Genomic DNA, 57,671 nt, shown 5'->3' with positions numbered 1-57,671 from the left:
ATTCTCGCTGTATGCCGGGTGGCGGGAGCAGCACCATGGCCGTGGATGGCCCCAAAATGAAGTAAAAACAGGAAAACGAAAGGAAAGGAGCAAGGATATGATCAGAAAAAGACGCAGCCGTCTGCTGGCCTGCCTGATGATTTTAGCCATGCTTTGCACCATGCTTCCCACCGCCGCTTTGGCGGCGGAAGGTCCATCGGGCGGTGCCGCGGGTGCGGAGGTTTCGGTTTCGGACGCGACCTACAGCGTGACCGTGGACATCGCCATAACCGGCGGGAGCATTGCGGTGAATCCGGCCAGCGGTAGCGCGGGTGATACCATCACCGTGTCTGTGACACCGGACAGCGGCAAGCAATTGGTGGCGAACAGCCTGCAATACACCGCCGACAGCGGCGCAACCTATACGGAAATTACCGCCACGGACGGCGTGTACAGCTTTGTGCTTCCGGCGGCGGATGTCGTTGTAAACGCTCAGTTTGAGGACATCTCCGCTGCGACCTATAATATCGCTGTGGCGGCGGTTCCCGACGCCATCTGGACAGTAACGCCCGACAAGACTTCAGCGACAGTGGGCGAAACCGTGATCGTTACGGTATCCGATACTGCTTTTACTTCCTGGGCAATCGGCCTCATCGTCACCGGTGACTCCGGTACAACCTATGACTTTACCACTATCACCGCGGCAACCGGCAACGCCAACAACGTCAACGGGCCCGGCGTCTACAGCTTCGTCATGCCGGATGAGCCCGTCACCGTGGGCTTCACCGCGGACTACACCCCGCTGGACGTCTATATTCAGTATGGCGCGGCCGGCGAGGAGATCCCGGTGCACTCTTACACCAGGGCGGAAATGGAAGCCCTGGCGGCAGAGAACACCACGCCCATCCATTACGCCATGTATGACCGGCTGCCTGCTGTCTTCATGGGTAAAGCCGTCCGCTACGTCACCATTGAGCAACTGACAGAGAGCGCCGCCGCCTACAACAGCGACGTGCGCTTTGACGGACCGGACTGCAGCTTAAGAGGAGCGAGCCTGGACGGCTGGACCATGGGCGTAAACGGGCTCAGCTGGGAATATTTAATGGGACAGACCCGCAAATACTATGCCGGAATCGGCGACCAGTACCTGGCGCCGGAAAACCGGACCGGCGAGGACCGGGAGGTCCCGGCCGTACTGGCCATCACCGGCTGGGCGGGCCGGCGGACCCAGGTCGATAACCAGCCCTACGACACCCTGAACACCTACCGTTTCTTCTACGGCCAGACGGAGGCGGAATACGGGAACGGAGTTCTGCCGACCATGGACGAGCGGGATGCCCGGTGTACGGCCATGAACACCTCAAAGTTAGTCAATAAGGTCGTCTTCGTGGTTCCCGAGAACGACCCGGGGACCTACAGTGTCACAGCGGACAGCGCCATCACCGGCGGCAGCCTGGCGCTGAGCCCGACGAGCGGCAGCGCAGGCGACACCATCACCGTTACCGTCAATCCCGATGCCGGCAAAGAGCTGGTGGCGGGCAGTCTTAAATACACGGCGGATAGCGGCAGCACCTATACGGAAATCACCGCTACCGACGGCGTGTATAGCTTCATCCTGCCGGCGGCCGACACCATTGTCACCGCCCGGTTCATGGATCCGGGTGTGGCGGTCAGTGGCGTAAACCTGGATAAAAGCGAACTCGTCCTCACCGTCGGCAATTTCGTGCAGCTCACGGCCACCATCACCCCATCCGACGCGGCCAATCAAGAGGTGACCTGGACCTCGGACAATGCGGCCGCAGCCACAGTCGACAGCAACGGTCTGGTTAGGGCAATGGGTACCGGAACAGCCAACATTACAGTCACCACGGTAGACGGAGGCTTCACCGCCGCCTGCGCCGTCACCGTCCAAGCGGCCGGTACCGACCACTTCACCCTCGCCGTGCTGCCGGATACGCAATTCTACTCCGAAAGCTATCCGGAGATCTTTGCCCGGCAAACCCAATGGATAGCCGATCAGGCCCAGTCGCAAAACATTGTCTTCGTGGCCCATGTGGGGGACATCCAGGATGATTACGACAACCCCGCCCAGTGGCAGAATGCCAAAGACGCCATGGCCATCATCCGGACCGCGGGGATTCCTTATTCGGTAGTCCCCGGCAACCACGACCTGAATTTTGAGACCGGCGACACCACAATGTTCGACACCTATTTCCCCTACACCGACTTTACCGGCTGCAGCTGGTACGGCGGGCATTATCCGGAGAGCAGCAACGCCAGCAGCTACCAGCTTTTCTCCGCCCTGGGACAGGACTTCATCGTGCTGAACCTGGTCTGTGCGCCCGCATTGCTGGCGGAGGCCACCGACTGGGCCAACGGGGTCCTGACCCAATACAGCGACCGCAAAGCGATCGTGGTGACCCACGGCTACATTAAACCCAACGGAGAGTACGCCGGCGGCGATGATGTCTCCGGTCCGGCCATCCACGAAAATATAGTCAAGAAGCACAGCAACGTCGTCGCCGTGTTATGCGGCCATGTTGGCGGCCAGTACCACGGCACGGACACCGGCGAGGGCGGCAACACCGTCTATAATCTATTAACTGATTACACCGATCTGCCCAACGGCGGCAACGGCTGGCTGAGGCTCTATCAGTTCTATCCGGTTCAGAATAAAATCCAGGCTGTGACCTACTCGCCTTACCTGGACCAGTACGATACCGGCGCTGACGGGCAATTCGAGTTGTCCCTCCAGTTCAGCAACCCGCCGGAGGAGCAAACGCCTCCGGTATTGAACGCCGATACCACGGACAACAGCGTGGGCCGGGCGGTGGAGATCACCTTCACCGATGATCAGGCCTGGCGCAGCGCCATCAGCGGGATCACGGTCAACGGAAGCGCACTGACCGGCGGGCAGTACACGGTAAACGCGGGCGCCATCAGTATTGACGCCGCTGTGTTTGCCTCGGCCGGCGACTACACCGTCACAGTCACCGCCGGCGGCTACGCCGCCGCCACGGTAACCCAAACGATAAACGAGGCGACCGACAACCCCAAATACACGGTGACCCCCGTTGAAGACGAGTCGGTTTACGAAGTGGGAGAGACAGTCGGGATCAAAACCATGACCGTTAAAGCAGGCGTCAGCGGCCTGAAATATTTCGGGACGCTGATAACACCGGTTATTGAGCATGGGGGAGAGGAAGCCGTGGCCTTTACTCATCTGCGCGACGGCGTCCAGTTAAGCCTCAACGTCACCAAGGCGGATTTTGACCTTGTCGGTGAAGCCCAATCCGGCTTTAACGTCGAGGCCGGGGATATGGTAAAAGTATTCATTGTAGACGACTTAACCAACGACGTGGACCATAACCCGACCTTGCTGCAGTAGGAAAGGAAAGAGGTGCGGGCTGCTACAATCCTGCGCCTCTTTCCCGCCCCTGTTTGGCCGCCTTTCGGTTGCCTTTGGAAGGCGGTGGGGACGGTTTAACCAGCGTTTTGATAAAGAGCGATATGAGGTGAGGCGGGTTATGGCAATTATGGCGCCAGCTTTATAAAAACTCCTCGCAAGAAGGACAAAAACCGTAATTGGCAATCATGCTTCCGCCAATTACAATACCCATGTCCTGGGGGCGACAAAAGGCGCCCCCCAGGACATGGCCGGCTGGAAACGCCATTCTTCTCATGATTGGCAGGGAGGTCCATAGCGGAGCACACACCGGGAGGAGATAAAAGGGAAAGATGGCCCCAAAATGAAGTAAAAACAGGAAAACGAAAGGAAAGGAGCAAGGATATGATCAGAAAAAGACGCAGCCGTCTGCTGGCCTGCCTGATGATTTTAGCCATGCTTTGCACCATGCTTCCCACCGCCGCTTTGGCGGCGGAAGGTCCATCGGGCGGCGCTGCGGGTGCGGAGGTTTCGGTCACGGACGCGACCTACAGCGTGACCGTGGACAGCGCCATAACCGGCGGGAGCATTGCGGTGAATCCGGCCAGCGGCAGCGCGGGTGATACCATCACCGTGTCTGTGACACCGGACAGCGGCAAGCAGCTGGTGGCGGGCAGCCTGCAATACACCGCCGACAACGGCACGACTTATACGGAAATTACCGCCACGGACGGCGTGTACAGCTTTGTTCTCCCGGCGGCCAACGTTATCGTGACCGCCCAGTTCAGCGAGCTGCCGGCAGAAGGTAAAACGCCTCCGGACCTGACTGCCGATACTACGGACAACACCGTGGGTCAGGCAACGGATATTACATTCAGCGATGATGAAGCCTGGCGGAACGCCATCACTTCCATTATCGTCAACGAAACACCTCTGGCCAACGATCAATACGCGGTAAGCGCGGGCAACATCCGTATTGTTGACTCGGTGTTCACGTCAGCCGGCGCATATACCATTCAAATAAAGGCTGCCGGTTATACCGACGCCACGGTGACACAAATGCTGAACGGAGGCATTGATTTCACCTATACTGTTGCCAGTGGCGCGGCCACCATAAGCGGCTATACCGGCAGCGGCGGAAATATTGTCGTTCCGGCCGCCATTGTCCACAACGGAACCGCCTATCCGGTGGTCAGCATTGGCAAAGATGCCTTTAATAATAATAGCACTATTACCACGGTAACCCTGCCGGATGGCCTGGCCAGCATCGGTTCTTCTGCCTTCCGTGACTGCACGGGACTTACCGCGGTAACGATCCCGAACAGCGTGACAAGCATCGGTGCTTCTGCCTTCCGTGGTTGTACGGGACTTACCGCAGTAACGATTTCGACCGGTGTAACGGGCATCGGAAATGGCGCCTTCTATAACTGCACGGGACTTACCGCGGTAACGATTCCGGACAGTGTGACGAGCATTGGGAATAGTGCCTTCTACGGCTGCACGGGACTTACCTCGGTAACGATTCCGAGCAGCGTGACGAGCATCGGATCTTCCGCCTTCCAAGACTGCAGCAAAATTGAGGCGTCTTATTTCCAAGGTAGCATGCCGACATTCGGAACGACCCCGTTTTCCGGTGCAGCTTCTAATTTCGTTCTTTATTACCATATCGGCCAAGCTGCCAGCTGGTCGAATTTCACCACATACACGAAATCCGCCTATTGCCTGCTGACCCTTGACCCCAATTACAGCGGCGGCGCTCCGGCGACCGGCCCCGTGGCGGTTGACGGAAACAAGCACATCGCGGCTCCGGTCGATCCCAGCCGCGACAATTACACCTTCGGCGGCTGGTACAAAGAAGCGGCCTGCACCAACGCTTTTGACTTCGGCAGCGAGACGGTGACCGGCGACGTGACGCTATATGCCGGGTGGACAGGCGGCCCCTCAATACTGCCTGCGCCGGCTTTGACCGCCGATACCACGGACAACACCGTGGGCCAGGCGGTGTATCTCACCTTCACCGACGATGAAGTCTGGAGAAACGCCGTCAGCAGCGTCAGCGTGGACAGCAGCGCTGTGGATAGCAGCAAATATACGATTGAGGCCGGAAGCATCGCCATTGATCAGAGCGTGTTCACCACTGCCAAAGACTATACCATCGTGGTAAGCGCCACCGGTTATAGCGACGCTTCTGTTATTCAGACCATAAACGCAGCATCCACAACCGTCTGGGACGGCTCGGTGGATGTCACCTGGTACAACACCACCGATACCGTATTTTATATCGACACCCCGGCGCAGCTGGCCGGTTTGGCGGCCATCGTCAACGGTATTTACAATGAAGGTGCCACCGTTAACGGCAATCCGGATTATATCGTCTACAACGTCGGCGGCGGCGCCGTTAAAGACGCGACTACCGCTACCTGGATCTACGGCGGCGACGATTTTGACGGCAAGACAGTATACCTGACAGCCGATCTGGATATGGGCGGCGTCTACGACAGCTCGACCGGCGCCTGGAGCGGTCCCATCTATATGCCCATCGGCGGCCAATACTGCATGACTGCTCAGGACGGCACGACGCTTATCGGCTCCTCCTGGAACGGCACCTTCGACGGGCAGGGGCATATTGTCAGGAATATCTACTGCAGCAGGCACGCCGGTTCTCTCGGCTATGAATTCAGCCAGTCCGTCGGCCTCATCGGGCGCATGGGCGTCCATGACAACGATCCGGTAGCCTGGTACGCCACTCCTTCCGTTAAAAATGTCGCCGTCACCGGTTACATCTACGCCAACCGCTCCGTAGGCGGCATCGTCGGCAAAAACGGCCGGAGCAACGGCTCCGTCATCGAGAACTGCATCAACTACGCCTCCGTCAGCAACACCGACTCCAAGGGATGCGGCGGCATTGCCGGCGCCGGATGGAATAACCTGACCATTAAAAATTGCGCCAACCTGGGTTCCATCTACACGTCCTATAAGAACGCCGGCGGCATCTCCGGCAGCTGCGAAGCGAAAGTTTACAACAGCTATAACGTCGGCTATGTAGGCGCCAGCTCGGCCAACCAGGCCCAGTCTCTGGGCACCAACAACGGCGGCGCGGTGTGGACCAACTGCTACTGGCTGGACGGATCGTCCGCCAGCAACCAGGCGGTATATGGCAGTACCACCGGCAGCACCATCACCCAAATGCCGACAACAGACTCCATGAAAACAGCTGAATTCCTGGCCGCCCTGAACGGCGACAGCCGGGCCTGGGTAGCGGATACCCAAAATATCAACAGCGGCTATCCTGTCCCGCGGGCCTGGGCGGATACCGCCACACTAACAAGTATCACCAAAGAATCCGATCCCACCAAGCTCAGCTATGTGGAGGGAGAAACCTTTGATCCGGTCGGCCTGGTTATCTGGGCTAATTACAGCGATGACACCCGCGAAAAAATTACCGACTATACCATCAGCAAAACCGCCCCGCTGGCAAGCACGGATACAAGCATCACTGTCGGCGGCACTTATAGCGGTATGGACTACAGCTACGAATTTCCGATTACGGTCACTTCCAATTCTTTGCAAAGCATCACCATTACCACTCCGCCCACGAACCTTTTGTATGCCGCGGGTGAGAGCTTTGATCCCGCTGGCATGGCTGTAAGCGTAACCTACGCCGACGGCAAAACCGCAGACCTGGCGGCCGGCCAGTATACCGTTACTCCCAGTGTGTTCGCGCCGGGCGACGACAAGGTCACCATCAGCTACACCTCCTCCGGTGTAACCGTGACGGCGGACCAGCCGGTCACGGTTCTGGCCACGGGCGCTCCGGCGCTGGTCGATGGTTTTTACGAGCTTTCCTCGGCCGACCATATGCTGTGGTTTGCCAACCGGGTCAATGTTGGCCGCAGGGCCAGCACAAAAGGCAAACTGACAGAAAACATCGACCTGTCCGCAGTAACCTGGACGCCGATCGGCAGCAGCGCCACTGCATTCTATTCCGGCGCCTTTGACGGCAACGGCAAGACTGTTACTTTAGCCATGGAGGGCTCTACAGCTTGTGCCGGTCTGTTCGGCTATATCCAGGATGCCGCGATCAAAGACCTGACCGTGGCAGGCAGCGTCTCCGGCAGCGGTACCACGGCGGGCATTGTCGTTAATGCTATGGGTTCGTCGCAGATCCAGAACTGCGTCAACAACGCCACTGTCACCAGCACCGGCGCCGGCGAGCTGGTTGGCGGCATAGTTGCCGGCGCCACCGATACCGTTACTATAAGCAGCTGTGTCAATAACGGCAATATCAGCAACGCATCCTGCGGGGGCGGCATTGTCGGCTACATTAGCGGCGCTGTCACGGTGACGGGCTGCACGAATACCGGAGCGGTCAGCGGCAGCTATCACGTAGGCGGCATCGTAGGCAACGATAACGGCAGCAGTACTGTCAATAATTGCCTCAATACCGGCGCCGTCACTGCCACCAGCACGGACATCACCGCAGCCTATAGTGTGGGCGGTATTGTGGGGTATGCAAAATATGCCACCACGATTGACCAGTGCGCCAACAGCGGTGCGGTCAGCGGCGGCGTGATGAATGTGGGCGGTGTGGCCGGTTATTTGAACAATGCCTCCACCATGCTTACCAACTCCTACAACACCGGCAGCGTGACCAGCACCAGCACATCCGCTTCCGCCAATACCGGGGGCGTGGCCGGCCGCACGAATATCACTGCCGGCGCCGTGCAAAACACCTATAACGCCGGGACGATCACCGTGAGCAACAGCGGCGGATTTACCGCCGGCGTGATCGGTTATGCCGCAGCCGGCACCAATATCAAAGATAACTACTATCTCAGCACTACCACTGCCAAAGGACTTGGAAATGCCACCGACAATACTGTCGGCAAAACAAGCGACGAGCTGAAATCCGTTGAATTCCTCGCGGCGCTCAATGGCGACGAACGGGTCTGGGTAGCGGACACCGGCAATACCAACAACGGCTATCCCATCCTGCGTGTCATGACGGGGGATACCTCAACCTTAACCGATATCAGCAAAGAATCCGATCCCACCAAGCTCAGCTATGTGGAGGGAGAGACCTTTGATCCAACCGGTCTGACCATCTGGGCCAATTACAGCGACGGTACGCGGGAAAAGATTACAGACTGCACGATCAGCAAAACAACGCCGCTGGAAATGACCGATAGTGGTACTACGATCACGGTCAGCGGCACCCATAACGGAGTCGGCTTCAGCTATGATTTCCCGATTACGGTCGCAGCCAATGCCCTGGCGAGCATTGCCGTCACCTCCCCGCCCAATGATCTCGTTTATATCGCGGGCGAGACTTTCGATCCCACCGGCATGGTCATAACCGCCAATTATACCAACGGTACAACTGCCGCGCTGACGTCCGACGCGTATACCTACAGTCCCAGCGTACTGTCCACGGGGGATACCGCGATTACCATCAGCTATACCGAAGCCGGTGTGACCAAGACGGTTGCACAGCCTGTCACGGTTTTAGCCGCGGCTCCCACTATGGACAACAATAATGTCTATCAACTTACCACCGCTGGAGAAATGCTCTGGTTTGCCAACCAGGTCAACGTCAGCCCTGATAGCAATAACATTAAAGGCAGACTCTTAAACGACATTGACCTGTCCCAAATCGCCTGGGCGCCTATTGGTATAAGCAGTTCGGTAACCTACGGCGGTACCTTTGACGGCAATAACAAGACCGTCACTTTATCTGCTGCCAATGAGAGCTCCAATTATATCGGCCTGTTCGGCTATGTAAAGGGCGCTGACATAAAGGATCTGACCGTGACCGGCAGTGTTGCGGGGAAGTCGTATGTGGGAGGCATCGCGGGTTCTGCAGTCGACACAAACATTGAAAACTGCGCCAACAACGCAACAGTCACCGGTATATCGTATAGGGTTGGCGGCATTGCCGGCAATACCAGCGGTTCCACTGCGATAACCGGCTGCGCCAACAATGGCAATGTCACCGGTGAATATAATGTGGGTGGCATTGTAGGTTATCATAACAGCAGCGGGACAATCAGTAATTGCGCCAACACCGGTAATATTACCGCAACGAGTGCCTCTACCGCGTCAGCCTATAGTGTGGGCGGCGTCGCAGGTAATATTTACGCAGCAAGTATGCTCGACCAGTGCTACAACAGCGGTGCAGTCAGAGGCTGCGTTATAAACGTGGGCGGCGTGGCCGGCTACCTGAACAACGCAGCCACCAAATTGACCAATTCCTACAACACCGGCAGCGTGACCAGTGAAGCCACCGGCAGCGCCCGTACCGGCGGAGTGGTCGGTTACACTAACAACGCTGCCTGCACCGTGCAAAACACCTATAACGCCGGAACGATCACTGTGAGCAACAGCGGCGCCTATACCGCCGGCGTGATCGGCTATGCCAAGGGCAACACCAATATCAGCAACAACTACTATCTCGACACCACCGCCACGAAAGGCCTTGGTAACGCGGCAGACAACGCCGTCAGCAAGACCTCTGCCGAGCTGCAGGTTTTGGCTCCGGCTTTGGGTGAAAGCTTCAAGCCGGGCAGTGTCTATCCTATCCTTACCTGGCAGACCGGGGGAGACCAAACCTACACCATAACCGTGGACGGCGCCATCAGCGGCGGTTCCGTCGGAGTGAACCCGGCCGTCGCGGCGGCAGGCGAAACCATCACCGTGACCGTGACGCCGGGTGAAGGCAGGCGGCTGGTGGCGGGGAGCCTCAAGTTCAACGACGGTACTACCGACATTGAAATCACCGCCACCGGAGGCGTGTACAGCTTCGTAATGCCGGCGGCCAATGTTGCCGTCACCGCCCAGTTTGAGGACATTTCTCAGGCTCCCAAATATACGGTAACGCCTGTGGAAGATGTATCGGTGTATGAAGTGGGAACAACACACGATGGGATCAGCGTCATGACCGTCAAAACCGGCGTCACCGGCCTAAAATATTTCGGGACGCTGATAACACCGGTTATTGAGCACGGGGGAGAGGAAGCCGTGGCCTTTACTCATCTGCGCGACGGCGTCCAGTTAAGCCTCAACGTCACCAAGGCGGATTTTGACCTTGTCGGTGAAGCCCAATCCGGCTTTAACGTCGAGGCCGGGGATATGGTAAAAGTATTCATTGTGGACGACTTAACCAACGACGTGGACCATAACCCGACCTTGCTGCAGTAGGAAAGGAAAGAGGTGCGGGCTGCTGCAATCCTGCGCCTCTTTCCCGCCCCTGTTTGGCCGGCTTTCAGTTAACTTTGGAAGGCGGTGGGGACGGTTTAACCAGCGTTTTGATAAAGAGCGATATGAGGTGATGGGGGTAATGGCAATTATGGCGCCAGCTTTATAAAAACTCCGCGCAAGAAGGAACAAAAACCGTAATTGGCAATCATGCTTCCGCCAATTACAATACCCATGTCCTGGGGGCGACAAAAGGCGCCCCCAGGACATGGCCGGCTGGAAACAGCCATTCTTCTCATGATTGGCAGGGAGGTCCATAGCGGAGCATGCACCGGGAGGAGATAAAAGGGAAAAATGGCCCCAAAATGAAGCAAAAACATATAAGTGTATATTTAAATAGTCCCTATAAAGTTGAAGGAGGAATTGTAACATATGAGGGGGATTTAGCGGTTGCTGCCAGAGCATCTTTTTATACCGATATGGTTTAACGGCCATCAAATTGTAACCGTGTTTAGGTTAACAGATGCAAAATATTGTCTCTAAGAACTAAAGTTATGGTGGAGGTGGTGTTGCTGTATATTGTGGCAACCGTGATTATAAATAGTTACTGAAAAGGAAGGTTAGTACTTAAGTTGTCAAAATCTTTTTGGAGGGGTGGAAATGCAACAAGTGGGATTCTGGTTTAAATCCAAAAATAAAGCGCTGGTCGGCTGTTTCGCTATGCTGGCCGTGCTGTTAAGTTTTCTCTGTTTGGCCCAGCTGGGTCCGGCCAGCGCTGACAGCACAACCCAAAGTGAACCGGCGGCATCGCTTACGATTAAAGTCGGCTATACCAGTGAAACAAATCCAACCAACACATACACCACAGTGAGAACCTTTACTTACGAAGAGATGGCTGCCATGGCCAATTTGCAGCAGGCTTATTCTTATATCGACAGCATGCCGGCTCCGGTAATTGACGCGGCGAAAGGCGTCTTGATTTCCGACCTTCTGGCGGCGGCAGGCGTCAACACGGGCGCCGGCATGAGCAATGTCAACAAAATATATTTTTACTGCACCGACACAGCACCAAACTGGTATACGAACATGACCAGGGATTACCTGTTTGGGACGCCCCGCTACTATTATCCAAACATCGTAAAGAGCTGGAATCCAGATACCCAAAAACCTGACCAGTCCGGAGCATGGGGCAGTCCTACGGACGGCGCCGTCCAGGTCTACCCGATGCTGGCGGTCGAGGACAACTGGGCTCGTTTTCAAGATCCGCCCAATTTCAACAATATGAGCAGCGCGACCAGGTTCAGGTTGTTGAATGGCCAGACGGAGAGTGACTATACAAACGGTGTGTATACCGCTCCGAAGGCTGCCAAGTGGGTGTGCGAGATCGATGTGATGCTAAAGCAGGCTTCGCCGCCGGCCTTGACGGCCAATGCTGCCGCCTTGGGCCAGCCGGCAACCCTAAACTTTACCGATGACACCGCCTGGCGCGCCGCCATCACTGATATCACCGTGTCCGGCGTCTCCATCGCCGGACAATACAGCGTGACGGCCGGAGCCATCACCATCAACGCCGGCGTCTTTACCGCCGCCGGGGACTACCCGGTCGTAGTCAAAGCTACCGGTTACGCCGACGCCACAGTGACCCAGACCATGGACGCAGCGCCGGGTGTTTTGACCCCGCCGGTTCTGACGGCGGACAGCACGGACAACACTGTGGGACATGACGTCAACTTAAGCTTTACCGATGACGCGGCCTGGCGGGCGGCTATCAGCAGCGTCAGCGTGGACGGCAACGCTGTGGACAGCAGCAAATATACGATTGACGCCGGAAGCATCATAATCGATCAGAGCGTGTTCACCACTGCCAAAGACTATGCCATCGTGATAAGCGCCACCGGTTACAGCGACGCTTCTGTTACGCAGACCATGAACGGAGCCTCCACAAACGTCTGGGATGGCTCGGTGGACGTTTCCTGGTACAACACCACCGACACCGTGTTTTATATCAACACCCCGGCGCAGCTGGCCGGCCTGGCGGCGATTGTCAACGGTACTTATAATACCGGCGCCACCGTTATCGGCAACCCAAGTTATATTGTCTGTAACGTCGGCGGCGGCTCCGTTAAAGACGCGACTGCTAACACCTGGATATATGGCTCCGACGACTTCGGCGGCAAAACCGTCTGCCTGACAGCCGATCTTGACATGGGCGGTGTCTACAATGCGTCCGGCGATAGTTGGAGCGGCCCCAATTATATGCCTATTGGCGGACAATATTGCATGACTTACCAGGACGGCACGACCCTGATCGGCTCTTCCTGGAACGGCACCTTAGACGGGCAGGGACATACGGTAAAGAATATCTACTGCAGCAGGCACGGCGGTTCTCTCGGCTATGGCTTCAGCCAGTCCATCGGCCTGATCGGACGCATGGGCGTCCATGACAACGACCCGGGAGCCTGGTACGCAAGTCCCTCCGTCAAAAATGTCGCCGTCACCGGCTACATCTATGGCAATCGCTCCATAGGCGGCATCGTCGGCAAAAACGGCAAGAGCAATGGCTCAGTGATCGAGAACTGCATCAACTACGCCTCCGTCAGCAACACCGACTCCAAGGGATGCGGCGGCATTGCCGGCGCCGGATGGAATAACCTCACCATTAAAAACTGCGCCAACCTGGGTTCCATCTACACGTCCTATAAGAACGCCGGCGGCATCTCCGGCAGCTGCGAAGCGAAAGTTTACAACAGCTATAACGTCGGCTATGTGGGAGCCAGCTCGGCCAACCAGGCGCAGTCTCTGGGCACCAACAACGGCGGCGCCGTGTGGACCAACTGCTACTGGCTCGACGGTTCCTCCGCCAGCAACCAGGCAGTATATGGCAGCACCACCGGCAGCACCATCACCATGATGCCGACAACGGACTCCATGAAAACAGCGGACTTCCTGACCGCGCTCAACGCCGGCGGCAGGACCTGGGTGGCGGATACCAATAATATCAACAACGGTTATCCCATCCCGCGCGCCTTTACAGCGGACACCTCTACCTTAACAGACATCAGCAAAGAATCAGATCCCACCAAGCTCAGCTATGTTGCGGGACAAACCTTTGACGCCGCGGGTCTGGTGATTTGGGCCAATTACAGCGATGGCACCAGGGAAAAGATCACAGACTACACGATCAGCAAAACAACTGCGCTTGAAGCAACAGACACCACGATCACTGTCAGCGGCGCCTACGGCGGAATGGCATACAGTTACGACTTCACCATTACAGTCGCAGCCGCACCCAGCAAGAACGGCGATGTCTACGAACTTTCCACGGCTGACCATATGTTGTGGTTTGCCAATCAGGTCAACGCTGGCCTCAACAATGCCGTCAGCGGCAAGCTGATGAACGACATCGACTTGTCAGGGGTGACCTGGACGCCCATAGGCATCAGCAGTACCACGAACTATGGCGGTACCTTCGATGGCGACGGCAAGACCATCACTTTGACAATTGACAAAGCTGGCTCCAACTATATCGGCCTGTTTGGCTATGTGCTGGACGGTACGGTGAAGAATCTGACCGTGGCGGGCAACATCTCCGGCGGTACGTATACTGCGGGCATCGCTGGTTATGTCAAAGACGCGGCTACCATTGAAAACTGTGTCAACAACGCGACTATTACCAGCACTTCCAATAACGTTGGCGGCATCGCCGGTTACGTCAGGGGCGCCACCTTGATAACCGGCTGCACCAACAACGGTGATGTCACCGGTACCTATAACGTGGGCGGCATCGCGGGTATTGTTTACGGCGCCGATACAATCAGCAAGTGTGCCAATACAGGCGCTGTCACCGCGACGAGCACCTCAACCAGTTCCTATAGTGTCGGCGGCGTCGTGGGTCATGCTTATGGCGGTTCTACGATAGATCAGTGCTATAATACCGGCGCGGTCAAAGGCGGCGTGATGAACGTGGGCGGCGTTGCCGGCTATCGGCGCGATGCGTCCGACACGTTGACAAATTGCTACAACACCGGCAGCGTGACCAGCGAAAGCACATCCGACACTGCCCATACCGGCGGCGTGGTCGGTTACACCAATGACGCTGCCTGCACTGTGCAAAACTGCTATAACGCCGGCGCCATCACCGTAAGCAATACCGGCGCGTTTACCGCCGGCGTGATCGGCTATGCCACGGGCAACACCAACGTAAGCAACAACTACTATCTCAACAGCACTGCTGCAAAAGGCCTCGGTTATGCAACAGACAACAACAACACTGTAAGCAAAACCTCCGATGAACTGAAGGCCCTGGCTTCGACTTTGGGCGAAAACTTCAAGGCAGGCAGCGTCTATCCCATCCTGGTCTGGCAGGGCACAACCGCTCCTGAGACCTACACCGTGGCGGTGGACGGCAGCATCAGCGGCGGCACCGTAACGGTAGAGCCGGCAAGTGGTACCGAGGGCACAACGATCACCGTCACCGTGACGCCGGACAGCGGCAAGCGGCTGGTGGCGGGCAGCCTCAAGTACAACGGCGGCAGCGGCGACATTGAAATTACCGCCACAGAGGGCGTGTACAGCTTTGCGATGCCGGCTGCGGACGTTGTTGTTACCGCCCAGTTTGAAGACCTTCCCGCTGACTCAGCTCCCCAATACACGGTGACGCCTGTGGAAGATGTATCGGTGTATGAAGTGGGAGAGACAGGCGGGATCAAAACCATGACCGTCAAAGCCGGCGTCATCGGCCTGAAATATTTTGGTGCTCAGCTCACGCCGGTCACAGCGCATGAAGGGAAGGAAGTTGTGGTATTCGTCCATCTGCGCGACGGCGTCCAGTTGAGCCTTAACGTTACCAAAGCGGATTTTGACTTTGTTAACATGGCCCAGGCCGGCTTCAATGTAGCGGCCGGAGATATCGTCAAAGTATTCATTGTGGACAACTTAACCAACAACATTGACTTTAACCCGACCTTGTTGCAGTAGAAAGAGAGGGAGGGGTGCGGGGATCTTTCCCCGCGCCTCATTTCCTCCCTAATCTGGACAAGAAATATGTATCTGCTTATTGAGTTTTTCGATTCACAACACAGCAAAAGATTGCTTTAACACTCAAATAGGTCGGCTAAAATTTTTTTACCGATCTCAAACTAATTAACAATTTTTACAAGTCAACTATGGATTTATCATCCTTAACGAGGTTTTTCCCTTATATCTATAGTATGTGGCGTCTATGTTTCACGTTTTATTGGATTGTGTAAATGTTGGTCTGTTCTGTTGCGAAAATTATCTAAACACCAGGTATGCGGGATTGGTTTTTCGTTTCTTTGGGGCATTAAATACTGCAGTTCTGTACCTTGTTAAAAATTATGAGAGGAGGAATAATCTTGAGCTACCGTTACCATTCGGAACCATTAATGCCAATACAATTATGACGGTCACTTTGGAAGTAGTACCGTTGCATTGCGGTAACGGTTTACAATCCTAAAATGCAAAATGTTTTCCTGTAAGGAGATTGATAACTTGATAAAAATAAGATTTAAATTATTATCAATTTTTTTCGCAAGTATCTTTTTTCTGGGCACTGTGGTACCAGGTATTACGCTTACCGCCAATGCAAGCAGCAGCGTTACCCTGGAGTTGAGTAAGTACGCCGCCCAGCCGGGCGACAGCGTGACCGCGTCCGGCACAGCCGATGCAAACGAGTGGGTTTCCGTCAAAGTACTTGACAGCGCCCAAAGCGTCGTTGTATTTGACGGAGTAAGAGCGGACGCCAACGGCAGCTACAGCTGCACCTTTAAAGTACCGGTTGCTTCCGAAGGGACACTGACGGTCGTGGCGGGGTACGGCAGCAATGTCGCCGTCAAGACCATTACGGTAAGCGCTACACCGGAAGAAGACACCATTGCGCCGACTTGGAGCGAAGAGAAGCTGTTGACTGCTTCCGACGTGAGCCAGAGCAGCCTGACATTAAGTTGGAGCGGCGCGTATGACAACGTCGATGTAACCGGGTACAAAGTATACCAGGGCGATACCCTGCTGACCGCAACGCCGGTGACCGGCGAAAGCTACATCGTCACCGATCTGAATCCGGGCACGGAGTACACCTTCACCGTGCAGGCGGTGGACGCGGCGGGCAACGAGAGCGCGGACGGCCCCAGCTTCACCGTGACCACAGAAACAGAGCCTGGCGGGGAGGACACCATCGCCCCCAATTGGCCCGACGGGGAACTGAGTTATTCCGACGTGAGCCAGAGTAGCTTGACCCTGCGCTGGAACGGCGCGTCTGACAACATCGATGTGACCGGATACAAAGTATATCAGGGCGATACCCTGCTGACCGCAACGCCGGTAACCGGCGACAGCTACAACGTCATCGATCTGAATCCGGGCACGGAGTACACCTTCACCGTGCAGGCGGTAGACGCGGCGGGCAACGAAAGCACGGACGGCCCCAGCGTGCCCGTGAGAACACTGGTTTCCAGTGTCAGCGTTACCCTGGGGCTGAGCAAGTACACAGCCCAGCCGGGCGACAGCCTGACCGCCACCGGCACAGCCGATGCAAACGCGTGGGTTGCCGTCAAAGTAGTTGACAGCGCCCAAAGCGTCGTTGTATTTGACGGAGTAAAAGCGGATGCCAACGGCAGCTACAGCTGCACCTTTATAGTACCGGTTGCTGCCGCAGGGACGCTGACGGTAGTGGCGGGATACGGCAGCAATGTCGCCGTCAAGACCATTACGGTAAGCGCTACACCGGAAGAAGACACCATTGCGCCGACTTGGAGCGAAGAGAAGCTGTTGACTGCTTCCGATGTGAGCCAGAGCGGAGTGACCTTAAGCTGGAGCGGCGCTACCGACAACGTGGGAGTGACCGGATACAACATCTATCAGGGCGATACCAAGCTGAACGCCAGCCCGGTCGCCGGGACAAGCTATCATGTCACCGGCCTGAGCGCGGGTACACGTTACACCTTCACCGTGCAGGCGGTAGACGCGGCGGACAACGAGAGCACGGACGGCCCCAGCGTTACCGTGACGACAGCCGTACCGATTACGGAGCAAAATGTAACAATCACAGACGATGGCTCCAATAAAAACCTTGCCGTAACCGGGGAGACGCCGGCGGATGTCGCCATCACAGTGCCTGCCAGTGTAACTGACGCAACGGTTAACGTGTCGGCATTGCTCGAGGAGCCTGTGTCCGGTACGGTAACCACAACAGCTTTACCGGCACTGAACATAGCGGCCAATACTTCGGTCAGTAACGACCCGATACAGGTAAGCATTCCGGCGGGAACCACTATGAGTGCTCCCGAAGGGTGGGACGGCACCGTTCATGTGCCGACAGTCCAATCCAATGATTCCGTAACAGTAACGCCGGACAGTGGAAATACCGCTACAGTTAACACTGTGATCGAAATTGGCTATGGCGATGCGCCATTGACCTTTGATAAGGCCGTAAGGATTCTGATTCCAGGTCAGGCAGGCAAAGATGTTGGTTACAGCAGAGGAGGCGAGTTCACCAAAATAACCACTATCCTGGACGCCGACAGTCAGGAGGCAGGCGACGCATTACCTCCGGGCGGTGACGGCAGGATTGACATTGGCGACGACCTGGTGATTTGGACCAAGCACTTTACCTCATTCATCACTTATACGCAAACTCCGACTGGAGGAGACACCACCGCGCCGACATGGAGCGAAGAGAAGGAGTTGACTGTCTCCGACATAAGCCAGAGCGGAGTGACCTTGAGCTGGAGCGGCGCTACTGACAACGTGGGCGTGACCGGGTACAACGTGTATCAGGGCACCACCAAGCTGAACGAAACGCCGGTAACCGGCGAAAGCTACACCGTCACCGGCCTGGCTCCGAACACGGAGTACACCTTCACCGTGCAGGCGGTGGACGCGGCGGGCAACGAGAGCACGGACGGTCCCAGCCTGCCCGTGAAAACACTGGCTTCCAGTGTCAGCGTGACCCTGGAGCTGAGCAAGTACGCCGCCCCGCCGGGCGACAGCGTGACCGCCACCGGCGCAGCCGATGCAAACACGTGGGTTACCATCAAAGTACTTGACAGCACCCAAAGCATCATAGTATTAGATCCCGTAAAATCCGACGCCAACGGCAACTACAGCTGCACCTTCATTTTGCCCGGTACTGCCGAAGGGACACTGACGGTCGTGGCGGGATACGGCAGCAATGTGGACGTCAAGACCATTACGGTAAGCACTACGCCGGGGGACACCACCGTGCCGACATGGAGCGAAGAGAAGCAGCTGACAGCTTCCGACGTGAGCCAGAGCGGAGTGACCTTGAGCTGGAGCGGCGCTACTGACAACGTTGGTGTGACCGGATACAACATCTATCAGGGTACCACCAAGCTGACCGAAACACCGGTAACCGGCGATAGCTACATCGTCACCGGCCTGGCTCCGAACACGGAGTACACTTTTACCGTGCAGGCGGTAGACGCGGCGGGCAGCGAAAGCACGGACGGCCCCAGCGTCATCGTGACCACGGAATCGCCCATCATTGTAGGGTATAGAATTAAAATTAACGGAATTGAAGTAACAGACAGGCCCTTTGTTAAGATGGACGGTATCGTGATGGGACCGGTCAGATCTGTGGCTGAAGCGCTGGATATTCAATCCTATTGGAATGAAGCAACGCAGCAGATTGTCTTCACAGCGTCGGATAAAAACCTTGCCTTGACGGTCAATAGCACTAGCGGCACTTTAAATGGGAGTCCGGTTGTTTTGCCCGTTCCTCCGATTCTTTATGATGATATAACCATGGTTCCCCTGCAGTTCGTGGTCGAGACATTCGGAGGAACAATGGAGGTAATTGATGGGACTGTGAACGTTCCAACCGTGTTCCCTGCCGGCGGAGCGGCGGTGGTAGCCGGCAGCGTGTTGATTCTGGAGACTGCCACCAGCGATGCGGCCATCCACTATACCCTGGACGGAAGCGTGCCCACCGCCGATAGCCCGACCTACACCGGACCCATCACCATCAACGGGGCGGTTACGCTCAAAGCCATTGCCGTCAAGTTCGGAATGGAAGACAGCGCCGTATTGACAGCCTCATATACCATGGCCGTACCGATTGGCACCACAACCGTTGATGTAGATACGAACAGCAAAGACCTGGCCATTACCGATGCTACAGTGCAGCTGGGCGCTCCCGTTGCCGTGAACGTGCCTGACAGCGTAACCGACGCCAGAATCAGCGTGGCCGCTCTTATGCACAAGAACGCCGACGGCAGCATAACCACCGGAGCACTGCCCGCTTTGACCATAGCCTCCAATACTTCGATCAGCAGCGACCCGGTAAAAGTAAGCATTCCCGCGGGGGCTACCGTAAGCGGTTCCGCAGAGTGGAACGGCACTATTAATTTGCCGACAGTGCGGCCCAACGATTCCGTAACGGTAACACCGGACAGCGGGTATACCGCCACAGTCAACACCGTGCTTGAAATCGGCTTCGGCGACGTGCCGCTGACCTTCGACAAGGCCGTGCGGATCCTGCTTCCGGGTCAGGCCGGCAAAGAAGTCGGCTACAGCAGGGGAGGCGTTTTCACCAAAATAGCCACTATCCTGGACGCCGACAACCAGGAGGAGGGCGACAAACTGCCCCCGGACGGCGACGGCAAGATAGACGTCGGCAACGACCTGGTGATTTGGACCAGGCACTTTACCGCATTCGTCACCTACACCCAAACTCCGGTTGGGGAGGACGCCACCGCGCCGAGTTGGGACAAAGGCAGTCTGACTGCCAGCGATGTGACCAAGAGCAGCTTGACCTTGAGCTGGAGCGGCGCCACCGACAACGTGGGAGTAACCGGATACAACATCTACCAGGGTACCACCAGGCTGAACGCCAGCCCGGTTAGCGAAAGCAGCTACACCGTCAAAGGCCTGAGCGCCGGAACAACGTACACCTTCACCGTCCAGGCGCTGGACGCGGCGGGCAACGAAAGCAGCGACGGACCCAGCGTCACCGTGACCACAGCAAGCGGCAGCGGTGGTGGCGGCGGCGGTGTAAGCGCGGTGCGCTCCACCACCGGGACCGCAATGGTACCCCCCGGTGCGGGCGGCGCCATCAGCCTGGGTGACGAAGCCACGATAATCATACCGGCCAACGCGCTGCAAGGGACCAGTAAAGTAGAAGTAAAAGTACAGAAAGTAGACCAGCCACCCGCAGCGCCCGCAGGCTTCAGACTGGCCGGCGCCGTATACGAGTTCAGCGTGGGCGGTGCGGACAGCTACAGCTTTGCCAAAAAGGTGACCATAAAAATAAGCTTCGATCCCGACTTAATCGGCGACGGCGAGACCCCGGTGCTCCAGTACTACGATCAAGCCCAGTCCCAGTGGATCAACATCGGCGGAACCGTCTCCGGTACTGTCGTAAGCGCCCAGGTGGATCACCTCACCAAATTTGCCGTCATGGTTGCCGTGGAAACAGAAGAAGAACCACCGGAGGTTCCTGCGGAAGTCCCGGCGGAAGCTCTGAAAGACATCGCCGGCCACTGGGCCTTCGACAACATCAACAAACTGGTTTCCCTGGGGGCCGTCGCCGGTTATCCCGACGGCAGTTTCAGACCCGACAGCAGCATCACCAGGGCCGAGTTCGCCACCGTAGTGGCAAAGGCATGCAAACTGGAGCCTCAAAGCGGAAAAGTATTTGGAGATACGGCCGGCCACTGGGCCCGGGAGTACATTGCCACAGCAGCCGCCAACGGGATTGTAATGGGCTATGACGACAGCACCTTTGGCCCGGACGACCTGATTACCCGGGAGCAGATGGCGGTGATGATTGTAAGGGCAGCCAAGCTGGCCCCGGCAGCAGGGGAGACCTCCTTTAGCGACAGGGGCAGCATTTCCGGTTGGGCCTTGGAAGCCATGGCCACGGCGATGGAAAACGGGATTATGAATGGTTATCCCGACCATACCATCCAGCCCCAGGGCAATGCCACCAGGGCTGAAGCTGTCACGGTAATTGTGAAGGCATTGGGTCTTTAATCCGAGTAGCAATGTTGATGTTGGGTGAAAGTCCAATGTGTGTGGTACCAATGTAGAAAGTCTGTTCTTTAACACCTGCACGAATCAACCCGCCATCTACCTTACGCGGTTATGGTGGGTTGATCGTAAAGGTATGAACGGACCGGCAGCATTACCTGAACGGGCAGGCTTTGCAGTTGATGCGTAAACTACCCTGCAGGACTCTACCCCACGGCTTTCAGTGAAGCTTCAGCTGGATCAAATTAGAATTGTTTCCATTACCAAGAGAGAGGATGAACATAACAATGTCCAGGAAAATCCCGATGATTTTAATTCTGGCTTTGCTGGCGGCCTTGCTGGTTCCTTCTTTGGCGTTTGCCGTCAACGTAACTTTGACCCTCAGCAGCAACACAGCCAATCCAGGGGATTCAGTGACTGCTTCGGGTATAGCCGATCCGGATACGTGGGTTGCCATAAAAGTACTTGACGGTGCCAAAAGCGTCATAGTATTAGACCCCGTAAAATCTGACGTAAACGGCAACTACAGTTGCACCTTTAAAGTGCCCCCGGATTTTAGCGGCTCTACCCTGATTGTCGTTGCCGGGTATGGTGAGAATGTGGACACCAAAGAACTGACGATCGGCGGCGGTGGCAACGTTGCCGACAACACACCGCCCGTATGGCCGTCCGGCAGCGCGCTCACGCCTTCCGAAATCGGGCAGACCAGCCTGACCTTGACCTGGACGCCCGCTACGGATAATGTGGCTGTAACTGGCTACACGGTTTTCATAGACAGCGCCCTGTACAAGACCGTAAATTCCGGCACGCTTACCTGCACGGCCAGCGGCCTGAGCGCGGGTACCCAGTACACCTTCAGGGTTGAGGCGGGCGATGCTGACGGCAATTGGAGCACTACCGGACCAAGCGCGACAGCCAAAACTAAAACTGAATCGGGACCCGGCAGCAGCGGTGGTCCCACTTCTTCGCCGCAAGCGGTTGACACCACGACCGGCTCAGCCAGCGTAGCGCCCGGCCTTGGCGGAAAAATCAGCCTCGGCAGCGACGTTTCAATCGAGATTCCTTCCGATGCATTAAACGGTACGGCCAATGTGACCGTTACGATTAGGAAGGTGAACAGTCCCCCGGCAATACCTGCGGGTTTTTCGCTGCAGGGCAACGTCTTCGAGTTTACTGTGGGAGGTAATGCGAGCTATAGTTTCAATAAACCGGTTACTCTGACTTTTACCTATGACCCGGACTCCTTGGCAGACGGGGAAATACCAGCCATATATTACTACGATGAAATATCCGCCCAATGGGTTAACCTGGGCGGTGACATATCCGGCGATACCATCACGGTTACGGTGGATCACTTTACCAAGTTTGCGGTGCTGACCAAGGAGGTAATGCGTGCGGCAGAGCAGCAGCCGCTAGAGCAGCAGCCGCAGTTTTCCGATGTCCCGGCATCCTACTGGGCCAGCGATGTTATCAATAAATTGAGCGGGCAGGGTTATATCAACGGTTATCCGGATGGATCATTCAGGCCCGACAACAGCATCAGCCGTGCTGAATTTGCCACTGTTTTGGTCAAAGCTTTCAAACTGCCGGCTGCTTCAGGCAAGGTGTTTGACGATACTGCCAATCACTGGGCGAAAGATCATATTGCCGCAGCCAATGCCGCCGGCATCGTCAGTGGTTACAGCGAGAACAGTTTCGGACCGGATGATCTGATCACCCGTGAGCAAATGGCGGTAATGATTGTCAAAGCAGCTAAAATTGAAGCGGCAACTGAAGAAATAACCTTTACCGACGGCGACGCGGCTTCCGCCTGGTCTAAAGACGCTCTGGCTGCGGCAGCGCAAGCCAAGATTATGCAGGGTTATCCTGACGGTACCTTTGCTCCCCAAAATAAAGCTACCAGAGCCGAAGCCGTCACGGTTATCGCCAACGCTCTCGAGTAAAAGCCTGCGGGCGCACAGAAGGGTATGCATTCAGGCCATATCATACAGGAAAACCCGTCCGTCAACTGCCACAGCGGATTGCCGAAGAGTTCGGCGCTGCAGTAGGAAAAAGGAGGCACAGGGGGCTTCCCCAGCGCCCCCCCCTTCTAAAAAAAGGAAACACCCGTGTTTGAGAGTCCTCTGCAGCGGCCCCGCTGATGAATCAAAAGGATGGAGCGAAACCCCGTGATGAATTCCAAAAAAATTTACAAAGCAAACGGATTGGCGCTTTTGCAAAGATCCACACTCTTTGCTGGTTTTTCAGAAACGGAGCTTTTGGATCTCTATCCGGCGGTGCAGCCGGTACTGAGAAGGTATACCAAGGATAGCGTTGTCATAGACGAAGGGGACGCCGCCGGGCAGATCGGGTTTGTTGCAAGCGGCAGAATCGCGGCAGGGACACGCTAAAGAATATAGGCATGCCGGCTCCCCGGCTATGGCTTCAGCCAGTCTATCGGCCTATCGGACGCTGGGCGTCCGTGACAACGACCCGTTATATGAACAATTATCCACCCAATTTTTGCAGTCAGAATTAGTCTTTAAGGCCTATTGTTATTGACTTTAATTATATGATTAATTATCATTGACTTGTGTTTAGCTGTGTTTTGTTATGTATTTTCATTGTTGCCGTTTGGCTGCAATACGTCGTTTTAAGATTACGTCATGTTATCTTGGTTTATGTTTTTTTGTGTTTAAAAGCTATCGCAGCTGCCGCTTTGTTGGAAATAGAAGGGGGGGGATATGACAATACCACCATTGGTGGTTATCACCGGAGGCGGCAGATTCGGCAGGAGAGGCAATATATCTAAAAGGTGGACTGGTTACTCATGTTGGTGGTGGCATTAAATAACATAGGGGCTGTGCCTGACAATAATTTTAAGTCAGGGTTTTTAAAAGCGTTTTCCGGTTTCCAAACTGTCAAGCTCAGTCTTTGTGCTGTTTCAGCGGAAAAACAGCTGCAGATTTGTCAGCCGGAGCCGGAGGAGGAGCTGCTGAGGAGTGTACTGAAATCTTCAGATATGTCGGAACCCTTATTGGAGCTTCAAGGGAGCGGCGATAGACTGCAAAAAGCGGTACGCTCCATGTTTTTTCCCGGCCGGGAAAGGAAGTATGAGAAATTTTTACTGACTGGTTGCGATGGTATAACCTACTTCCCTTGGGCCGTGCAAATTGTTAATGTGTATTTGCCTGCGCCAGGCTGGGAGCAGAAACTGGAATGGATACGAAAGGCGGATGTTATTGTTTTATACGGTTCCGAAAGTGAAGAGAGCAGGGGATTTACGACCGAAGCTAAAAGGCTCCGTCCGGATGTTCCCATTTTTATAGAAGAAGCCGGACAATACTTGTCAGGCGGGTTGAAAGATTACTTGAGGGATTTATTTTTATCCTATTTAAAAAATAGGATAAAAATAAAGGAAGTGTTAGAGGAGCAAAAGACGGAGCAACAGATAGAGTGCGGACAGGCGCGTCAAGTGGCTGAGACACTGGGGGTCGATTTATCTCTGGTCGGCAGTGTATGCGATGAGTCCGGTTACAGGATAACGCGCTGCGGCTTGGGTTGTTTTTAGCAGGTTGCTATTTGCCGCCAGCGCGATGCCGATCACGTGAAGCAGTATGAATGAACTACAGGAGGGGCTAAGAGTAATATGGTCATTATGCCGAAAGAACCGATTTCCATCAGGCCGGTCGGTGTTGTGGTTTCCGATTTTAAAGAATGCAGCCGTACTTTTGACTACAATAAAGAAAGCATGGTTTACATGAGAGAAGATCTCACCGATGCGCTGATTGGAATTGAATACTTTTCTCATATTCATGTGGTTTATTATCAGCATCGCAGGGAAGATTGGCTAAGATTGATTGAATGGGAACAAGACGAACCGCCAATAACATTACCCTTTGCCAGCGAACCGGCTTGCCAGGGAGTATACTCCACCCGGTCGCCGTCCCGCCCTTCAGCGATGGGTTCTTGTGTAGTTGAGCTTCTCAAGCGGGAAGGGAACCGTCTTTATGTCAAGGGTTTGGACGCCATCGATGGAACTCCCGTCCTGGATATAAAAATTTATATCCCCCATTATGATGCCTTCCCTTTGGCGGAAACACCGTTAAATTGGTGTATGGGGCATGAGCTAATCACCACTTCGCGGCATTTTCACTGGGATACCGTCAACACCGGGCTGACTCTTGGGCTCAGGACAGGCGCCAAAGCGATGCAAATTTTAGGTATCGGCCGTGGGGAAGCGGTTAGGGCGGAAATAGCCGGCGGCCATTTTTTTGCGCAGGGCATTGAGGGCGCTACCGGGTGCAGTGTTTTACGGGGTAATTTGTTTTTTGAAGAGCTTCATACATCACCGGGACAGTGGAAGCTCCTTCTTGCGGATAATAGCAGGGAAGTAGAAATTCGTCTCAACGATCATATTTACGCAGGAGCGAGTGAGGTGCTGGAGGTCGACGAGTACGTATTGTTTGCAGCCGTGCAGGTAAGGGAAAAAAATAACTGTGAGGATCGGCAATGATATATGCGCTGGCAGTTTTTCCCTCAGTAAGTCAGGTTAACCAAATGAAAAACCGGCTCAATAAAAACAGTGAATATTATGGCATGGTCCGGGCTCCGCACTGCATAGCTGCCGGGGGGTGCAATTTTGCGCTCCGCTTTGATGAGGACAAACTCTCAATAGTAAAGCATGCGGCACAAGAATTAGGGGTTGCCATACAAGGTATTTACAGAGAGGAAAAACAGGACGACGGAGACAAGGTATATACCAAAATCGAGTGAGCAATGAGGTGCTTCGGCATGATATACCTTGATAACGCGGCTACATCGTGGCCCAAACCCGATGCTGTGTACCGGGAGATGATCAGATGTATCAAAGAATACGGAGCCAATCCCGGTCGAAGCGGATATCGGATGGCCATACGGGCCAGCGAGAAAATATTTGAATGCAGGGAGAATCTCGCCAAACTGTTCGGGATCACAGACCCGTTGCGGATTGCTTTTACAAGCAATGCGACCGAAGCCATCAACCTAGCCGTTAAAGGACTGCTGGTACCGGGCGACCACGTGGTCCTGTCGAGTATGGAGCATAATGCGGTGATACGCCCCCTTAAAAAGCTGGAAACAGCAGGTGTGGAAGTTTCTATTGTAAAAACGGACTTAAGCGGGAAAATTGACAACGCCGATATTGCCGAACATATCAGGCGCAATACAAAGCTGTTGATTGCCACCCATGCGTCCAATGTCACGGGAACGGTGAATGATCTGGCCTCTCTCGGCCGGTTGGCGAAAGAACATAAAATTGCTTTTATGGTGGATGCCGCACAGACAGCCGGCAACATTCCTATAAATGTAGAAAGAATGAATATCGACCTGCTTGCTTTTCCCGGCCATAAAGGGCTGTTGGGCCCGCAGGGTACGGGGGGCTTATATGTACGGGCAGGAATAACACTGGATCCATTAAAGGAAGGCGGTACGGGGAGTTTATCCGAAAGTCCCGAACAGCCGGATTTTTTGCCTGACCGGTATGAGAGCGGGACATTAAATACACCAGGTATTGCAGGCTTAAATGAAGGAGTCAAATTCATACTGGAAACCGGCATCGATAAGATCCAAAACCATGAAAAACAGCTTGCCGGATACATGCTTGAGGGGCTTGGCGAGATGGATAATGTTAAGGTGTATGGAATTGACGATACTGAACACAGAATCGGCGTTATTTCCATCACTATCGATGGAAAAGATTGCCATGAGGTGTGCGGCGCATTGGATGAGAAATACGATATTGCTGCCAGGAGCGGTTTGCAGTGCGCTTACCTGGCGCATGAAACCATAGGCACGCAGAACAAAGGCACGATCAGGTTCAGCACGGGGTTTTTCAATACCGTCGAGGATATTCATAAAGCAGTAAAAGCAGTAAAAGAAATTGCCGGGTCGTAAAGCTGGCTTTGTATGCAGCGGATATGCAATTGCGGAAGTAAATCCGCATAACATTGGAGTGCGGGTCATGCGATTTGTCAGGGCAGTTGTCCAGGACAGCCGGCAAGCACCGCGTAGCATGGAGAAAACACCAGCCGATGCAGGTGCGATTTCAATCGCGCACGGCCGCGTTAGCGCCGGACTTGGGCAGCTAATGTAACATTTGTGCGAATGAACTTTTTGTATTCGCCCTGGGGGCTAAGTAGCTGTCAGCAATTTTCAGGGAAGCAAAAGAACCGTCCCCTTGCTTCCTTGCTTCTTTGAGTTGCAGGCTGGATACCGTACAGCTATTTTCGGGGTAGCTTGAGGGGGTTGTAAGTAGAACGTGAGTCTAATGCAAAGGTTTCTGGATAAATTTTCTCTCTATGATTTAATCGTGATAGCCATGATGTCTGCCCTGGGGATTGCCACCAAACCAATAATAGTGCCCCTTGCCCAGATTATCACCGGACCGCTCTTTATCCCCTCGGGAGCCGTGGCAGGCGGGTTCTATATGATATGGCTGGTTTTGGGATTTGGTATTACCGGTAAGCGGGGTACCATGACCTTGATTGGCCTGGTCCAGGCCATCCTGGTTATGGCCACCGGCATAGTCGGCTCACACGGCGTAATGAGCCTGGTGACCTACACCATGCCCGGTATTCTGGCCGACCTGGGTTTGTTGCTGATTGGCCACCGGGTTTGCTGTTTTCCCTGTGCCTTTCTGGCGGGGTTGTTGTGCAATATCGCCGGTACCATTATGGTGAACTTTGTATATTTCCGTCTGCCTGTGGTGCCTCTGGTCTTAAGCCTGAGCGCCGCAGCCTTGTCCGGCGGGCTGGGCGGACTCGTTGCTTTTAAAATTTTGCAGCAGCTATGGAAATTCCAAAGGCGGGACTGGAAGACAAGCCAAGATGATACCGCTTAGTTTTCCATATGAACGTACCTTCAAGGCCTGACTTATTAATACCATCCCGGTGGGACTTTCGTTTTTTGGAATGTTCCGGTCTGGCCTTTTATGGCCGCCGTACGGCTAAGATATGAGCGTTAAAGCTTCAAGGAGCGCGTCAATGGCATTTTTGGAATTAAGCCGGGTAGTCTTTTCATATCCCCGGAAAATGAAACCGGCATTAGCGGGCATTGACCTGAGCCTGGACAAAGACGGGGTAACGGCGATAGTCGGGCCGAACGGCAGCGGCAAGACCACACTTACCAAGCTGTTGATCGGGGTTCTGCAGCCGACTGAGGGGGAAGTCCGCCTGGAGGGCCGTCCCGTAGCGGGATATTCTCTGGCGGAAATCGGGCGCCGCATCGGCTACGTTTTTCAAAACCCCGACCTGCAGCTGTTTTGCAGCACCGTGGCTGAAGAAGTTGGTTTCGGCCTGGCCAATCGGGGTTGTGAACCTGCGGACGTGCAAGAGAAAGTGGCTTTCTACCTCGATTATTTCGAGCTGACAGCCTACCGTGACGTTTTCCCCCTGTATTTAAGCCAGGGCGAAAAACAGAGGCTGGCGATAGCCGCCGTACTGGCCAATGAACCCGAGTTTCTAATTTTGGACGAGCCCACCATTGGCCTGGATGCCTGGCGTAAAAAAAACTTGGAAGATTATTTAAAGAAAGTTGCCCGGTTGGGTAGAGGCATGATCCTGGTCAGCCACGATGAGCGCTTTGTCGATAAAATGGCGGAACGGGTTGTCACCCTGGCAAACGGCCGGATTCAATCGGATAGCGGGAGGAAGGTAAACGCTGCCTATGAAGCTTGACCCCCGGACTAAAATGGTAATGGCGATTTGCCTTTCCAGCTTGGCCTTGATATACGATACTCCCGGCAGGCTGTTGCTGCTCCTGGCGGCGACTATGGCGCTGCTGCTGTTTTTCCGCTTTAATCCAGGCGCTGTGTGGGGCTACCTCAAACCTTTTTTGTCCCTGATGTTTTTTCTTTTTGTGATCCAGAGCATCTTTTCACCGGGTGGCGCGGTGTTGCTGGCAGCAGGTCCGGTACCCCTGGTAACCAGTCAGGGCCTGTCGGCGGGGGCCAGTGTGGTTTTGCGCATTATGGTGGTCACTGCCGCCGCCATGCTGTTTACCACATTTAGTTCCCGTGACTTTATCTTGGGCCTGGTTCAGTGGAAAGTCCCATACGAACTGGCCTTTATGGTCGCCATCGCCATACGTTTTTTGCCGGTTTTCCGGGATGAAATGATTAATGTGGTGACGGCGGTTCAATTGCGGGGGGTTGAACTGAAGAAGGTGCCCTGGGGAAAAAAGACGGCAATGTACCGGCGCTTGTTTTTCCCCATTGTCTTTGGAGCTATGCTCAAAGCACAGCAGCTGGCGGTGGCCATGGAAGCCCGCGGTTTCAGGGCTTATCCCCGGCGCACTTACCTCAGACGGCTGGATTTGCGTCGCGCCGATTATGTGTCGATGTTGCTTTTCCTGGCTGTCACGCTGACGCTAATTGGGCTGATGTGATGGTGAAATGGGTGCGATAGTTTCGATTGGGGCTTATAAGTTGCTGCAAGAGGTGTAAGTTTAGTTATGGAAGCTGTGACGGTTCAGGACCTGACTTATCAATACCGGCCGGGAGGTCCTTTCGTATTAAAAGGCGTCGATTTCCAGGTGCCGCGGGGTGAGTTCGTGGTGGTGACAGGCTTAAGTGGTTGCGGCAAAAGCACATTATGTTTTTGCCTCAGCGGGGCTATTTACCACAACCGGGACGGGGTAATGACCGGGAAAATAGCGGTAAACGGCAAGAATATCCAGGAAATGCGGCCAGCTGGTCGGGCGCTTGAAGTGGGCATGGTATTCCAGAATCCTGATACGCAGCTTTTTTCGCAGACTGTGGAAGACGAAATTGCCTTTGCGCCTGAAAATCTTTGTCTGCCGCCTGACCGCATCCGGGAGAGGGTGGAGTCCGTAATTGCGCTTCTGGGAATTGCTGCTTTAAGAGAAGCAAGCCCTTACCAGCTTTCAGGCGGTGAAAAACACCTGGTGGCGCTGGCGGCGGTTTTGGCCCTTGACCCGCCGTTGCTAATCCTGGACGAGGTTTTGTCCCAGCTTGATTCCGCAGGCAAAAAGAAAGTAGCAGCAGTTTTGCAGAGATTGCGCGGTATAGGGAAAACTGTTATTGCCGTTGAGCACAACCTGGAATCGGTTGCTTTTGCCGACCGGTTGATGGTAATGGAAAAAGGGTCGTTAATCCGCTTTGACCGCATGGAAACGATACTTGCGGATCGGATTTTATGAATGCCAGCAGGCTGCTCTATGACCGCAAAATTTTTAACAGCTTTTAATAAAGTTAATTTGATTAACAGCAGAGGCAATTTTTATGGCTTTTCGAGCCTTGAAAGTGTGGCGTGAAAAAATAGTTTTAAACATATGCTTCCTACACAAAAAGTATCCCCCAAGAAATGCTGCTCTTGGGAGATACTTGAATGTTTTCAAGGCAAGCATAGTAATAATCATGCTCCAGGACTGTTGGCGGGGGCTATTATGAATTTTTCAACCCCAATTCCGCGGCCAGCGCTTTGAACGCGGGGAGGGAATTCAGAATCATTTGTTTGTCAACGCTGTAGGAGATGCGGAAATAGCCCGATTTAGCAAAACCGCTGCCCGGCACTACCAGGATGTTGTGCTCTTGCGCTTTCCTGACAAACTCCACGTCATCAGGCAGGGGAGACTTGGGGAAAAGGTAAAAGGCGCCATGCGGTTTCACCATCTGGTAGCCCATTGCGGTTAAATTATCGAACAAGATATCTCTTTTCTCCTGGTATTCAGCAACGTCTGCGTTTTCCCCCTGCAGTCCTGTTACCAGACGTTGCGCCAGTGCCGGGGCGTTAACAAAACCAAGGGTACGGTTGCAGAAGATAGCCCCTTCTATAAACAGCCCGATTTCTTCAATATTGGGGGAGGCGGCCAGGTAGCCTATGCGCTCACCCGGTAGAGACAAATCTTTGCTGTGCGATGTGACTATTATACTGTTTTTGATGTATTTAAAAACACTCGGAACGGTGATATTGTCGTAGACTATCTTGGCATAGGGCTCATCGGAGATGACAAAGATCTGCCGCCCCGTTTCCTGCTCTTTGGCTTTTAGCAGGTTTCCCAGCATAGCCAGGGAATACGCATCGTAAACCACCCCGGTCGGATTGTTGGGGGAGTTGATGATGATAGCTTTTGTCTTGGGAGTGATTGCCTCCTCGATAGCGTGCATGTCCAGCATGAAGTCCTCGTCAGTGTGGGCTATCTGTAACACTCCGCCATGGTTATCAATATAAAACTTATACTCCATAAAGAAAGGGGCCAATACAATTACTTCATCACCGGGATCCAGCAGTGTTTTAAGCGCCACGTTTAATGCCCCGCCGGCGCCGCAGGTCATAACTATGTGGTCCTCGGTAAATGGAAGGCCGGTTTGTCCGGTTAATAACTCGGCGACTGCCCGGCGCGTGTCGGCATAACCGGCATTGCTCATGTAGCGGTGCATTCCTTGTACAGGCTCAAGGGCTAATTTCTTAAGCCTTTCTTTTATCGCTTTGGGAGGTTCTCCACTCGGGTTGCCGAGAGAAAAGTCATAAACTTTTTCCGGACCGTGAATTTTTCTTAACCGTTCTCCTTCCTCAAACATTTTGCGGATAAAGGAAGCGCCTGCTAGGGAAGATTCAATTTTTTTTGAGATAGCCACCGATTACACCCCTTATGTAAAATGTTTATGTTGTTATCTTACCTCATTCTACAAATTTTTCAAAGCTTTCTTTGTTTATATCATGATCGGGGAAGAGTGACAAAACCTTGCAAGAAAACACCCTGGATAAGGTTGGAGGGTTGCTCTATAATTAAATTAGCCGGCGGTTAACATACACAAAGAGGAGGATACTATGGGGAGCTTGTCATGTCTTACTCCAAACGGACAGGTTACTATTCCGCGGCAAATACTTAAAACCCTCGGGATTGGGGCAGGAAATCAGGTTTATATCAACATTGAGAAAGGGCGCCTGGTTTTGAGAAAGGTTGAGGTAGTCACAGAAAAAGAGAACAGTAATACCAGGGTTGAGGCAGTTCCTTTTTTCTAGAGAATGTAACCTACAATTAAAGATTCAGAAGCCCGCCGCTTGGTTTTAAAGCCTTAGACGGGCTTTTTTCTTTGTTTGTCGCTGACTGTGTTCATATAAATTGGAGGTGGGAGCATACACTTACAATAAAATAAGTAAAGGTGTGGTCAGGTTATGCCTCTGTCGCTAACCAGATTATTGTGGTCCCGGGAGTTGGACGGCCCGGTCCTGGTTAACTGGGGAGTTATTACTGGAGAAAGAACGAATCTTGTTGCAACATCAGGAACCAATCTTTTTTTGTTTAGTCCGTCTGACGATGGTTATAGCCTTAGCGCAGCCCTGGATATTGGAACTGAAGTGTTGAGTCTGGCTGTAGGACTGCCGGGTCCTGCTCTTGATAATATTGTGGTAGGGCTGGAGGACAGAGTTGCGGTGTACGGCAGCAGGGAGGGAACCCTTCTGTTGCTGGCGGAGACTGCCCCCGAGAGTGGCGCCCGCTATGTGGATGTAGCCCTTGCGGATATTGACAACGATGGCCGGGAGGAAGTCATAGCAGCGGCGGAGGGCAGGAATGCTCTTTATTTTTACAGGCAGACCGGTCAGGCTCCAGGCGAGGTGCGACTTGATCTTCTGGCCATCAGAGCGCTGCCCGGAGCCCCACAAAAGGTTGCAGTTGTTATGAGAAGTGGGGACCTGCTCCCCTTGACAGCTGCAGCCTACAGTACAGACGGAAGTTCCGGTATCATTACCCTGATTTTTACCGAACGGGGTTTTGCCGAAGGCCCGGCTCAGGAGAATTTGTCTGCCCGGGTAGCTTCCTTAACAGCAGGCAATTTGCGGGAAAGATTAGATGAACAACTGGCCTGGGGTGGTCAAGACGGTTTTGTAAGGGTTGTTGAAGTCAACCAGGAGCTCAATACTGTACTGACTACGGATAATTTGGGAAGCTCGGTACCGGCTTTGACCGCCGGAAGGCTGGTCGGAGACGGTTTTGAAACGCTGGTTGCCGGTACCCCGGAGGGTTATTTATTCGGTTTCAGTGCGCCGGTTCAATCCACCAGTCCGGATTGGGCGTTGCAAGCGGGCCGTTCTGTAAATGATCTGGAAGTAAGCAGTGAAGGATTACTGGGCCTGGGTACCCGGGACGGGTGGCTTCAGGTGTGGCTGCTTTCCGGCAGGGGCAAAAGCGTACATGCCGTGGTTCCCGGAGACACTCTGACCTCCATAGCACGTAATTACAATACCACAATGGAGGCTATCATTGAATTGAATAGCGGGCTAAACCCCGACCTGATTTTTGCCGGCCAGTACTTGGCCATCCCGTGATCATACTTTTAACTTGTAGTGAACTCCTCACGGTATTGACACTACAGTAGCCTATAGGTATACTTTTACAATATAGCAAGATGAACAGTAAAAATCCGAGGAGGAGTATTTTTTGAAGTTGCGTTTGGGTCTACCTAAAGGCAGCCTCCAGGAGGCTACCTTTCAGCTTTTTAAACAGGCCGGTTTTGAACTGACAGTTCGCAGCCGGTCATATTTCCCAACGATCAATGACCCCGAATTGGAAGTCGTACTGATGCGGGCACAGGAAATTCCCCGCTATGTCAATGATGGGGTACTTGACGCCGGTTTGAGCGGCCTTGACTGGATTATGGAAAACGAGGCTGATGTGGTTGAGGTTGCCGACCTGATTTATGCCAAGAACACTTCCAATCCCATCCGGCTGGTTATCGCTGTGGCCAACGACAGTGACATAAAGACTGTTGCTGATCTTAAAGGCAAGAGAATCGCCACTGAACTGGTCCGGGTCACTGAGAAATACCTGAAGTCAAACGGTGTAGACGCCTATGTTGAGTACTCTTACGGGGCCACGGAGGTAAAAGTGCCTCACCTGGTGGATGCAATCGCCGATATTACAGAAACGGGCAGTTCAATCAAGGCTAACAACCTGCGGATCATAGCCACCGTTCTGCAGTCCACAACCAAACTCCATGCCAACCGGAACGCGTGGAAAGATCCCTGGAAAAAAGAAAAGCTGCAAAATTTGTCCGTACTGCTGCAGGGGGCGCTACGGGCCAGGTCAAAGGTAGGCCTCAAGATGAATGTTCCGGGGGATAAACTGGCTAATATTCTGGAAGTGCTGCCCGCCATGAAACAGCCCACGATCTCACAGCTGGTCCAGAGCGACTGGGTTGCAGTGGAAACAATTTTAGAAGAAATACAGGTGCGGGACCTGATCCCTGCGCTTAAAAGGGGCGGCGCGCAGGACATCATTGAATATCCCTTATCAAAGGTCATTCCATAAGAACAAAACATGATTTTGACCACAAAAAACCGGCGGTTACCGCCGGTTTTAAAATTCCCTGGGCTTGCAGATGATTTCTTTTACCCTGGTGTCAAAAAAGTTCTGGGAGTGGGCAGGCAAAAGAACTACCGCAGTGTCTATTCCTTGACTCGTTCCACCTATAGTTACGATGTCCGTCCCGTGTGGGATCAGTCCGCCGTCCAGCGCCATGCATCCCACTTCAACGCAAACTTTTAACCCCTGCCCGAGCATACGCAAGGCGCTCGCTACGATTTCCGACGGGTAAATGCCACCGAATTTATTCCGGCAGGCCCTGTCAATACCTGCCATCAGGTGGGTTGTGGTCAAAAGCCTGACGCCGCCCTCGACAAGTTTGTTTCTCGTTTCGGAGTCCATTTCATCTTCACCCGGCTTGCTGAAGCCGACCTGGTGGGTTACGCATATAATTTCAAAATTCCCGGTATGTTTGAGGAAAAGTTCAGCCGATTGACCCGAACAGGAAGCTACCACAATATGTTTTAAGCCCAATTCCTTTGCCCGGTTGAGAGCCGCCTCTGCGGTTGCTATGGTATTGGTACGGCCTGGTTTGTCCCAGTACAGAATATCTCCCCCTCTGTTATGTGTCTTTCAATATTCTACCCCCTGGACACGAAGATAACAATTACAAAAATAAATATAAGCCCGGCCTGCGGGAATACTTAAATTAAAAAGGAGCCCGCCATGAACAAAAAAACCTATGACGTCGCCATTATAGGCTGTGGCCCGGCAGGTCTTTCCGCTGCCGTCAACGCCAGCATCAGGAGGAAATCCATCGTTTTACTGGGAGGTGAGCTTTGTACACCAAAGCTGCAGAAATCTCCATTGGTCAGCAATTTCCTGGGGTTTCCGGAGATTGATGGACGCTCCTTACGGGATAAGTTTCTGCGGCATGCCCGCTCAATGGATGTACCTGTCTTACAAGAAAAGGTGGACTCGGTCACCCGGATTGAGGGAGATATTTTTTCCCTGCAGACCAGGCAATCAGAGTATCATACCCGAACAGTAATTATGGCTACTGGTGTAACAGTATCGGAGCTGGTTAAAGGTGAGCGTGAGTTTATAGGTAAGGGGGTCAGCTACTGTGCGACCTGTGATGGGCCTTTGTTTGCCGGCCAGCAGGTGGCGGTCCTGGCCTATACTAAAGAAGGGATAGAAGACGCCAATTATCTGGCCGGCATTTGCCGCAAAGTGTATTTTATCAGCGGTGGCGGGCTTGCGCCGCAAGGACTGAAGGATGTAGTGGAGGTTATTGAAAATCAAAAGGTAGGAGCTATTACCGGAAAAGAATTTGTGTCAGAGGTTATAATCGGTGACCGCACCCTTGCCGTCAATGGGGTTTTTATTTACAGGGAAACCTATTTGCCGGACCAGCTTATCTCCGGACTAACTATCACAGATAACCATATCAATGTGGACCGTTCATTTCAGACCAATGTTAAAGGTGTATTTGCAGCAGGTGATTGCACCGGGAAGCCGTACCAGTTGGCCAAGGCGGTGGGCGAGGGACAGGTTGCCGCTTTGAGCGCGGTGCAATACCTGGACCAGTAAACGATAGGACCTTTTTGAATATCTTTAGCTATCAAGCCATTGAATACGCAGTTTTCGAGCAGGATAATAATGGTCCGGCGTCAAATTGATGTATACAGGAAGGAGGGGTTAAGGTGGATCATCAACATATCCCCGTTCCTCTGCCGCCGGACTATCACGAAAACACGCTGTTTTTATTGGTGCAGAGTCCCAGGGTACTTTACGTCTACTGGGAACTTTCTCCGGGGCTGAAGGATTTGCTGGAGAAAAAAGAAAAGGTTCAGATCCGGTTAAATATTGAAGGTCGCGGTCCCTTTTACACGACTGAGTTCAATATGTCCCAAAAGAGCTTTTACTTTTCAGACGTCGAACCAGGCCTTACCTACAACTGTGAGATCGGTATCATTAGTCATGATAATTTATTTTATCCGCTGCTTCGTTCAAACTCCGTAAGCACACCCCTTGACCGGCCTGCAGACGGCCGGACCCTTGCTGAAGCCCCACCCAAGGACTTACCGTCCTCAAGTTCCTGGGGCCTGCCAAAGGGTGGTAAGTAACGAACTGTATGTTAACGAACTGTATGTTGTTGAAAAAAGTAAAAGCCTGGCTTGAAAAAACCAGGCTTTTACTGTGGGATCCTAGATAAACCCGATGAAGAAGAAAACGCAGATGATGATGATGAAGAAGAAAAAGAAGCTAAAGTTGAAGCGAAAACCGCCGCTGACACCGCCGCCAACGCCACCACCAGTACCAAGGGACATTTTATTACCTCCTCGAAGACTATTTTTTTTTATATTATGAATAGTAGAGATAGTGTGTGACACAAGTAGAAAAATGTGATTATTGTTATTATATAGTTTAGGACTCTGGTGATTTATTTAAATCCCCTTTTTTTAACCGTTTCAGGTAAATGACTGCGCAGGCAATAATAATCAGTACGCTAAGAAATTGGGCTGACCGGAACGGACCCCACATCAGACTGTCCAAACGAAGACCTTCAATGAAAAAGCGTCCGGCCGAATAAAGGATGAGATATAACAGCATGATTTGTCCCTTGAAGTGCTGTCGCCGGTGGTAAACCATTAAAACAATAAATACCAGCAGGTCCCAGACTGATTCGTAGAAGAAAGCCGGGTGGTGGTACTGACCGCCGATAAACATCTGTCGCTGGATAAAATCCGGAAAGTGGCTGATGTACGCACGGGTAACAGCGCTTCCGTACGCTTCCTGGTTGATAAAGTTTCCCCAGCGGCCGATAGCTTGCCCCAGGATGATGCTTGGCGCAAAGATGTCAGCCAGCTTCCAGAAGTCCAACCGGTGTTTCCTTACATAATAATACCCTACTAGAAAACCGCCTATCAGCCCGCCGTGGATGGCCAGTCCACCATGCCAGGTGGCAAAAATCTCAAGTGGGTTCGACCTGTAATCATCCCAGAGTGAAAACACTTGAAACAATCGGGCTCCGATAATTGACCCGGGGATAATCAGGATCAGCATATTAAGGATATGTTCCGGGTCAATATCTGTCTTTGTGGCATGATAGTACGCCAGGATCGTCCCCAGGATAAAAGCGAAGGTAATAATAATTCCGTACCAATAGATGGTAAACGGACCTATCTGAAAGGCTACAGGGTCAAGCATGTACTTTCCTCCTAAAGGATTTATTTTCTTATATATTCTTATATATTATATATAATAGTAAAAAAAGACTGGTTTTACAACCAACCCCATGCCCCTGCTGAATTATGTACATCTTAAGATCCGGGTTATAAAACACCCGGATTTTTTTCCTGTTAAGACGTTTCATATTTGGTCAAATAATAAACTATTGGATACCATAGCCTAAAACAGGGATACGTTTTTGTTTTACCCAAAACTTGCGTGTTGCTATGGGTTACTAATTGAATTATATTAATTATGGCTGCAAAATTACTATGATATATGGGGAGAGGTGCGTTAAATGCGAAAAATCGTCTTGATTGTCGTGACATTGACCTTTTTACTAACACTGTCGTCCGCAGCGTTTGCCGGTCAGTCAGATACTTTTGTTTTCTATGGTAATAGTCAAGTTGGGAGTATATCTAATGGTTACCAAGGTTATAGCTGGAACCATTCTGGTTCAGATCGGGAAGTAACAATAAATATTAGCAAAATACTTGACAGGTATTACCAGAGCTGGAACAATAAAAAAATTAGCTGGCGCCACATATGGAATAACAATAGGAACGCTGAAAGGTATTTCTATGTTGACGCCAATGGTGTGAACCATTATTTCTACCTTGACCCGGATAGGGATTATGAAGTGCGGCAATATGTAGATAAATACGGTGTAACACAGTTTGCATTTGCGGCTAAAGGTTGGAAATAGTTAATAAGTATAATACATGTTATTAAGGCAGGAAATTGCTCCTACCTTTTTTTTTATCCACTTCTCACTCAAAATGCTTAACCCCTGATTTCAGTTAATTCACATACAAAAAGCCTCCGCGCCCAGGAGGCTTTGCTATTACTTTGGCGGGAGTGTGTGAGAATCGAACTCACCATGGACCTCATCAGCCCAACGACTGGTTTTGAAGACCAGGAGCACCACCAGGCGCCATCCACCCCCGAAAAAATAACTTGGTATTTACAATAATTGTAGACTGGGCTACATTGTATAATAAAATCTTATAAAAATCAAGAAAGAAGCCTTAAAACCTATAATCCAAGTTGAACTGCAGCCTATTTCCTTCACATCCGGTTTACTTTTTAGATTCTCCGGTGGGTTGTACAGGATGGAGCTTCGGGACATATTTAGGGAGCCACGTTGACGGATTGAGGTGTATACCCATACAAATTTATCCAATAATGGATTTCTCCCAGCCTAACTAAATCAATACAAGTGATAATTGTATAACTTTGCCATTTTTGCAGTACAAGTGGAAGCTTGCTTTCATTCAGCAAGCTTAACTTTTGGAGTGTAACCGAGTATGTTATATGCCCCATGGAAACACTTCTGTTAAGATTTGCTTCCAGGAAAGGTCTGCCTATTGATAAATTGTTGAATCGCGCTCTCCCAAAGGAGATCTGGAATCCTTTGTTTCGGGACAAACTTTATGTATAATAATTATACTTACTTTTAGAGGTTGGATGGAAGAACTAAATAAACAAACTTTTCCCAATTAACAGGAAGGAATTTAATAGCTTACCGCGAATAATTATTTCTGGAAACAATTTGCATAATATTTATAATTTTTTATTAAATATTCTTTTTTTCATTTAAAAGACAGAGGAAGCGGTAAGGATGTTGGAGTTTTTTGAAGACATCGCAACAGAACTGCAGATGGTGGAAAAAGAGTTGAGTGTCGTGGTGAAAACGCCAAACCCGCTCCTAACCGAGACCTCCACGCATCTCCTCAAAGCGGGAGGTAAAAGACTAAGACCTGCGCTCTGCCTCTTCGGGGCAAAATTTTACAACTTTAACCCGCAGAGGATCCTGCCGCTGGCTACTGCCTTGGAACTGATCCATATGGCTACACTTGTACATGACGATGTGGTGGACGCGTCACTAACCCGCAGGGGCAAGCCCACGGTCAAGGCCATGTGGGGCAACAGTATCTCCACCCATATAGGTTCCTACCTTTTTGCCAAGTCTCTCATCTTGATCGCCCGTTATGAATATGCACCTCTTATTTCCATCGTCCTGGCCAGCACCAGTGTCAATATGGGTGAGGGCGAGATCCAGCAGATAGCAGCCTCCTTTGACGTCAAACAGAGCTTTAGGGATTACCTATACCGTATTAACCGCAAGACGGCCATGCTTATTGCGGCAAGCGCTCAACTGGGAGCCGTAGCCTGCGGCGCCCCCAAAAGCGTCTACTACCCGCTGTACCGGTACGGACATGGGGTGGGGATGGCTTTTCAGATTACCGACGATATCCTGGACATGGTTGCCGACCAGCAGGAATTGGGTAAACCAATCGGCAGTGACCTGCGCCAGGGGATAATCACCCTCCCGGTTATTTATGCCCTGGACTCTGCCAGGCAAAAGGACCGGCTCAGAGAACTGGTAGCAAAACCTGAAAAAGACGAGGATGAGATGCAGGAAGCCATAAGCATCATCACCAATAGTGGGGCTATAGAGCGTTCTTTTGAACTGGTTGGGAAATATATCAACAGGGCCAAGCAGGCTTTAAAAGAGCTTCCTGACATACCCACCAGGTTGACCTTAAGCCTTGCGGCGGATTTTGTCGGAGCAAGAAAATACTAATACAGACATAAGGTGGATATGATTGTCAAGACGTTACTTTATCTCACTGAATTTAACCGGCAAGACTTGTCTGGTTGTGGGCGGCGGGCAAGTAGCCGAGCGCAAAGTCCACTCCTTGCTTGAATGCGGCGCTCACGTCGTTGTAGTCAGTCCTTCCATAACACCCGGCCTCGCGAAGCTGGCAGAGGAAGACAAGCTTGTTTACAGACAGGGTTATTACAGGGTATCCGACTTGACTGGCGTTTTCCTGGTGATCGGCGCTGCCAACCGGGAGGAGGTCAACCGGCAGGTTGCTGACGATTGTGCAGTTCGCAATTTGATAGTGAACATTGTTGATGACCAGGCCAAAGGTAATTTTTTTGTACCTGCGGTGGTCAGGCGGGGAGATCTTAGTATTGCTGTTTCCACGGACGGCAAGAGCCCCATGCTGGCCCGTAAAATTCGCGAAGACCTGGAAAAAACCTATGGCGCTCCCTTTGGGGAGTTTCTTGAGTTGCTGGGAGATTTGCGTCAGGAGGTCATCCGAAATGTTGCCGATCGGGATTTAAAGAGAGAGATATTGGAAAATATGGTTGACAGTGAAGTCCTCAGCCTTCTTAAAGAAGGCTGCATAGAGAGGGTAAAGGAGAGGTTGCGCAGTGCTTATCGCAGTGGTCGGTCTTAACCACAGGACGGCGCCTGTGGAGGTACGTGAAAAGCTGTCTTTTTCAGGAGAAACACTTGAGGGTGCGCTGTTACAGCTCAAATCTTATCCTGTCATTCAAGGTTGCGCCATCCTTTCGACCTGTAACAGGACCGAGATTTATGCTGCCACCATGGAAATGGACGAAGGGCTCAATGCCATTTGGGATTTTCTCTCCCGCTCTTCGGGCGCAGATATTTCCCAGATCAAAAACTTCACTTACTGCCATACCCTCTACGATACTATTCGCCATATTTTCCGTGTTGCGGCCGGCCTGGATTCGATGCTGCTGGGGGAAACCCAAATTTTAGGGCAGGTGAGAACGGCATACCAGCAGGCAGTTGAGTATGGGACCACCAACCGTGTCCTGAACATGCTTTTCCAGCAGGCGATTACGATTGGCAAGCGGGTACGTACAGAGACTGGGATTGATCAGAACGCCGTTTCGACGGGCTACGCCGCCGTGGAGTTGGCCAGGACACACCTGTGCAGCCTTGACAGTCGCACCGTGCTGCTGGTGGGCGCCGGCAAGATCAGCGAGCTGACCGCCAAGCATTTGGTCGCAAATGGTGTTACCAGCGTCATTGTCTCCAACCGTTCTTTTGAACGCGCGGAATCCCTGGCTACGCAGCTTGACGGTAAGGCCGTCAAATTTAACGAGATGTACCGGTACATGGAGGAAGCAGACATTGTGATCAGCTGCACCGCGGCCGCCCACTGCGTGGTGAGGGCCGCAGAAATGTGCAGGGTAATGGAAAGAAGGAATGGCCGCCGGATTGTTATGATCGACATCGCGGTGCCGCGGGATATTGAGACAGAAGTTGGTAATATTGAGGGTATAACCCTTTATGACATAGATGATTTGAAAAATATTGTTGGCCAGAACCTGGAACAGCGTAAAAAAGCAGCCGTTATAGCCGAAGGTATCATCGAAGAGGAACTGGACGAATTTATGCGGTGGCTGGGCATGCAGTTTGTGGTGCCCACCATTACAGCCCTGAAACAGTGGGGTGAAAAGATAAAACAAAAGGAGCTGAAGCGGGCGCTGAACAGGCTGGGCGACCTTTCCGAGCATGACCGGAAGGTTGTTGGTTCCCTGGCAAACTCCATTGTCAATCAGGTCCTGCACCTGCCGGTATCCAAGCTTAAAAGTTACGCCCTCACCACAGAGGGGCACTTGTATACCGAGATCCTGCAAAACCTCTTTGATCTGGAAGTCGCGGGACAGAAGCCCAAGAAAAAGACGGCTTCCCACCCAAAGGAAAATTTGTTTTAATTAAAGAGGATTATCCTGGACCTTAATACGGAAATCAGCACTTTTTTTTACCTTGCTGCAGCAGAATAAATGCCAGAAAATGCTGATTAATTTTTTCATTTGTTTGGATAGGAGGCCGGGTATGCGACGTGAAATTGTGGTAGGCACCAGAGAAAGCAGGCTGGCCTTGTGGCAGGCCAATTGGGTTGTAGAGAACCTGAAAGAAGCCAACCCAGGATATCATTTTCGCATCGTGGGGATGCGCACCCAGGGTGACAACATCCTGGATGTAGCTCTTGCTAAAATAGGAGACAAGGGGATTTTTACCAAGGAATTGGAGTTGGCCATGCTGGGTGGTGATATTGACCTGGCTGTCCACAGCATGAAAGACCTGCCTACCGAATTGCCGGAGGGCTTGTGCGTAGGGGCCGTTTGTTGCCGTGAATACCCTGGTGACGTACTGATTGCAAAGTACGGGAAAAGCCTGGATGCGTTACCCCGGGGCGCCTTGATCGGCACCAGCAGCCTCAGGCGTTGCGCCCAACTGCTCGGCTACAGGTCCGACCTCAAGATGGTGGATTTGCGCGGCAATATCAATACCCGCCTGCGCAAGCTCGATGAAGACGGGCTTGACGCTACTGTACTGGCTTATGCCGGCGTTAAACGCATGGGGTGGGAGAACAGGATTACACAGATGATCCCTTTCGATATTTGCCTGCCTGCTGTTGGTCAGGGTTCGATTGGGGTGGAGGTACGTAGAGACAGTGAAGAAGTATTAAGGTTGGTTTCGAGGATAGACGACACTGAATCCCGTTGCGCTATTCAGGCCGAAAGGGCGCTCCTCAAAAAACTGGAGGGGGGATGCCAGGTCCCGGTAGGCGCCCTGGGTACAGTTGACAACTCCCGACTAATGCTAGAGGGACTGGTGGCTAGCCTTGACGGCAAACAAGTGGTGCGTTCCTCTATGGCAGGAGGCATGGGGGAAGCTGAGAAACTCGGTGAAAGACTGGCGGAGAAGCTTTTGGAGATGGGCGCCGGGGATATTTTACAGGAAATGAGACAGGAGAAAAGGATTTATGAATAAAGGCTTGGTTTACCTGGTAGGGGCAGGTCCGGGCGATCCTGAACTAATTACGGTCAAGGGACTTGAAGCGATCCGGAAAGCTGACGTAATCATGTATGACCGGCTTGCCGGCCGCAGGCTCCTGGCTTTTGCCCGGTCTGGGGCCGAACTTATTTATGCTGGAAAATCTCCAGACCGCCACACCTTAAAACAGGAAGAAATAAACCGTCTATTGGTGGAAAAAGCCCTGGAAGGCAAAGTTGTGACCAGGCTTAAAGGTGGTGACCCCTTCGTATTCGGCCGGGGTGGTGAGGAAGCGGAGGCTCTGGTTGAAGCAGGTGTTCCCTTTGAAATAGTGCCGGGGGTTACTTCCGCTGTAGGGGTTCCGGCCTACGCAGGCATTCCGGTGACACACCGGGAGCTCGCCTCAACCCTTTCCATTATTACCGGAAATGAAGACCCGGTCAAGGATGACAGCAGCATTGCCTGGGACAAGCTGGCGACTTCGGCCGGTACCCTGGTATTCTTGATGGGTATGTCCAACCTGCCCAAAATTACCGGACGCCTGCTTGCGTACGGCAAACCGGCTCAGACACCGGCAGCGTTGATCAGGTGGGGGACCACACCGGAGCAGCAGACCCTGGTGGGAACGCTGGGAGACATCAGCGCCAAAGCTATTCAGACAGGTTTTAAAAATCCCGCTGTTATTGTTGTGGGTGAGGTTGTATCAATGCGGGAAAAGCTCAACTGGTTTGAAAACAAGCCCTTTTTCGGTAAAAGGGTGCTGGTGACCAGGGCCAGAGAGCAAGCCAGCAGGCTCTCGGAGGCAATCCACGCCCTGGGGGGAGAACCGGTGGAGTATCCCACCATCAGTATTGCAGAACCGGACGATTATGCTAAAATGGACATGGCTATTCAAGAAATAGAGTCCTTTAACTGGATAATATTCACCAGCGTTAACGGTGTGACATCGTTTTTTAGACGGTTGCGCCATCACCGCCAGGATGTCCGCAGGCTGCACCGGGCGAGATTATGCGCCATCGGGCCTAAAACCAGTGAGGCCCTTGAAAACTACGGACTTCTGGTGGAGACAGTACCCGGTGAATACCGTGCCGAAGAGATTGTGAGAGAACTGCAGGACAAAGTTGCGGCTGGAGACAGGGTGTTGCTGCCGCGGGCTGAAATAGCCCGCAGGGTGCTGCCGGAGGCGCTGACTGCCATGGGAGCGGTGGTAACAGAGGTTACGGCTTACCGGACACGCACCGGAAGTGACGACAGTAGTCTGATTACGGCCATGCTGCAAAGGAAAGAAATCCAGGTAATAACCTTTACCAGTTCCTCAACTGTCCAAAACTTTGTGAAAATGCTGGACGCCCCGAACCTGAGCGACCTCCTCGAAGGGATCACAGTGGCTTGCATCGGACCTATAACCGCTGCTACTGCCCGCGATCTTGGGGTTAACGTTGACGTGGTGGCAGGTGAGTATACCATCGAGGGGTTGATAAAATCTATCCGGGATTATTTTAGCCGGTTTCCGGCTTAATACTGATTAGTTTTTAAGTAGTTGCCCACGCCGCCGGCGGCATCAGAAAACAACAGCCGATGTAGGCGCCATTTCAATCGCACACGGCGCGTGAGCGCCGGACTTGGGGAGCTAATGTAACATTTGTGCGAATGAATTCGCACCTGCATTTCTGGGGTTCCCTCTGTGAGCTGAACAACTGTACAGCTATTTTCAAGGAAGCAAAAGAACCGTCCCCCTGCTTCCCAAATATTGAACCGTAAAGGTGTGGTTAAATGATCAGTGTCACCAAGCTTTTATGTGATACGGAGTATTTTGGTGATTCTCTCCGCTATAGCCAGGACTCGCAAGGCCAGGTACACGGGACAACCGCGGGACATGGTCCGGTGGTGGTGTGGAATTGCACCCGTACCTGCAATTTAAAATGCAGGCATTGCTACTCAAATTCCGAAGCCAAAGATTATGAGGGGGAGCTAACCACAGGCGAGGCCTTGCGCTTTATTGACAGCTTGGCTGAGTTCAAGGTCCCGGTCCTCCTTTTTTCCGGTGGTGAGCCTCTTCTGAGAAAAGACCTGCTGCAACTGGCCTCATACGCTGCAAGCAAGGGGATCAGACCCACTATTTCCACCAACGGCACCCTTCTAGAGCCTGATACTGTAAACTTTCTGAAAAATATCGGAGTAGGCTATGTCGGCGTCAGCCTGGACGGGATTGGGGAAAACAACGACCGCTTTCGCGGGCGCCGGGGCGCCTTTAACGCTGCCTTGAAAGGGATTCGAAACTGTATTGCGGCAGGCCAACGGGTGGGGCTTCGCTTTACCATCAACCGTAATAACTATAAAGACTTGAACGATATTTTCGACCTGGTCGAGCAGGAGGATATCCCCCGTGTTTGTTTTTACCACCTTGTCTATGCCGGACGCGGCAGCAAGATGGTGGAAGAGGACGTCACCCGCCAGGAGGCCCGTGCGGCCTTAGATTTGATCATGGACAGGACCCTGGATTTTTACCGCCGTGGTCTGAAAAAAGAAATACTAACCGTTGACAACCATGCCGACGGTGTATATATTTACCTCAAACTTAAGAAAACGGAGCCCGTCAGGGCGGAACAGGCGCTTAAACTTTTGCGGCTCAACGGGGGGAACCGGACCGGGGTCGCCATCGGCGCTGTGGATTGGTATGGCAATGTCCACCCGGACCAGTTTACCCAGAACCACACCTTCGGCAACGTCAAGGAACGCAAGTTTGGCGATATCTGGACCGACGCCGGCCAGCCAATTTTAGCAGGCTTGAAAAACCGTAGATCCTTGCTCAAGGGGCGCTGCGCTCAATGCCGCTGGCTGGACATCTGCAACGGCAATTTCAGGGCCCGGGCCGAGGCAGTTACGGGGGATTTTTGGGAGTATGACCCCGCCTGCTACCTGACTGCGGAGGAGATTGGTCAAAAAAACTGATGCTGTATATTTTTTTGTTGGATTGCAAGCTTTGCACAGACATACTTGAAATAGGGGGTATTTTGGATGCCTTTTCCTGTACAACGCCCCAGGCGGCTCAGACTTAGCGAGAATATACGGCGAATTGTGCGTGAAACCAGCCTGTCCGTTAACGACCTGGTTTACCCTGTTTTCGTGACCCACGGAAAAAGAGTTGCCCGTCCCGTGGAGGCCATGCCCGGTATCTGCAATTATTCAATAGATCAACTGCTGGGAGTTCTTCAGGAAGTTGTTGGCTTAAAAATCCCTGCCATAATGCCCTTCGGGATTCCTGCTGCAAAAGATGAAGTTGGTTCTGAGGCTTACGCCGATGATGGGATTATCCAGCAGGCGGTGCGGGCTGTCAAGAAAGAGTACCCGGAACTAATGGTAATCACCGACCTTTGCCTCTGTGAGTACACCAGCCACGGACACTGCGGGATTGTTGAAGACGGTTGCGTACTGAACGATCCAACCCTGGAGCTGCTGGCAAGGACTGCGGTTTCTCACGCGGAAGCGGGCGCGGATATGGTTGCCCCTTCGGACATGATGGACGGCAGGGTAGGCGCCATACGAGCTGCGCTGGATGCCGGAGGTTATGAAAACATACCGGTTATGGCCTATTCTGCCAAGTATGCTTCCGCCTACTATGGTCCGTTCCGGGAAGCGGCAGGCTCAACCCCCCGCTTCGGAGACAGGAAGGCCTATCAGATGGATCCTGCCAATGCAGCCGAGGCGCTGCGCGAAGTCCGGCTGGATATCGAAGAGGGGGCCGACATTGTCATGGTCAAGCCGGCCCTGGCCTATATGGATGTAATTCGCCGGGTCAAGGATGCGTGCGACTATCCTGTAGCGGCCTATAATGTCAGCGGTGAGTACAGCATGGTCAAAGCTGCGGCCGCAAATGGCTGGGTGGATGAGCGCAGGATCGTACTGGAGACCCTCACCGGCATTAAGCGGGCCGGCGCCGATATCATCATCACCTACCACGCCATCGACGCTGCCAAGTGGATAAAAGGGTTATAAGTGGGACAAAGATCTCTTGTAAGTGAGATACGGGAAAGTCTAAGTTGTAGCAAATCCACGGTAAAGGCGTAAGGCTTAGGTCGTAGGGCGTAAGATATAAGGACATTTTAATACTTTTGAAAAAGTAGTATTTTTTGCAACTGTATGTTTTGCCAAACGTAAAAAATTTTCTTCCTTCGCTTTATGACTTTTGAGTAAGATTTAACCTGTACTTTAACTAATAAACAAAAAATACACCTCTTCCTTAAACAATTGGTTTTACGCCCTACGCCTTACGACCTACGACTTTTATACGGAGGTTTATTGTGATAATTTCCTGGAATACAACAAATGCCTGTAACATGTACTGCAAGCACTGCTACCGGGATGCCGGGGCCAAGGCCGAAGAGGAGCTCGGCACTGAGGAAGGCCTGGCCCTGATTGACCAGATTGCCGGGGCAGGTTTTAAAATAATGATATTCAGCGGTGGCGAGCCGTTGATGCGAGATGATATTTTTGATCTGGTGAGCCACGCTCGCGAGATGGGTCTGCGGCCTGTATTCGGGACCAACGGTACCCTGATTACGGGGGGAACAGCTCAGAAGCTGAAGAAAGCCGGGGCGATGGCCATGGGCATCAGTCTCGACAGTGTCGACTCCGTGCGTCACGATGATTTTCGCGCCACACCAGGCGCCTGGCAGGGCGCGGTCGACGGCATGCTGGCCTGCCGCGAGGCCGGACTGCCTTTTCAGCTCCATACCACAGTGATGGACTGGAATATGCCGGAAGTGGAAAAGCTGACCGATTTTGCTGTGAAGATGGGAGCCATTGGCCACCACATCTTTTTTCTGGTCCCTACCGGGCGCGCTGTTAATATTGAGGCCGAATCGCTCAGGTCTGAACAGTATGAGGAGCTCTTGCGCCGGATTATGCAAAAACAGGCTGAAGTTAAAATCGAGTTGAAACCGACCTGCGCCCCACAGTTTATGCGCGTTGCTGACCAGATGGGGGTCAAGACCCGTTTCAGCAAGGGCTGTCTGGCCGGGATATCTTATTGCATCATCAGTCCCAAGGGTATTGTGCAACCCTGCGCCTACCTGAATTTGCCGGCCGGGAATGTCCGAGAAACACCCTTTGGGGAAATCTGGCGGGAAGCGGAGATATTTAAAAAGCTCCGCACCGAGGACTACCAGGGAGGCTGCGGAAGCTGCCGGTACCAAAAGGTATGCGGCGGCTGTCGGGCCCGTGCCTACTTTTACCACGGTGACTATATGGCTGAAGAGCCGTGGTGTATCTACCACGGGCGAAGGGGATATTGAACATGGTGTTTGACGAGACGGACAGGAAGCTTCTCAGGCTTATCCAGACCAGTTTGCCTATTGTTCCCGAACCCTACCGGGAGGTAGGAGAAGTGCTGGGCCTCAGTGAAACTGAGGTAATCGCACGGCTAAGGCTGCTGATTGAAAACGGGGTCATCCGCCGCCTCGGCGGGGTTTTTGATTCCAGGAAACTGGGTTACAGTGGGGCTCTATGTGCCATGGAGGTCACTGCAGAGCGCATCGATGAGGTGGCTAAAGTGGTCAATTCATTTGCTGGAGTGACCCACAACTACTTGAGAGAAGACCCAATCAATATGTGGTTTACACTGCTGGCTCCTTCCGAGGAAAAGCTGGCGGAGACTTTAAAAGGGATCAGGGAACGTACCGGTATACAAGAAATCATGACCTTTCCCGCTGAAAATATTTATAAAATAAGGGTGAACTTCGATCTCGACTGAGGTGTTAGTTTTGGAGCTGAGCGAACAGGACAGACAAATAGTTCGGGTTCTACAGGAGGGCTTGCCGTTGGTTAGCCGTCCTTTCCAGGCCCTGGCACAAGTTTTGGGGATGTCCGAGGAGACCCTCATAATGGACGTAAAAAGGCTTGTTGACCAAGGCCTGATCAGGCGTTTTGGGGCTACCGTGCGCCATCAGGATCTCGGTTACGTGGCCAACGCCATGGTAGTATGGGATGTTCCTGACAGTCAGGTTCATGAGGCCGGCAGGATTATGGCCGCTTTTGAAGAGGTAACCCATTGCTACCAGCGGCCCCGCCACCCCAGGTGGCCTTTCAATCTGTATACGATGGTGCATGGACAGACCAGAGAGGAATGTTTGCAGGTGGCGGAGAGAATTTCCAGGGCCGCAGGCTTGGAAAAATACCGTCTTTTATTCAGCACTGCTGAATTGAAAAAAAGCAGCATGCGCTACTTTGAATAAGGAAAGGGGTTTTCTAAAAGTGCCAAAAGACTTCTCCAAATCAGTTGCTCTTTACGAAGAAGCGCTTAAGATCATTCCCGGCGGTGTAAATAGCCCGGTCAGAGCTTTTAAATCTGTTGGTTTAAATCCCGTCTTTATCAGCCGGGGTGAAGGCGCGCATATTTATGACGCTGATGGCAATTCATATATCGATTATGTGGGTTCCTGGGGCCCTTTAATCCTGGGCCACCGGCATCCCCATGTAATTGAAGCTCTGGAAAGATGTCTGCGGGAGGTCGGCACCAGTTTCGGAGCCCCAACGGAATTAGAAAATATCCTCGCTGCCATGGTTGTGGAAGCTGTTCACTCGATAGATATGGTCCGTCTGGTTAACTCCGGGACGGAAGCCACCATGAGCGCTCTAAGGCTGGCCCGGGGGTACACCGGACGCAATAAAATTGTTAAATTCGAAGGGTGCTACCACGGGCATGCCGACTTTTTGCTGATCAAAGCAGGTTCCGGCGCTTTGACCCTGGGGACTCCCACCAGCCCTGGAATACCGCCCGGCTCGGCGGTTAACACCATTATTGCCAATTACAACGACCTCGACGGTCTTAACGAAATTTTCAAGCTGGAAGGCGAGGATATCGCGGCAGTCATTGTCGAGCCGGTTACCGGCAACATGGGGGTCATCCCGCCGGCCCCAGGGTTTTTGGAGGGTCTACGCAACCTTACCAGCACTTACGGGAGCCTTCTCATTTTTGATGAGGTCATGACCGGATTTCGTGTCGCCTATGGGGGAGCCCAACAGCTTTACGGCATTACTCCTGATTTAACCTGCCTGGGTAAAATCATAGGCGGTGGGCTTCCAGTAGGGGCTTATGGCGGAAAACGTGAAATCATGGAGAGAGTTTCCCCATCCGGTCCGGTCTACCAGGCGGGGACCCTGTCAGGCAATCCCCTGGCTGTTACCGCCGGCATTGCCACCCTGGAGATAATCCGGCAACCGGGAGTATACGAGCAGCTAGAACAGAGTTCTCAAGCCCTTGCGAGCGGTCTGGCCGAGGCTGCCGGGGAAGCCGGGGCAGAGGTGTGTCTTAACCGGGTTGGCTCAATGTTGTGTTGTTTCTTCACCGGGCAAGACGTTAAGGACTATGCTTCAGCCTGTACTTCCAATACTGCTCAATATGCGGCCTTCTTTAAGGCGATGCTGGAACAGGGGGTCTACCTGGCTCCCTCGCAGTTTGAGGCGGCATTTATGTCCTTAGTCCACGGCGACGGCGAAATCGACGAGACAGTGGAGGCTGCGCGCCACTCCTTCAAGACAGCTATGGAAAAGTAGACTTCTATAAGTAAATGCATATGGAACAATTTTAGATAAATGATGGTATGAGGAATATATCCTCCAACCTGAAAATGTAGGGCGAATTCATTCGCACAAGAGTTGCATTAGATGCCCAAGTGCGGCGCTGGCGCGCCGTGTGCGATTAAAATCGCATCTGCATCGGCTGGTATTTTCATGATACGTGGCACCGCGATAGGTATGATTGTCTGCGAATTAAATTAAAATAAAGTTTAAGAATTGGCTGATTGTTTTTATGGCAATAAAGAGTATAATGTTTACAAGTAAAAATTCATAAGCCTGACGGGTACGGGCGAAACCGTCCCGGAGGGTCAAAAAGATTCTGCGAAGAAGGGAAATCCCCTGCTCTCAAGGAGAAGTGACAGCACTTTTAGGCCCTTTTTCGCACAAGAGAAAAGGGCTTTATTATTGTTGAAGGTTATGTTTGCGTTGTAAGCCCGCAGGTCGCCGTGGCAAGTTTAATATAGGGGGATTCATATGGACAGGCGCATTGGTGTGATCGGGATCGTGGTGGAAAGCAGAGAGGATGCTTCCCGCCGGATTAACACGGTCCTGAGTGAGTATGGAGAAATGATTGTGGGGAGGATGGGGGTCCCTTACCGGGACCGCAATCTCTCGATTATCTCCCTGATTGTGGACGGATCTACGGACGAGATTGGCGCTATGACCGGTAAGCTTGGCAGCCTTACCGGAGTTAAAGTAAAAACAGCGCTATTGACAAAAGGTTAGACTGGAGGGCCGTTAAGTGGAGTTTCGCATTGAAAAGGATATGCTTGGTGAAGTAAAAGTTCCACAGGCAGCCTATTACGGCATCCATACCGTTCGTGCGGCCGGCAATTTTCCGGTATCCGGATTTAAAACAAACCCCTTCCTAATCAGAGCGGTGGCCCAGGTCAAGCAGGCAGCGGCAGAGGCCAATATGAGCGCGGGACTGTTGGACCGCAGGATTGGCGAAGCCATCGTCAAGGCTGCAGGCGAGGTAGCTGGCGGTGGACTGTCCGACCAGTTTATTGTTGATGCCTTTCAGGGCGGGGCGGGGACATCCACCAACATGAACGTTAATGAAGTGATTGCCAACCGTGCCATAGAACTCCTCAGGGGGCAAAAAGGGGACTACCTGCTGGTTGACCCTTTGGAGCACGTAAATTTATCCCAGTCGACAAACGATGTCTATCCGACCGCCCTGCGGGTTGCCGCCATTGGCAGGGTCCTGGACCTCAGCGAGGTACTGGCTGATCTCCAGGGCGCCCTGCAGGAAAAAGAGGCGTCGTTCGCAGGGATATTAAAAATTGGCCGCACTGAGATGCAGGACGCAGTGCCGGTTACGCTGGGGCAGGAATTCAGCGCCTATGCCGAAGCCATTGCCAGAGACCGCTGGCGCCTTTATAAGGTCGAAGAGAGGCTGCGTCAGGTTAACCTGGGTGGTACTGCGGTGGGTACGGGTTTGAACGCCAATCCTCATTATATCTACTCAGTTATTGAAGAACTTCGAGCTATAACCGGGTACGGTTTAGCACGTTCTGAGAATACCATAGACCTGACCCAGAATACCGATGTCTTCGTGGAGGTGTCCGGTCTTTTAAAAGCGGCGGCGGTAAACCTGGCCAAGATGGCCGGTGACCTGAGGCTTCTTTCCTCAGGCCCCCTCGGAGGTCTGGCTGAAATCAAGCTGCCGGAAATACAGGCCGGGTCATCGATCATGCCAGGCAAGGTAAACCCGGTGATTCCTGAAATGATTACCCAGGTTTCCTTCCAGGTGATGGGCAACGATCAGGTCCTTGCGGCAGCCGCAGCGGCGGGTAGTTTAGAATTGAACGCCTTTATGCCGGTCATTGCTCATACCCTGCTCCAGTCCTTGGAAATGCTGATCAATGCGGTTAACATCTTAAACGAAAAATGTGTTAAAGGGATCATGGCGGATGAGGCCAGGTGCCGTCGCTGGCTGGAAGAAAGCCACGGTTTTATTACCGCCTTAACTCCCCACCTGGGTTACGGTCAAGCTGCGGAACTAGTTAAGCAAGCCAGGCGGGAGAGCAAGAATTTAAGGGAAGTCGTCATAGAATCAGGATTATTTACCTCAGAAGACCTGGCAGCTATTTTTACTCCTGGTGAACTTACCAGGCCGGGTGTGGCCGGGACCAAATACCTGAAAAAAGGCAGGGATAAAAGATGAGTGTGGGGAGTTTAAATGACACACCGCGGGGAAATAGGCTCCATATCGCTATTTTCGGCCGCCGCAATGCCGGCAAGTCCAGCCTGATCAACGCGTTGACCAACCAGGAAATCGCTATCGTATCCAGCATTCCGGGCACAACTACCGACCCCGTTTACAAGTCGATGGAAATCCTGCCGGTAGGTCCCGTGGTGATAATTGACACAGCCGGTATTGACGACGTGGGCGAACTGGGCGACCTGCGTATTCAGAAGACAATTGCCGTACTTCACAAGGCTGACTTGATGCTCCTGGTAATCGACCCGGTACAGGGCGCCGGGGAATATGAGAAGGATTTGATCAAGAAAGCCGCAGAGCAGGGAGTGCCGGTAGTCGGAGTCTTGAACAAGATGGATCTTAACCAGGAGGCCGGGTCGGAGGCAGTGGAGGAAATCCTGGGGATTAAGGTTGTGCCGGTAAGCGCTGTGACCAGGTTGGGCATCGAGGGTTTAAAAAAGGAAATCATCAAGGCTGCGCCCAAGGAGTGGACCTCGCCAACTATCCTCGGGGACCTGATTGACCCGGGCGATACCGTGGTGCTGGTAGTTCCCATAGACCTGGCAGCCCCCAAAGGCAGGATCATCCTGCCCCAGGTGCAGACTATCAGGGACCTCCTGGATAATGACGCCATTACCCTGGTAGTCAAGGAAAGGGAACTTAAGAGAGCGTTGGCAGGGCTTTCCTCCAAACCCAAGCTGGTAGTTACGGACTCGCAGGCTTTTTTGAAAGTGGACGCTGATACTCCTGGAGACGTGATGATGACCTCATTTTCCATACTGTTTGCCCGTTACAAGGGGAATCTGGAGGCGCTGGTGGCAGGGGCGATGGCAGTTGACAGATTGAAGCCCGGGGATCGTGTTCTTGTTGCCGAGGCCTGCACCCACCACCGGGTATCGGACGATATCGGCACCGTAAAAATTCCCCGCTGGCTGCGCCAAAAGGCGGGAGGAGAACTGCATTTCGACTGGTCCAGCGGAAATACGCTGCCGGCTGACCTGGGGCAGTACAACCTGATTGTTCACTGTGGGGCCTGCATGATTAACCGTAAGGAAATGCTGCACCGGATTATACAGGCCAACAGCGCCGGGGCGCCGGTGGTAAATTACGGGGTGCTGATTGCCCACGTGCACGGCATATTGAGGAGGGCTCTATCACCCTTCCCCTCTGCGCTTCAGCTGCTGGACGAAATTGAGACTGGAGTGAATTAAGTTGAGAAAAAAGTTCTTGGAAGTGTTGGAGCGTGCCGCCAAGTTCCTGGAACTGACCAGGGAGGACCTGGTGGCTCTGCTCAGCGCGGACGATGAGGAAAGTATCGCCCTCTTTCATCTGGCAGATAAGACGCGGGCCAGGTTTGTAGGGGATGAAATCCATTTGCGGGGTATCATTGAATTTTCCAATCACTGTGCCAGGAACTGTTCCTATTGCGGCTTGCGCAAGGATAACCTGGAAGTTGCCAGGTACCGTATGCCTCCTTGGGAAATCATCGAGAGCGCCGGCGCGGCGGCTGCACTTGGTTGTCGCACCATCGTGCTGCAATCAGGCGAGGAAGGGTATTATTCGGGAGAAATGCTGGCCGGAATTATCCGGGCCATCAAGAAGGACAATGATGTTGCGATCACGCTTTCCGTCGGGGACCGTTCCCGCCAGGATTACACCCTATTTAGGAAGGCCGGGGCGGACCGCTATTTATTAAAGCATGAAACAAGCGACCCGCGCCTTTTTGCCCGCTTACGTCCAGGCACATTCCTGGAAGAGCGATTGGAAAGACAGAGGTGGCTCTCGGAGCTGGGATACCAGGTCGGCTCCGGCAACATGGTGGGTTTGCCCGGGCAGACTTTAGAAACTCTGGCGGATGATATCCTGCTGTTTCGCAGGATGGGTATAGAAATGGCCGGAATCGGTCCCTTTATACCAAGCAGCCGGACACCTCTAGCCGGGGAGGCCGGTGGGACCTTGGCAATGACCTTGAAGACGCTGGCCGTTGCCCGGCTGGCTATGCCGCGCGCGCACCTGCCCGCGACAACATCGGCAGCGACGATTGATCCGCTGGGCAGGGTAAAGGTTTTACAATGTGGCGCCAACGTTATTATGCCAAACATGACACCGGCCAAGTACCGGGAGGATTACGCCATTTATCCGGGCAAAATCGGTCTGAACGATACGCCGGAGGAAAGCTACGCCAGGGCGGTCATGGATGTTGAAAAATCCGGACGCCGCGTGGGGGCCGGCTATGGCCACACGCTGCAGCATGAAAAGAGTTGCTCTGGACTGTAGTCCGTCTAGGGTCTGCTTGAGAAAGCAATGGCCGGCAACCCTGCAGTCCATGAGATAGTCGAGACTACCTTGGAGTAGATTGGTAAAAGGCAGCGAATTTATTTTACTGGGTGGAAGATTTGTTGACGAAGAGAGGGTATAATAATTCTAAGGGGGGACTTAGATGATTTTAACCACAACACAAACCATTGAAGGTAAACCGGTACTGCAGTATTTATCCATCGTGTCTGGTGAGGCAATTATGGGCGCCAATATCGTGCGGGATCTCTTTGCCAGTATTACCGATATTGTGGGCGGCCGCTCCGGTGCCTATGAACAAAAACTGGCCCAAGCAAGGCAGCTCGCGCTTGAAGAGATGTCCCAGCAGGCGCAAGCCTTGGGAGCCAATGCGGTGGTGGGAGTTGATTTGGATTACGAGGTAATCAGGGAAGGGATGCTGATGGTAACAGCAAGCGGTACCGCTGTTGTTGTAGCCAAGTAAGCTATTATTCGATAAGTCACCCTTTGCTATGATAGGGTGGCTTATTTGTTTTTTTTAATGAACATATCCACTGAAGTTATCAAAAGGGTTTGACGTTTTTCATGCGGATCATTTACAATAAAACAGTGCTACAAGTTTGTGAAAACCAGCACGTTGGGATAATTTAGTAATACCCTTGTTGAGAGGGGAACACATACCTGGTGGAGGAGTAATATGAAAACCCAAAGGGTGCCCGAAGCAACTATTAACAGGTTGTCGGTTTACTCCAGGTTTCTGGAGCGGCTGGACGAAAAAGGCATAATTACCGTATCATCTAATGAAATTGCCGAAGGGGTAGGGGTAAGCCCACCTCAGGTTAGAAAAGATTTAGCGTACTTTGGTGAGTTCGGCACCCGTGGTGTAGGCTATAATGTACAGGACCTCATGCGCTATACCTTAAAAATTCTCGGTCTGAACGTACCCTGGCCACTGCTGTTGGTTGGGGCGGGAAACCTCGGCTACGCCCTTTCAACCTACCGGGGGTTTAACAGCCGGGGATTTTCCGTCGTTGGCGTTTTTGACAATGACCTTAATAAAATTGGTAGAAAGGTCGGGGACCTGGATGTCTACCCGCCGGAGAAGATGCCGGATATTATCAATAAGCATAAGGTACGTATCGGAATAATTGCTGTTCCCCCCAAATCAGCCCAGGATGTTGCCGATTTAATGGTAAAAAACAGGTTGCACGCAATCCTCAATTTTGCTCCCGTTTCACTTAATGTGCCTGAGCACATTGTGTATAGGAATGTTGACCTTTCCGTTAACCTGGAGATACTAACCTTTAACCTGGGCATAAGAGATTCTTAGTCCCTGGTTATAACATGAATAATTTGAATCATAAAGGGATTTAGGAAACGTTGCACCGGGGTTACCGGCTTTAACGCAAAGGGGCAAGAGGGTATGAGTTCAAGAACCTATACACTGGACGTCAACACCCGTGAACGGACGCAATTACTGGATATTACCTCAGCGGTCGGCCGGCTGGTTGCCCAGAGCGGAGTAGCGGAAGGTACCTGCCTGCTCTATGTTCCGCATACCACGGCCGGCCTTACTATAAATGAAAATGCCGACCCCACGGTGGCGGCCGACATGCTGATGGAACTTAACAAGCTGGTACCCTTTGATGACGGCTACAGGCATAGTGAAGGCAACTCGGCCGCCCATATCAAATCGTCGCTGGTGGGGGTTAGCCTTGTTCTGTTTATCAGCGGCGGAAAGCTCCAGTTGGGGACCTGGCAGGGTGTGTATTTTTGCGAATTCGACGGTCCCAGACGGAGGAAGGTTATGGTCAAAATGGTTCAGGAGTAGCCTGACCATATCCATATCAAAAGCCGTAATTTCTATTGTCGGCAGCTTAGTTGGTCAAGCCTTGGATAGGGGCGGTAGAATACCCGCC

At 52.8% G+C, this 57,671-nt stretch carries 46 protein-coding genes and 1 tRNA gene; 42 read left to right on the top strand and 5 right to left on the bottom strand.

All coding sequences use genetic code 11. The features are described 5' to 3' along the window. The first annotated feature begins 153 nt into the window (after positions 1 to 153). The gene (locus Psfp_RS21485; protein ID WP_192895265.1) at positions 154 to 306 is read left to right on the top strand and encodes a hypothetical protein; all 153 of its coding nucleotides are present in this window, start codon (positions 154 to 156) and stop codon (positions 304 to 306) included. A 253-nt stretch (positions 307 to 559) separates the two neighbouring features. Here the strand turns inward: Psfp_RS21485 and Psfp_RS21480 are convergent, their stop codons facing one another. After that, entirely contained in the window at positions 560 to 832 is a 273-nt protein-coding gene (locus tag Psfp_RS21480) for a hypothetical protein (protein WP_190239070.1), read from the bottom strand. Between Psfp_RS21480 and Psfp_RS04455 the strand changes: the two genes are divergently transcribed. From Psfp_RS04455 to Psfp_RS04390, 16 genes are all read left to right on the top strand, one after another. Next, complete coding sequence (locus Psfp_RS04455) at positions 827 to 3,367, top strand: Ig-like domain-containing protein (protein ID WP_192895264.1); 2,541 nt, start codon at positions 827 to 829, stop codon at positions 3,365 to 3,367. The genes Psfp_RS21480 and Psfp_RS04455 overlap by 6 nt on opposite strands. 402 nt (positions 3,368 to 3,769) lie before the next feature. Continuing rightward, complete coding sequence (locus tag Psfp_RS04450; protein ID WP_134217352.1) at positions 3,770 to 10,561, top strand: leucine-rich repeat protein; 6,792 nt, start codon at positions 3,770 to 3,772, stop codon at positions 10,559 to 10,561. A 323-nt stretch (positions 10,562 to 10,884) separates the two neighbouring features. Continuing rightward, complete coding sequence (locus Psfp_RS21475) at positions 10,885 to 11,046, top strand: hypothetical protein (RefSeq protein ID WP_190239068.1); 162 nt, start codon at positions 10,885 to 10,887, stop codon at positions 11,044 to 11,046. Between the two features lie 172 nt (positions 11,047 to 11,218). Continuing rightward, positions 11,219 to 15,535: a hemoblobin-interacting domain-containing protein gene (locus Psfp_RS04445; RefSeq protein WP_134217351.1), complete on the top strand. Its 4,317-nt coding sequence runs from the start codon at positions 11,219 to 11,221 to the stop codon at positions 15,533 to 15,535. Between the two features lie 534 nt (positions 15,536 to 16,069). Then, a complete protein-coding gene (locus Psfp_RS04440; protein WP_190239066.1) occupies positions 16,070 to 21,568 on the top strand; it encodes a fibronectin type III domain-containing protein in 5,499 nt (1,832 codons plus the stop codon). Between the two features lie 284 nt (positions 21,569 to 21,852). Next, positions 21,853 to 23,508 (top strand): S-layer homology domain-containing protein, encoded by a 1,656-nt coding sequence (locus Psfp_RS04435; protein WP_190239065.1) that lies wholly within the window; start codon positions 21,853 to 21,855, stop codon positions 23,506 to 23,508. 228 nt (positions 23,509 to 23,736) lie between these two features. After that, positions 23,737 to 23,955 carry a hypothetical protein gene (locus Psfp_RS04430; RefSeq protein WP_192895263.1) on the top strand — a complete coding sequence of 73 codons (219 nt, stop codon included), beginning with the start codon at positions 23,737 to 23,739 and terminating at the stop codon, positions 23,953 to 23,955. Positions 23,956 to 24,359: 404 nt separating this feature from the next. Next, a complete protein-coding gene (locus Psfp_RS04425) occupies positions 24,360 to 25,115 on the top strand; it encodes a hypothetical protein (protein WP_192895270.1) in 756 nt (251 codons plus the stop codon). Positions 25,116 to 25,193: 78 nt separating this feature from the next. Further along, positions 25,194 to 26,060: a tRNA (N6-threonylcarbamoyladenosine(37)-N6)-methyltransferase TrmO gene (gene tsaA, locus Psfp_RS04420; protein WP_205079462.1), complete on the top strand. Its 867-nt coding sequence runs from the start codon at positions 25,194 to 25,196 to the stop codon at positions 26,058 to 26,060. After that, entirely contained in the window at positions 26,057 to 26,320 is a 264-nt protein-coding gene (locus Psfp_RS04415; RefSeq protein WP_134217346.1) for a putative Se/S carrier-like protein, read from the top strand. Before tsaA ends, Psfp_RS04415 begins: the two co-directional genes overlap by 4 nt. An 18-nt stretch (positions 26,321 to 26,338) precedes the next feature. Next, positions 26,339 to 27,478 (top strand): aminotransferase class V-fold PLP-dependent enzyme, encoded by a 1,140-nt coding sequence (locus Psfp_RS04410; RefSeq protein WP_134217345.1) that lies wholly within the window; start codon positions 26,339 to 26,341, stop codon positions 27,476 to 27,478. 67 nt (positions 27,479 to 27,545) lie between these two features. Next, the gene (locus tag Psfp_RS22440) at positions 27,546 to 27,677 is read left to right on the top strand and encodes a hypothetical protein (RefSeq protein ID WP_282434319.1); all 132 of its coding nucleotides are present in this window, start codon (positions 27,546 to 27,548) and stop codon (positions 27,675 to 27,677) included. Positions 27,678 to 27,851: 174 nt separating this feature from the next. Continuing rightward, positions 27,852 to 28,424, top strand: coding sequence for an ECF transporter S component (locus Psfp_RS04405; protein ID WP_243120478.1), 573 nt, complete (start codon positions 27,852 to 27,854; stop codon positions 28,422 to 28,424). Positions 28,425 to 28,614: 190 nt separating this feature from the next. Next, positions 28,615 to 29,259, top strand: coding sequence for an ABC transporter ATP-binding protein (locus Psfp_RS04400; protein ID WP_243120477.1), 645 nt, complete (start codon positions 28,615 to 28,617; stop codon positions 29,257 to 29,259). Continuing rightward, positions 29,249 to 29,968: an energy-coupling factor transporter transmembrane component T gene (locus Psfp_RS04395; protein ID WP_134217342.1), complete on the top strand. Its 720-nt coding sequence runs from the start codon at positions 29,249 to 29,251 to the stop codon at positions 29,966 to 29,968. Before Psfp_RS04400 ends, Psfp_RS04395 begins: the two co-directional genes overlap by 11 nt. 66 nt (positions 29,969 to 30,034) lie before the next feature. Beyond that, positions 30,035 to 30,742: an ABC transporter ATP-binding protein gene (locus Psfp_RS04390; RefSeq protein WP_134217341.1), complete on the top strand. Its 708-nt coding sequence runs from the start codon at positions 30,035 to 30,037 to the stop codon at positions 30,740 to 30,742. Between the two features lie 244 nt (positions 30,743 to 30,986). Here Psfp_RS04390 and Psfp_RS04385 read toward each other — a convergent pair whose 3' ends face one another. Further along, entirely contained in the window at positions 30,987 to 32,180 is a 1,194-nt protein-coding gene (locus tag Psfp_RS04385) for a pyridoxal phosphate-dependent aminotransferase (RefSeq protein ID WP_134217340.1), read from the bottom strand. Between the two features lie 193 nt (positions 32,181 to 32,373). Between Psfp_RS04385 and Psfp_RS04380 the strand changes: the two genes are divergently transcribed. From Psfp_RS04380 to hisG, 3 genes are all read left to right on the top strand, one after another. After that, positions 32,374 to 32,568, top strand: a complete 195-nt coding sequence (locus Psfp_RS04380) for an AbrB/MazE/SpoVT family DNA-binding domain-containing protein (RefSeq protein ID WP_134217339.1) — start codon at positions 32,374 to 32,376, stop codon at positions 32,566 to 32,568. Positions 32,569 to 32,721: 153 nt separating this feature from the next. Further along, complete coding sequence (locus Psfp_RS04375; protein WP_134217338.1) at positions 32,722 to 33,873, top strand: LysM peptidoglycan-binding domain-containing protein; 1,152 nt, start codon at positions 32,722 to 32,724, stop codon at positions 33,871 to 33,873. Positions 33,874 to 33,985: 112 nt separating this feature from the next. After that, a complete protein-coding gene (hisG, locus tag Psfp_RS04370) occupies positions 33,986 to 34,855 on the top strand; it encodes an ATP phosphoribosyltransferase (protein WP_134217337.1) in 870 nt (289 codons plus the stop codon). 48 nt (positions 34,856 to 34,903) lie between these two features. Here the strand turns inward: hisG and Psfp_RS04365 are convergent, their stop codons facing one another. Beyond that, positions 34,904 to 35,455: a pyruvate kinase alpha/beta domain-containing protein gene (locus Psfp_RS04365; RefSeq protein ID WP_134217336.1), complete on the bottom strand. Its 552-nt coding sequence runs from the start codon at positions 35,453 to 35,455 to the stop codon at positions 34,904 to 34,906. Positions 35,456 to 35,575: 120 nt separating this feature from the next. Here Psfp_RS04365 and Psfp_RS04360 point away from each other — a divergent pair, with 120 nt between their 5' ends. From Psfp_RS04360 to Psfp_RS21260, 3 genes are all read left to right on the top strand, one after another. Next, positions 35,576 to 36,442, top strand: coding sequence for an NAD(P)/FAD-dependent oxidoreductase (locus tag Psfp_RS04360; RefSeq protein ID WP_134217335.1), 867 nt, complete (start codon positions 35,576 to 35,578; stop codon positions 36,440 to 36,442). A 113-nt stretch (positions 36,443 to 36,555) separates the two neighbouring features. Continuing rightward, positions 36,556 to 36,978, top strand: a complete 423-nt coding sequence (locus Psfp_RS04355; protein WP_192895262.1) for a DUF4912 domain-containing protein — start codon at positions 36,556 to 36,558, stop codon at positions 36,976 to 36,978. Positions 36,979 to 37,029: 51 nt separating this feature from the next. Further along, positions 37,030 to 37,242, top strand: coding sequence for a hypothetical protein (locus tag Psfp_RS21260; RefSeq protein ID WP_153189495.1), 213 nt, complete (start codon positions 37,030 to 37,032; stop codon positions 37,240 to 37,242). A gap of 37 nt (positions 37,243 to 37,279) precedes the next feature. Here Psfp_RS21260 and lgt read toward each other — a convergent pair whose 3' ends face one another. Continuing rightward, on the bottom strand, positions 37,280 to 38,062 hold the full coding sequence (gene lgt / locus Psfp_RS04350; RefSeq protein ID WP_134217333.1) for a prolipoprotein diacylglyceryl transferase: 783 nt from the start codon (positions 38,060 to 38,062) through the stop codon (positions 37,280 to 37,282). Positions 38,063 to 38,381: 319 nt separating this feature from the next. Between lgt and Psfp_RS04345 the strand changes: the two genes are divergently transcribed. Then, positions 38,382 to 38,789, top strand: coding sequence for a hypothetical protein (locus Psfp_RS04345; protein WP_134217332.1), 408 nt, complete (start codon positions 38,382 to 38,384; stop codon positions 38,787 to 38,789). A 144-nt stretch (positions 38,790 to 38,933) separates the two neighbouring features. On the opposite strand, the gene Psfp_RS21255 is transcribed toward Psfp_RS04345, so the two are convergent. Continuing rightward, positions 38,934 to 39,029 (bottom strand) — tRNA-Sec (locus Psfp_RS21255). Positions 39,030 to 39,704: 675 nt separating this feature from the next. Between Psfp_RS21255 and Psfp_RS04340 the strand changes: the two genes are divergently transcribed. The 18 genes from Psfp_RS04340 (at position 39,705) to Psfp_RS04255 (ending at position 57,583) form a co-directional block, all read left to right on the top strand. After that, on the top strand, positions 39,705 to 40,670 hold the full coding sequence (locus tag Psfp_RS04340; protein WP_134217331.1) for a polyprenyl synthetase family protein: 966 nt from the start codon (positions 39,705 to 39,707) through the stop codon (positions 40,668 to 40,670). A gap of 22 nt (positions 40,671 to 40,692) precedes the next feature. Beyond that, on the top strand, positions 40,693 to 41,334 hold the full coding sequence (locus tag Psfp_RS04335; protein ID WP_134217330.1) for a bifunctional precorrin-2 dehydrogenase/sirohydrochlorin ferrochelatase: 642 nt from the start codon (positions 40,693 to 40,695) through the stop codon (positions 41,332 to 41,334). Next, the gene (hemA, locus tag Psfp_RS04330; protein WP_134217329.1) at positions 41,309 to 42,628 is read left to right on the top strand and encodes a glutamyl-tRNA reductase; all 1,320 of its coding nucleotides are present in this window, start codon (positions 41,309 to 41,311) and stop codon (positions 42,626 to 42,628) included. The genes Psfp_RS04335 and hemA overlap by 26 nt, the downstream gene beginning before the upstream one ends. Before the next feature lie 121 nt (positions 42,629 to 42,749). Next, entirely contained in the window at positions 42,750 to 43,691 is a 942-nt protein-coding gene (gene hemC, locus Psfp_RS04325; protein WP_134217328.1) for a hydroxymethylbilane synthase, read from the top strand. Beyond that, positions 43,684 to 45,213: a uroporphyrinogen-III C-methyltransferase gene (cobA, locus tag Psfp_RS04320; protein ID WP_134217327.1), complete on the top strand. Its 1,530-nt coding sequence runs from the start codon at positions 43,684 to 43,686 to the stop codon at positions 45,211 to 45,213. The genes hemC and cobA overlap by 8 nt, the downstream gene beginning before the upstream one ends. 254 nt (positions 45,214 to 45,467) lie before the next feature. Next, a complete protein-coding gene (gene nirJ1 / locus Psfp_RS04315; protein ID WP_134217326.1) occupies positions 45,468 to 46,646 on the top strand; it encodes a putative heme d1 biosynthesis radical SAM protein NirJ1 in 1,179 nt (392 codons plus the stop codon). Positions 46,647 to 46,712: 66 nt separating this feature from the next. After that, positions 46,713 to 47,690, top strand: coding sequence for a porphobilinogen synthase (gene hemB, locus Psfp_RS04310; protein ID WP_134217325.1), 978 nt, complete (start codon positions 46,713 to 46,715; stop codon positions 47,688 to 47,690). Positions 47,691 to 47,995: 305 nt separating this feature from the next. Then, on the top strand, positions 47,996 to 48,988 hold the full coding sequence (nirJ2, locus tag Psfp_RS04305; RefSeq protein ID WP_134217324.1) for a putative heme d1 biosynthesis radical SAM protein NirJ2: 993 nt from the start codon (positions 47,996 to 47,998) through the stop codon (positions 48,986 to 48,988). Between the two features lie 2 nt (positions 48,989 to 48,990). After that, positions 48,991 to 49,446 carry an AsnC family transcriptional regulator gene (locus Psfp_RS04300; RefSeq protein ID WP_134217323.1) on the top strand — a complete coding sequence of 152 codons (456 nt, stop codon included), beginning with the start codon at positions 48,991 to 48,993 and terminating at the stop codon, positions 49,444 to 49,446. A gap of 10 nt (positions 49,447 to 49,456) precedes the next feature. After that, positions 49,457 to 49,927: an AsnC family transcriptional regulator gene (locus Psfp_RS04295; RefSeq protein ID WP_134217322.1), complete on the top strand. Its 471-nt coding sequence runs from the start codon at positions 49,457 to 49,459 to the stop codon at positions 49,925 to 49,927. A 19-nt stretch (positions 49,928 to 49,946) separates the two neighbouring features. After that, positions 49,947 to 51,248 carry a glutamate-1-semialdehyde 2,1-aminomutase gene (hemL, locus tag Psfp_RS04290; RefSeq protein ID WP_134217321.1) on the top strand — a complete coding sequence of 434 codons (1,302 nt, stop codon included), beginning with the start codon at positions 49,947 to 49,949 and terminating at the stop codon, positions 51,246 to 51,248. 498 nt (positions 51,249 to 51,746) lie between these two features. Further along, positions 51,747 to 51,998 (top strand): TM1266 family iron-only hydrogenase system putative regulator, encoded by a 252-nt coding sequence (locus Psfp_RS04285; RefSeq protein WP_134217320.1) that lies wholly within the window; start codon positions 51,747 to 51,749, stop codon positions 51,996 to 51,998. Positions 51,999 to 52,014: 16 nt separating this feature from the next. Further along, entirely contained in the window at positions 52,015 to 53,442 is a 1,428-nt protein-coding gene (locus tag Psfp_RS04280; protein WP_134217319.1) for an aspartate ammonia-lyase, read from the top strand. Next, complete coding sequence (hydF, locus tag Psfp_RS04275) at positions 53,439 to 54,689, top strand: [FeFe] hydrogenase H-cluster maturation GTPase HydF (protein WP_134217318.1); 1,251 nt, start codon at positions 53,439 to 53,441, stop codon at positions 54,687 to 54,689. The genes Psfp_RS04280 and hydF overlap by 4 nt, the downstream gene beginning before the upstream one ends. A gap of 1 nt (position 54,690) precedes the next feature. Beyond that, positions 54,691 to 55,755 carry a [FeFe] hydrogenase H-cluster radical SAM maturase HydE gene (gene hydE, locus Psfp_RS04270; RefSeq protein WP_134217317.1) on the top strand — a complete coding sequence of 355 codons (1,065 nt, stop codon included), beginning with the start codon at positions 54,691 to 54,693 and terminating at the stop codon, positions 55,753 to 55,755. A 163-nt stretch (positions 55,756 to 55,918) separates the two neighbouring features. Beyond that, entirely contained in the window at positions 55,919 to 56,236 is a 318-nt protein-coding gene (locus Psfp_RS04265) for a YbjQ family protein (protein ID WP_134217316.1), read from the top strand. A 213-nt stretch (positions 56,237 to 56,449) separates the two neighbouring features. Then, complete coding sequence (locus Psfp_RS04260) at positions 56,450 to 57,082, top strand: redox-sensing transcriptional repressor Rex (RefSeq protein ID WP_134217315.1); 633 nt, start codon at positions 56,450 to 56,452, stop codon at positions 57,080 to 57,082. A gap of 93 nt (positions 57,083 to 57,175) precedes the next feature. Further along, complete coding sequence (locus tag Psfp_RS04255) at positions 57,176 to 57,583, top strand: secondary thiamine-phosphate synthase enzyme YjbQ (RefSeq protein ID WP_134217314.1); 408 nt, start codon at positions 57,176 to 57,178, stop codon at positions 57,581 to 57,583. The last annotated feature ends 88 nt before the right edge of the window (positions 57,584 to 57,671 follow it).

It is taken from the genome of Pelotomaculum sp. FP (genome assembly GCF_004369245.1).
Classification (GTDB): domain Bacteria; phylum Bacillota; class Desulfotomaculia; order Desulfotomaculales; family Pelotomaculaceae; genus Pelotomaculum_C; species Pelotomaculum_C schinkii.
This window is presented reverse-complemented; position numbering and strand designations above follow the sequence as displayed.

Excerpts from the sequence above, each read along its gene's own strand:
- Psfp_RS04450 (WP_134217352.1), top strand. The coding sequence starts at position 3,770 with ATGATCAGAAAAAGACGCAGCCGTCTGCTGGCCTGCCTGATGATTTTA.
- Psfp_RS21475 (WP_190239068.1), top strand. The coding sequence starts at position 10,885 with ATGCACCGGGAGGAGATAAAAGGGAAAAATGGCCCCAAAATGAAGCAA.
- Psfp_RS04445 (WP_134217351.1), top strand. The coding sequence starts at position 11,219 with ATGCAACAAGTGGGATTCTGGTTTAAATCCAAAAATAAAGCGCTGGTC.
- Psfp_RS04435 (WP_190239065.1), top strand. The coding sequence starts at position 21,853 with ATGTCCAGGAAAATCCCGATGATTTTAATTCTGGCTTTGCTGGCGGCC.
- Psfp_RS04430 (WP_192895263.1), top strand. The coding sequence starts at position 23,737 with ATGAATTCCAAAAAAATTTACAAAGCAAACGGATTGGCGCTTTTGCAA.
- tsaA (WP_205079462.1), top strand. The coding sequence starts at position 25,194 with ATGGTCATTATGCCGAAAGAACCGATTTCCATCAGGCCGGTCGGTGTT.
- Psfp_RS04415 (WP_134217346.1), top strand. The coding sequence starts at position 26,057 with ATGATATATGCGCTGGCAGTTTTTCCCTCAGTAAGTCAGGTTAACCAA.
- Psfp_RS04410 (WP_134217345.1), top strand. The coding sequence starts at position 26,339 with ATGATATACCTTGATAACGCGGCTACATCGTGGCCCAAACCCGATGCT.
- Psfp_RS22440 (WP_282434319.1), top strand. The coding sequence starts at position 27,546 with ATGCGATTTGTCAGGGCAGTTGTCCAGGACAGCCGGCAAGCACCGCGT.
- Psfp_RS04405 (WP_243120478.1), top strand. The coding sequence starts at position 27,852 with ATGCAAAGGTTTCTGGATAAATTTTCTCTCTATGATTTAATCGTGATA.
- Psfp_RS04400 (WP_243120477.1), top strand. The coding sequence starts at position 28,615 with ATGAAACCGGCATTAGCGGGCATTGACCTGAGCCTGGACAAAGACGGG.
- Psfp_RS04395 (WP_134217342.1), top strand. The coding sequence starts at position 29,249 with ATGAAGCTTGACCCCCGGACTAAAATGGTAATGGCGATTTGCCTTTCC.
- Psfp_RS04390 (WP_134217341.1), top strand. The coding sequence starts at position 30,035 with ATGGAAGCTGTGACGGTTCAGGACCTGACTTATCAATACCGGCCGGGA.
- Psfp_RS04380 (WP_134217339.1), top strand. The coding sequence starts at position 32,374 with ATGGGGAGCTTGTCATGTCTTACTCCAAACGGACAGGTTACTATTCCG.
- Psfp_RS04375 (WP_134217338.1), top strand. The coding sequence starts at position 32,722 with ATGCCTCTGTCGCTAACCAGATTATTGTGGTCCCGGGAGTTGGACGGC.
- Psfp_RS04360 (WP_134217335.1), top strand. The coding sequence starts at position 35,576 with ATGAACAAAAAAACCTATGACGTCGCCATTATAGGCTGTGGCCCGGCA.
- lgt (WP_134217333.1), bottom strand. The coding sequence starts at position 38,062 with ATGCTTGACCCTGTAGCCTTTCAGATAGGTCCGTTTACCATCTATTGG.
- Psfp_RS04345 (WP_134217332.1), top strand. The coding sequence starts at position 38,382 with ATGCGAAAAATCGTCTTGATTGTCGTGACATTGACCTTTTTACTAACA.
- Psfp_RS04340 (WP_134217331.1), top strand. The coding sequence starts at position 39,705 with ATGTTGGAGTTTTTTGAAGACATCGCAACAGAACTGCAGATGGTGGAA.
- hemC (WP_134217328.1), top strand. The coding sequence starts at position 42,750 with ATGCGACGTGAAATTGTGGTAGGCACCAGAGAAAGCAGGCTGGCCTTG.
- cobA (WP_134217327.1), top strand. The coding sequence starts at position 43,684 with ATGAATAAAGGCTTGGTTTACCTGGTAGGGGCAGGTCCGGGCGATCCT.
- nirJ1 (WP_134217326.1), top strand. The coding sequence starts at position 45,468 with ATGATCAGTGTCACCAAGCTTTTATGTGATACGGAGTATTTTGGTGAT.
- hemB (WP_134217325.1), top strand. The coding sequence starts at position 46,713 with ATGCCTTTTCCTGTACAACGCCCCAGGCGGCTCAGACTTAGCGAGAAT.
- Psfp_RS04300 (WP_134217323.1), top strand. The coding sequence starts at position 48,991 with ATGGTGTTTGACGAGACGGACAGGAAGCTTCTCAGGCTTATCCAGACC.
- Psfp_RS04285 (WP_134217320.1), top strand. The coding sequence starts at position 51,747 with ATGGACAGGCGCATTGGTGTGATCGGGATCGTGGTGGAAAGCAGAGAG.
- hydF (WP_134217318.1), top strand. The coding sequence starts at position 53,439 with ATGAGTGTGGGGAGTTTAAATGACACACCGCGGGGAAATAGGCTCCAT.
- Psfp_RS04265 (WP_134217316.1), top strand. The coding sequence starts at position 55,919 with ATGATTTTAACCACAACACAAACCATTGAAGGTAAACCGGTACTGCAG.
- Psfp_RS04260 (WP_134217315.1), top strand. The coding sequence starts at position 56,450 with ATGAAAACCCAAAGGGTGCCCGAAGCAACTATTAACAGGTTGTCGGTT.
- Psfp_RS04255 (WP_134217314.1), top strand. The coding sequence starts at position 57,176 with ATGAGTTCAAGAACCTATACACTGGACGTCAACACCCGTGAACGGACG.